Below are 55,897 nucleotides of genomic sequence, written 5' to 3'. Positions count from 1 at the left end.
CAAAGCGCCATCGCCAAAGCCGGCGTCAAGGGCACCCTGGCGTCCAGCCTGCAAGCCATCGCCGACCAGACCAAGCCCTACACCATCGTGGTGCGGGTCAAGGAAGGCGCGGACCAAGCCGCCACCACCACCGCCCTGATCGGCACCACCACCGCCGACGGCAAGTACACCGGCATGAAAGCCCTGCTCGCCGCCAAGGCCCGCGTGGGCATGACGCCACGCATTCTCGGTGTGCCAGGCCTGGACAGTCAGCCGGTGGCCACCGCCCTGGTATCGATCGCCCAGGACCTGCGCGCCTTCGCCTACGTCAGCGCGTGGGACTGCAAAACTAAGGAAGAGGTGGTCGCCTACCGCGAAAACTTCGGCGCCCGCGAAGTCATGGTGATCTGGCCGGAGTTCCAGAACTGGGACACGGTCACCAGCGCAACCGTCACCGCGTCGGCAGTGGCTCGCGCCCTGGGCCTGCGGGCCAAGATCGATAAAGAGACCGGCTGGCACAAGACCCTGTCCAACGTCGCCGTCAACGGCGTGACCGGCATCAGCGCGGACGTGTTCTGGGATCTGCAAAACCCGGCCACCGACGCCAATTACCTCAACAGCAACGAGGTCACCACCCTGATCAACGAGGGCGGCTTCCGCTTCTGGGGTAGCCGTACGTGCAGCGACGATCCGCTGTTTGCGTTCGAAAACTACACGCGTACCGCGCAGATCATCGCCGACACCATGGCCGAAGCGCACATGTGGGCCATGGACAAGCCAATGCATGCGTCCCTGGTCAAAGACATCATCAACGGGATCAACGCTAAGTTCCGCGAGCTGGTTTCCCAGGGCTATCTGATCGGCGGCGAGTGCTGGTATCCGGAAGACATCAACGACAAGGACACCCTCAAGGCCGGCAAGCTGACCCTCGACTACGACTACACCCCCGTGCCGCCCCTGGAAGACCTCACCCTGCGCCAGCGCATCACCGACCGCTACCTGATGCAGTTCGCCGCCGCCGTCAACGCTTAAACCGGGCCTCCCCGCGAGGGGAGTTAACCCTGTGCCATAACCTCGGAGAATCCCGCCATGGCCCTGCCTCACAAACTGAAAAACATGAACCTGTTCAACGACGGCGGCAGCTACACCGGCAAAGTGAAGACCGTTACCCTGCCCGCACTTGGCCGCAAGATGGAAGCCTATCGCGGCGGCGGTATGAACGGCCCGGTCAAGGCTGACCTGGGCTTCTCTGACGACGGCATTCAGCTGGAATGGAAGCTCGGCGGCCTCGATCTGGTGGTACTCAAGCAGTTCGGCGCGGTCAATGCCTCGGGTGTGGCGCTGCGTTTCGCTGGCTCGTTTGAGCAAGACGACACCGGCGAAGTCAGCGCAGTGGAAATCTCCGTGCGCGGCCGTCACGAAACCATCGAAATGGGCGACGCCCAGCCTGGCGAAGACACCGAGCACTCCATCACCACCACCTGCACCTACTACAAGCTGACCGTCGACAACGAAGAAATCATCGAAATCGACCTGCTCAACTTTATCGAGAAGGTCAACGGCGTCGACATGCTGGAAAAACAGCGCACTGCCATCGGCCTCTGATCGCCGGCCTCGATCGATAACTCCATCCCAAATCACCAGGAGCTTCGCCCATGAAAACCCCAGACACCGACCAAGCCGACGTCAAACCACTGGCCGACGACAACACCGTGATCCTCGACACGCCGATCCGCCGTGGCACCACCACCATCGAAAGCATCACCCTGCGCAAACCCAACGCGGGCGAGCTGCGTGGTGTGAGCCTGGCCGAACTCCTGCAAATCGACGTCAACAGCCTGGTGAAGGTCGTGCCGCGCATCAGTAGCCCGACACTCACCGCCGTCGAAGTCACGTCGATGGACCCCGCCGATCTGTTCGCGCTCGGCACCAAGGTGTGCGGTTTTTTGCTACAGAAATCGATGAAGACGGACGCATCCCTCGTTGCGTAGACGACGCCATGGCCGACCTGGCCGTGGTTTTTCACTGGGCACCGGCTGACATGGATCAGTTGGGCCTGCAAGAGTTGATGGAATGGCGCGAGCGCGCCAGGGTGCGGAGTTCGACCGATGGCAAATGATCTGCGACTACAGGTGCTGCTCAGTACCATCGACAAGGCCACGCGCCCGCTGAAGCACATCAGCGAAGGCAGCCTTGAGACGGCCCGCGCCCTCAAGGCTGCGCGCGACAGCCTCAAAGAACTCAACAGCCAGCAGAAAGACATCAGCGCCTGGCGCACGCAGCGCGCCGCCGCCGAGCAGACCGGCGCGGCCCTGACCGCAGCCCGCGATCGCGTCAAAACCCTCAGCCAGGAATTTGCCGCGACCGGGGCGCCTACCAGGGCGATGACCCGCAGCTTTCAATCGGCCGTGCGCGAGGCCCAGCGGCTCAAGCAGCAGCACCAGCAGCAAAGCGAGCAGTTGCAGAGCCTGCGGTCGAAGCTCTATGACGCGGGCATCAGCACAAAGAATCTCGGCACCCACGAACGCCAGCTGCGCGAGCAAATCAACGCCACCAACGCCAGCATCAGTTCGCAGGCCAAGCGCATGGCAGAGCTGAGCGCTCAGCACAAGCGGGCAGCGGCGGCTCGTAGTCAGATGGAAAAATCCCAGCGTGCCGCCGGCAACATGGCCGTTAACGGCGCCGCAGGGCTGGGTGGTGGCTACGCGGCGAGCCGGCCGGTAGTGGCCGCTGTGAAGGCCTTTGCGCCGAATGAGGATTCCGCCACGCAGCTCAAGGTGTCGATGATGGACGACACCGGCAAGGTGTCGGAGGACTTCCAGAAAATCACCAACCTGGCGACCAAGCTGGGCGATCGGTTGCCAGGCACCACGGCTGATTTTCAGAACATGATGACCATGCTGCGGCGCCAGGGCCTGAGCGCGCAGAGCATTCTGGGCGGCACAGGTGAAGCGGCGGCATACCTTGGCGTCCAGTTGAAAATGGAGGCCACAGAGGCGGCTGAGTTTGCCGCAAAGATGCAGGACGCCACACGCACCACTGAAAAGGACATGATGGGCCTGATGGACACCATCCAGCGCGGGTTCTATGCCGGTGTAGACCCAGGCAACATGCTCCAGGGCTTCAGCAAGATCGCCCCGGTGATGGACGTAATCAAGAAGTCAGGGATCGATGCGGCCAAACAACTGGCACCGCTGCTGATCATGATGGACCAGGCAGGTATGGAGGGTGGTTCCGCCGGCAACGCCTTCCGTAAAATCTTCCAGGCGGGACTGGATAAAGACCACGTAGCCAGCGCCAACGAGATCGCGGCGGGCAGCAAGAAGGGCGTGTCCTTCAAATTCACCGACGAAAAAGGAAACTTTGCCGGGCTGGAGAACCTGTACGCCCAAGTCGAAAAGCTCAAGGCCTTCAACGACGTCGACCGCGCAGCGATCATCAAGAAGCTGTTCGGGGATGACGCTGAAACGCTGACCACCCTGAACACCATGATGAACAAGGGGCTGGCCGGGTATCAGGAAGTCCAGCAGAAGCTGCAAACCCAGGCCGACCTGCGCACCCGCGTCAATGAACAGCTCAATACCCTCAGCAACGTCATGGAGGCGGCAGAAGGCAGCTTCACCAACGCCATGGCCGAGTTCGGCGCCGCTGTTGCGCCAGACCTGAAGGACTTGATCAACACCCTGGGCGAGATCGCCAACAGCATCGGCACCTGGGCACGGGAAAATCCAAAATTGGCCGGTGGCCTGGTCAAGGTCGTGGCCGCAATCGCCGGTCTGGCATTCGTATTCGGGGGCCTGGCGTTGACCATGGCGAGCATGTTGGGACCGTTCGCCGTGCTGCGCTACGGCATGACCATGTTCGGCCTACAGGGCGGCGGCATCACCAAGATGCTCGGCAAGCTGTTCCCCACGCTGACAGGCCTGGCCCGTAACGTGTTCCCCATGTTCGCCCAGGGCATTCGCATGCTCGCCACCACCATGGGCGGCGCCCTGCTCACCGCCCTGCGCACCGTCGGGATCGCGTTGTGGGGGCTGGCAGCCAACCCGATCGTCTTGACCATCGCTGCCGTGGTTGCCGCCCTGGCCGGCGGCGCGTACTTGATCTACCAGAACTGGGACGCGGTGAAGAACTACTTCGCCAACGCCTGGACCGAGATCAAAGCCGGCTTCAGCGGCGGTATCGCCGGCATCATCACCACCCTGGTCAACTTCAGCCCCCTCGGCCTGCTGTACCAGGCCTTCGCCGGTGTGCTGAGCTACCTGGGCATCGATCTACCCAGCCGCTTTACCGAGTTCGGCGGCATGATCGTCGACGGCCTGGTCAATGGCCTCAAAGCCGGGCTCGGCGCCGTCAAAGACGCCATCAGCTCGATCGGCGACGCGAGCATAGGTTGGTTCAAGGAAAAGCTCGGCATCCACAGCCCGTCGCGAGTGTTCGCCGAGTTGGGCGGGTTCACCATGGCCGGCCTGACCCAAGGCCTGGAAGGTGGGCAGAAAGGCCCGCTGGACGCCCTCACCAGCGTCAGCAAGCAGATGACGGCGGCAAGTACCCTGGCACTTGGCGCCACTGCCATGCCGGCGTTTGCCGTGGACACCAAGCCGCCGATCAGCGCCGCGCCGCCGGCAGTCGTCTACGACAGCCACGACGTCTACAAAATCGAAATCGCAGCAGGGCCTGGCACAGATATGCAAAGCCTGGAAAAGAGCCTGCGCACCATCCTCGCCCGCATCGAAAACGAAAAGAAAGCGCGTCAGCGCAGCAAACTTTCTGACCTGGAATAACCACCATGATGATGGCCCTCGGCATGTTCGTGTTCAGCCTTCGAACCGCCGCATACCAGGAACTGCAACGCCAAACCGATTGGCGCCACGCCAGCAACAACCGCATCGGCGCGGCGCCTGCGCGGCAGTTCGTCGGCCGTGGCGAAGACGCCATCACCCTCCCCGGCATCATCTTCCCCGAGCTGGCCGGCAGCGCCCTCAGCCTCGACGCCATTCGCCTGATGGCAAACACCGGCAAGGCCTGGCCGATGGTCGAGGGCACCGGGCGGATCTACGGGTTGTGGGTGATCGACAGCCTCAGCGAGAACAAGACCATCTTCTTTAGCGACGGCACCCCACGGCGCATTGAGTTCACCCTGAGCCTCAAGCGCACCGACGACGACCGCATCGATCTGCTCGGCGCCGCCACCAGCGTCGGCCTCAACATCCTGCGAGGCCTGTTTTGATTGAGTCCGTTATTTCCAAGGTCACGGGCTACCTACGTGACACAGCCCAACGCTACGTGCGGGACGCCGCCTACCCAGTGCCCGCCTTCCGCCTCACCGTTGACGGCCTCGACATCGCGAAGCTGATCAGCCCGCGGCTGATGGGCCTGGAGCTGACCGACAACCGTGGCGTCGAGGCCGACCAACTCAGCATCACCCTCAGCGACCACGACGGCCTGCTGACCATCCCGCCTAAGGGTGCGGTGCTGCGGTTGTGGCTGGGCTGGAGCGACACCGGCCTGGTGGACAAAGGCACTTATACCGTGGACGAAACCGAACACAGCGGAGCGCCGGACGTGCTCAGCATCCGCGCCCGATCCGCCGACCTGCGCAAAGGCCTGAAAACCAAACGCGAACGCAGCTGGAGCAACACCACCCTCGGCGACGTCCTGGGCGACATCGCCATCGGCAACGGCCTCACCGCCACCATCGCCGGCGCGCTCGACGGGTTGCCCATCCTGCAACTCGACCAGGCCAACGAGTCCGACGCCAACCTGATCAGCCGCCTGGGCGAAGAATTCGACGCGGTGGCCAGCGTCAAAGCCGGGTGCCTGCTGTGCCTGCCAGCGGGCGGCGGCAAGACCGCCAACGGCCTGGACCTGCCCCACATCACCCTCACCCGCGAAGACGGCGACCAGCACCGCTACCTGCAAGCCGACCGCGACAGCTACGACGGCGTGCGGGCCTATTACTACGACGTGAACAGCGCCAAGAAACAGGAAGCCATCGCCGGCGGCGGCGACAACCTCAAGGACCTGCGCCACACCTACAGCGACCAGCAGTCAGCCCTGCGCGCCGCCCGTGCCGAGTTTCGGCGGTTGCAGCGCGGCAGTGCCACGCTCAGCTACACCCTGGCGATGGGCCGGCCGGATCTGATCCCGGAGCTGACGTACACGCTCCAGGGCGTGAAAGCGGAAATCGACGAGATCATTTGGTATGGCGGGAATGTGCAGCACAGTCTGAGTGCGGACGGCGGTTACACGGTCAGCCTGGAGCTGGAGAGCAAGTTGCCGGAGGACAACGTTGAGGACTTGGCGGAGGAGAACACGGGGGATTACACGGGGATCATCGCGTATTACCGCGACGCGAAAACGGGGAAGGAAAAGACGATTACGGCGGGGGATCAGGCGAAGCCGAGGCGGTTGCGGTGGCTTTATTCAAGTGAAAGGACAGCAAAACGCGCCGTTGAGCGAGAAAACTTGAGGCTAAAGCAAAGTACATAACAAAAAACGCCAATCGAATAAAAATCCCAATAAAAACAAATGGTTAAAAGCAACCATCAAGGAGTGTTGGCAAAATGCCTTCATGGCGTCACACTATGCCCTTCACTCATTCGCTTAAAGGATTATAAGATGGCTGAACCACGCGCTTTCATCAGTTTCGACGTTGACAACAACAGTACTCACAAAACGTTGTTTGCAGGCCAGGCCTGGAACTCAAAAACGCCTTTCCAACATGAAGACTGGTCTGCAAAAAGTTCAATGCCGCAATCCGAATGGGAAGCCATTGTAAAGGAAAAGATCAATAAAACTCATCTCCTCATTGTCCTAGTTGGCCGACATATGTCAACAGCGACCGGAGTTGTTAAAGAAATTGAAATGGCCCGTTCTCAAAATGTTCCGATTTTTGGAGTTTACGTTGACGGCGCAAACACAGATAGCACTCTTCCGACGGGGCTTAATAGGAACCGAGTCATTTCTTGGACTTGGACTGGCGTTGCAAGCGCCGTAACCCAGATGATGGGAGAGGGGAAGAACGCAGTAAAAACGCCATGAAAAAAGCCTTAATTGTAGGAATAAACTACTACAAAAGCATGAATCAACTATTTGGATGCGTAAGTGATGCATACGCAGTAAACCAAGTTCTTGAACGACACATGAATGGCGAACTAAACTTTGACACCAAACATGTAAATGCGGTGGATGCGGCAAGCGCTATTACACGTAAAGATTTGAAAGATGACATAAAAAAACTTTTTGAAGGCGAATGCCAAATCGCGCTTTTTTATTTTGCCGGACACGGCCACATTGAAGAGTCTGGCGGGTACCTGCTGACTTCCGAGTGCGTTGACGGCGATGACGGCTTAGCTCTGCAAGAAATACTAGATATCGCAAACTCTTCAAAGGCAATTAACAAAATAATTGTCTTGGATAGTTGCCATTCCGGTGCTGCCGGCACCCAAAAATCGCTTGGTGAAAAAGCCCTTTTAGCCGAAGGTATGACCATCCTCACGGCATCGACAAAGGATCAATACGCGGAGGAAGTAAACGGCTCCGGTGTTTTCACATCTTTATTTGTAGACGCACTGAATGGCGGGGCTGCAAATCTTCTCGGAGACATAACACCAGGCAGCATCTATGCCCACATAGATCAGTCATTGAGTCTTTGGGAGCAGAGGCCAGTGTTCAAAACCAATGTCAGGGCATTTACTTCACTAAGAAAAGTCTCACCGCCAATCCAGCTTTCAGAACTGCGCCAGATAAATGATTTATTTGAAACACCAAACACAGAAGTATCACTAGACCCAAGCTTTGAACCTCAACCGCCTGCGCCTAATCATGGCATTGAACCAAACCCCGAAAACAACCGTAAATTTGCAATACTCCAAAAATTAAACCGACTAAATTTAGTCAAACCTGTTGATGAAGAACACATGTACTTTGCAGCAATGAACTCCAAATCATGCAGACTTACTGTCCTTGGCGAACATTACTGGAAGTTGATCAACAACAAAAGAATCTAAACTTCTCAAGGAGTGAAATTTTTGACGAGTGAAAAGCTTTTTCAGCACTATGAAAAAATTTACTTTCACGAACTAGCGAGAAAGGAGCAAATTTTCTCAAGACTGAGCATCCCCTTAGCAACGATCATCGCGATAGCAGGCTTTTACTCGGCAATCATCACCGGAGATAGAGCCACTCTTACTCTTGGTGCAAAGATATGGTTTCTAACAATAATTGCAGTATCAATACTTGTACTAGCAGTAGGGATTTACTTCTTCATAGATGCACTACTTGGGAAAATAGATGAAAATCTACCCGCCCCCAACACCATTGAAAAGTACCGACTTGACCTAATAGATTATTATTCCGACGAGGACAACTCAGACATTAAAGTATCTGAAAAAATGCAAACATACTATTACGAAAATTACATGAATTGTGCAACAATATGCACACTAAACAACGATAGAAAAAGCTCAAGCTTATATTACTGCAATGTCTGCCTAATACTAGCAGCCGGAATTGCCGTTATAGCTTACGCTGTAATCACGATCCCAAAACTGTAGGAGCGAATTTTATTATGGCCCAGAAACCACCACCACCTCCGCCGCCGCCAACACGCAACGTAAGAGGCGATGTACGTCCGCCTCCCCCACCGCCTCCGCCGCGCCCGGCACCGACCAAACAGAAGTAAAAAAGTAACCCGGCTATGCCGGGTTACTTTCCTATTATTCTTTCTGTGTTTTGTTTAAAACCTCAGCACATCTCAAAATATGTTTCTGATTATCTAAAGACAGCTTCCGAAATAGCGACAGAAGTAAATACTCCGTCGAGTTCAACTCAATCTCGCGATTCTCCATTTGCTGATTATCGTCGCTGGGCTTGTTAGACACGGCGCTTTCTCTCCCCTTATCCATGGCATGTAGAAGTACATACGTATGGAAATCTTTCGGACAGAACGGGAGGTGCGACCTTCATGTAACGGGACTGTCATTGCGGGTGCTACCCAGCGTATGAAGGGCAGAGTTTCAGGGCGCGCACGGTAATCTCGCTGTAATCCATTGTGGTGCCAGGCAAGCTTGCGTTTGGCTTGGAAATCAATCGTCCATCGAGCCATCCATTCTTTAATGCTCTGGACCGAGCGCTCCCATTCAGAGCGTAGAGCTTCCCGTCTTCCGTTCTCACCAATGCCGAAGGGGGTCCTTCCTGGCAGAGCAGATCGACCTTCTCGTGGATGAAGGGCCACTTTTCGCCATACTCGGTACGACTGACTGTTTCGCTCTTCTCTCCACCGCAGCCAACCAGTGCTAGTAAAACTGGGATCATCAAACAACGCATCGTTTCCTCCTTGGAATTGATTCATTTTGGTTCCGGCTTAGACACCTGAGCCATCGCAAACGCCAGGTGCGCAAGAGTCGCGCGGTCGGCATCGGACATTTCCCGCATGTACCCCAACACCGTCAACTCCGTGTCGCTCATCTTGCTGGGGTCTCCATCAACGCGGGAGCCAGTCAGTACGTAATGCACATCGACTCCAAGCGCCTGAAGCCCTGAGAGGTAGCGCACATCGGGGGAGCTGGACTCAAGTTCATAAGCCTTTTGAGTGCCACGACTCACCCCTGCGGCAACGCCGAAGTCGGTCTGGTTTTTGCCCAGCCGCTCGCGTTCTTCCCGCAGGCGTTCACCTACCCCTAAAGAAATGAGCATTTTTTTGATCAAAATAATTTGACTTGAGCAGAAATCTGGCCAAGAATCCTTTTCGTCGAACACGATTAAACACGGACGAACACTATGCATGCCCTACAGACCCCCGAGCAAGCCCGCGCGGTTCTTGATCGCGAGGGTAAAAGCATTGCCGAATTTAGCCGCCAACATGGCTTGAACAAAAATCTGGTCAGCGACCTGCTAAACGGCCGTAAGAAAGGTCGTCGCGGTGAAGCGCACCGAGCGGCAGTGTTGCTCGGCATCAAAGACGGCCAGATCACAAACTAGGGCCTCTGGCTCCAAGGGGAAACCAGAAGATGAAACGCCCAGTTCTAGACAGCAGAAAGAGCGTCGTCATGGCCGTCATCGGCGCCTACCCAGGCGGTCGGGAATACGCCTCGGCAGATCTCGGCATGCCGCTGAAGAAGTTCGACAACCAAGCATACGAAAACGCCGGCAGCCGCCCGCTGACCGACGAACACATCCGCCGCCTGGAGCAGGTCGCCGGCACCACCTTCCTGGCTGACTACATCGCCTCAATGTACGGCGGCATGTTTGTCCCCCTGAGCATCCCGGAAAACCTGGACAACGTGGAGTTGTACAGCCGCTCGCTCAAGGCATCGGCCAAGCGGGGCAAGGTCGATCAGATCATGTCTGCGGCGCTGGATGACGGGATCATCGAAAAGCGCGAAGCCGACGCAATCATCGCCGCCCTGATCGCCTACATGTCGGCCCGCTACGCCGAGGTGTTTGCGGCGATTCAGTTGTATAGCCAGGGAGCAGCTGTCTAGTGAGTACCTACAAACTCGTCTGCCCCCACTGCCACGGCCGCATGCGCATCCGCACCAGCGAAGGCCAACACATTTTTCTGCGTATCACCTACCTGCAATGCACCAACGAGGCGTGCGGCTGGGCGGGACGTGCTGAATTTCAAATGACCCATGAGCTGAGCCCCAGCGGCATGCCCAACCCGGCGGTAAAGCTGCCAGTTGCAGATGTGGTCATTCGTCGCCAGGCAATGAAAACAGCCAACAATCAACCTGATCTGTTGGATCAACTGGATATGGAGGCCACTACCGCATGAACGCCATCAAACTGACTACCAACCCTGCCAGTGACTACCGTGCCGCGATGCAACAAGCAGCGGTGGCCTACCTCTACCGCCATCGTTGCCAGCACTTGGCCGGTGACAGCCAGTTGCTGGAGAACTGCACCCGCTACCTGACGCTGTCGCTTGAAGTCCCTGCGCACCTGGTGCAACGCATCGCTGAACTGGCCGTCGCCGAGTTCGAAAGCATGACCTGCAAGCGCGTTGCCTGGCTTGGCGTTCACCCGAATAGCGGCCCGTTTCGACCGGTCATCTGGCTGCTCGACAACTGCACCCAACAGCGACACCCCGTTTCAGCACGCTTGCTTCCGACACGCCTGCTGCTGACTCGCAACCTCCCGCACTAACCCGAAACCAATCCCTGATGGATGCCCGCACCGCGTGGGTAGGGGAAATTTGCAACTTACTGGTGGCCGAAATGAGCAAAATCACCATAAAACTGGAGCTGGACGAACAGCAGGCGCAACACTACCTGCTGTGGTTGACCAGCCAGTACGAAGTCACCATGGCTGATATTTGGTACTCCGATCGCTACCGGAATGTACCCAACGGTCAGCGTGGGCCAAAAGTGCTTGCCGACTACCCGCACCTGGCGGGCATTGGCAAGACGCGTCACGAACTGAAAAAGCAGCTCGTGGTGCCTACTGCGGAGCGTCCGCAGTGATACGTAAGCCCATGGAAGACAAGATCCGGGCTGATGTACTTCAGCGGCTGGAGTCCGATTACGGCCTCCAGCACATGACCGGCACGCATTACATGCGCAAGGGCACATGCCCTCAGTGCAACCAGAAACGCCTGTTTTCCCGTCACGACGAACCGTGGTTTATCCGCTGTGGCCGCGAAGAAAAATGCCGGTACATGGCCCCGGTCAAAGAGCTGTACCCGGACCTGTTCGACGACTGGAGTAAACGCGCACCGGCCACCAGTGACCAGCCAGCCGCCAGTGCCAAGGCATACCTGGCGTTCGCTCGGGGTTTCTGTGTTGAGCAGATAGAGGGCTGGTACACCCAGGAAAGCTACTTTGATCGCGACCTGAATATCGGTTCTGCAACTGTGCGGTTTCCGCTGGAGCATGGTGGGTACTGGGAGCGCCTGATTGATCAGCCTTCCCGCTTCGGCAAGAAGAAGGCCCGGTTCCAACCGCTCAAGAGCTACAGAGGGCATTGGTGGTGCCCGCCGTGCCTGGACCTGTTGGAGGTAAACGAACTGTGGATCGTTGAAGGCATCTTCGACGCGATTGCGCTCATTCAAAACGGTATTTCCGCCGTCGCCGCCCTGTCGTCAAACGCCTTTCCCGAAGAATCGCTGAAGGCGCTCATCACCGCTCGCGGCGGCAAGACTCCCAAGTTGGTTTGGGCCTTAGACAACGAGCCAGGCGCTCACAAATACACCCGCACCTGGGTGAAGCGTGCCCGAGAACTCGGCTTTACCTGCGACGCCGCCCAGGTCACGCAGCCGGATGCACGCAAGGTTGACTGGAACGATCTGCATCAGCGCTGGGCCTTTATCGACGACGAGAAGGCCCGTGCGGAACGGATCGAAAAAGACCTGAAGGAAGCCCGCCATCAGGGCGCCCTGCTGATAGCAGAGAGTGCCAGCGACAAGGCGTTGCTCATGTACCAGTGGCGTGAGCGCGAGGAGTTTCACTTCTGTTTCGACTCCCGCCTGTACTGGTGGAAGTTGGACCTTGCGAAATACAACAGCGCCAAGCAGGCGCTGGAGAAAAGCGACGACCAGGAAGCCCAGGTGCTGAACGAAAAGCAGCTGAGGGAGAAGGCCCTGAACGTGGCCGGCTGCGTCGTCGAAATCGCCAACTGCTACCCCAAAGCCCTCTATTTCCAGCGCAACGAGATTACCGACGAGTCCTGGTACTTCTTCCGCGTCGACTTCCCCCACGACGGTGGGTCAGTGAAAAACACCTTCACAGGCGGTCAGGTCGCTGCCGCCAGCGAATTCAAAAAAAGACTTCTCGGCATGGGCGCCGGGGCCGTGTTCACCGGCAGTGGACAGCAGCTGGACAAGCTTATGAAAGACCAGCTTTTCGGCATCAAGACCGTTCAGACCATCGACTACGTGGGCTACAGCAAGGAATACCACTGCTACGTGTTCAACGACGTAGCCGTCCGCGAAGGCCAGGTCATCCACATCAATGAAGAGGAGTTTTTTGAGATGGGCAAGCTGAAGCTCAAGACCCTGCAAAAGGGTGTGAAGATCGATCTGGAGAAGGACGGTAAAAACTACGACCAACAGTGGCTGGGCCTTCTGTGGCAGTGCTTTGGCGCCCAGGGAATCGTCGCGCTGACGTTCTGGTTTGGCTCACTGTTTGCCGAACAGATCCGCAGCCGCTACCAGTCGTTTCCGTTCCTTGAAGCCACGGGAGAAGCCGGCGCCGGCAAAACCACCTTGCTTACCCTGCTCTGGAAACTGGCTGGCCGGGACGGTTACGAAGGGTTCGACCCATCCAAGTCCACCAAGGCCGGCCGTAGCCGCCTGATGGGCCAGGTGTCGGGCATGCCCATCGTGCTGCTGGAGTCGGACCGCAGCGGCGATGACAAGGCCCACGCCAAGACCTTCGAATGGGACGAACTCAAGGACTACTACGGCGGCGGCACGCTCGCGACCAAGGGCGTCAAAACCGCCGGCAACGAGACCTACGAACCACCGTTTCGAGGCACGATTGCCATCAGCCAGAACGCCCCTGTGGTTGCGTCTGAAGCGATCATGACCCGGATTGTGAAACTGCACTTCGTGCGCCCGAACGTGACGCCAGAGAGCCGAGCGGCGGCAGATCGGCTCAATGCCCTGGAAGGCTCAACGCTCAGCAACTTTGTCTTGCAGGCGGTTCGCAAAGAGCTGGAAGTGATGGAGCTGTTCGCCCAGCGCATCCCTGGCTACGAGGCGAAGTTGCGCAACCTGCATTCGCATTGCTTTGCCTGCGAGACACCGTTTCAGGACGAGCAAGCCGATTGTCAGCACTGCGGCAACAAGCTGCGCGGCTACATCCGGGTTGAGCGGATCAATAAGAACCACGCCCAGCTACTCGCCCTGCTCGACTGCCTGTGCATGGTAGTGCCGCTCACCGAACCACAAATCAGCCACACCCGCACGCAGATCATCCGCATGGCGATCGAGCGCCAGTCCTCGATCAGCTCCGACCATCCGGTGGTGGCTGAATTTTGGGAAGTCTACGAGTACCTGGAAGGCCTCGACGCTGACGGTCCCGTGGTCAACCACAGCAAGAAAGACAACGTCATCGCCATCAACCTCAACGACTTTGTGAAGTGCGCAGCTGAGCATCGCCAGAAGATTGCCGACGTCAGCGAGCTGCGCGAGCGCCTGAAGGACTCACGTTCGCGGAAGTTGATCGACACCAACAAAGCCACAGACAGCGCGGTACGGGCTCACCAGGCCAAGAACAGCAACGCCGTCATCACCAAGCAGCCGATCGTGAAGTGCTGGCACTTCAACGCCTGACGAATTCGAAAACCAACCCCGTCAGGCGCTGCAACGCCTGCCACCCAAAGGAGAAGCACCATGCACGTACAAGTCATCACCGGTGACGGCCGCGAGGGGGAAACCAACCGCCTTCGGCACCTGAAAGAGCTGAAGGACTGGTTTAACGAGTCCGGGAAAATCGTTCACGCCGAAGCCTACGACCCGGCCGGGTTGGTCGCGATCCTTGAGGTTCGTGCGGTGAGCGACAAAGAAATTCTGGTGCTGGAGTGCAGCCGGGATCAGATCCAGGCAGTCCTGGAATGGCAGTCAGAAACGGATGAGGTTGTCGAGTTTGAAAACCTGCTGCTGCACCTGGTGCGCAAGCAAAACCCAACCGGCGAAAGCCAATAAGAAGGTGGTGCCGAGGGGCTGCAACCCCTCGACACCGACCACCCAAAGGAGAAGCACCATGCAAGTGAATCAACCCAAAGGCGGCACCGCAGAGGCTACCACAACCCCGTTGGCTGTCGGCGACACCGTCAGCTACGTCGAAATGAGCGGCGGTGGTCGGGAATACCGTCTGAGTGCTCGTACCGGCGTGATTGAAGCGATCGATTGCGGCGTTGCCACCTTGCGCACAGCGAGAGGTCGCACCATCACCCAACCAATCGAAAAGCTGACACCAGACGGCCAGCCCAATGCACTGACACGCATGTTTATGGGAGGGCAATGATCATGGCCGACTTTTTCTACAAGTCCTGCGAGCCGCGGACCGTCGCGGTTGAGCGCGAGCGGCCGACGATGGCAAGCCACCGCCTCGACCTGCCGAGCCGCTGCGACATCTGCGGCAAAGCGCGCTCAACTCGCAAGCACCAGGCCTGTAGCCGTATCCGCCAGCAGCACAAATCAGCGGAATGGGCTGCATTCATGGCCGAGCGTGAAGCGGCCAAACAAAACAAACCGCGTCGATACGCACACTGATACCCAACACAGGCGGACACGGGGAGCTGCAACTCCCCCACTGCCTGAAAGGAGAAGCACCATGCATTCAAATCAAAACTCGGACCGCACCACGTTTCACTTTTTTGAGCCAGTGACACCGGTATCGGCACCACTGGAACTGACTGCTGACCTGCGCTACATCCTTGGCATTCCTCACACCAAATTAGCCAGCACAGCCCAGCTACTGCGGCAGCAAGGGCACTGTATTTCAGAGCGCAGTGAAGATGAGCAGGCCGCTGTCATCCACTGGATGCTCGGCCACTACCTTCGTCGCGGTATCCATTGGAAGGTTTTCGCTTACGCAGAACTCGACGCCAACGATGACTTTCCCGGGTTTCCGGGAGACGAAGCGATTTTGGCGGACGCGACCGCGCAGGAGTGCCCTAAATGCGCCGACGAACCATTTGGCTCATGCAATGACTGTTACACCGCGCGGGGTGATTCCAATGCTTAAGCGCACCCTCACCCACTTCCACCTTTGCTGTGGTCTCGGCAGTGGCGCCGCTGGCTTCAGCGACTCCAAACCAGTCCTGGGCCCCGTGCAAGCTGAATGGCGTTGCCTCGGTGGCGTCGACGTTGACCCGGCCGGCCTGCGCGACTTCCAGATGATGACCGGCGTGCCTGGCACGCTGATGGACTTGTTCACCCGCGAGCAGTTCACCGCGTTCCACGGCCAGCAGCCGCCCGCCGGCTGGAAGGAAGCCACCGCCGAGGATCTGCGCCGCGCCGCCGGCAACGAAGACCCGGACGCTGTGTTCATCAGTAGCCCCTGCAAGGGCGCATCGGGCCTGCTGTCGGAGACGATGAGCCAGACGCCCAAGTACCGGGCGCTCAATGAGCTGACGTTGCGCTGTGTGTGGCTGATGTGCGAAGCCTGGAGGCACAACCCGGTGTCGCTGATCGTGTTCGAAAACGTGCCGCGCCTGGCGACCCGTGGCCGTTACCTGCTGGACCAGATCACAAAGCTGCTCAGGCACTACGGTTATGCGGTGGCGGAAACCACCCACGACTGCGGCGAAATTGGTGGGCTGGCCCAAAGCCGCAAGCGCTTTTTGCTGGTCGCCAGGCACGTGGAGAAGGTGCCGGCGTTCCTGTACGAACCGGAAAAACGCTGTCTGCGCGCCGTTGGTGATGTGTTGAGCCGCATGCCGCATGCCGGCGACGTTGATCAGGCAGGACCGATGCACCGGGTGCCGGCGTTGCAGTGGAAAACGTGGGTACGCCTGGCCTTGGTCGAGGCCGGGAAGGACTGGCGTAGCCTGAGCCAGTTTGCGATCGAGGACGGCTACCTTCGTGACTTTGTGATCGTGCCTGAATATCACAACGGTGTGCTCGGGGTTGTCGATTGGGACGATACAGCCGGCGTGGTGGCAGGTGCGAGCCGTCCCATGAACGGCAAGTTCTCTGTGGCTGATCCGCGTCCTACCAGCAAATTCGAATACACCCAGTACGGCGTGCTGCCCTACAACCGGCACTGCGGCGTGGTCACTGGCCAGCGCAGCCCAGGGCAAGGGACGTTCAGCGTTGCAGATCCTCGACCTAACTGGAAACGGCACAGCAACAACTTGTCAGTCATGAAGTGGGATCGGCACAGCCAAACGGTTATCGCCGGGGGCAAAGGTGTCCAGGGCGGCCAACTGTCGATCGCTGACCCCCGCCCAGGCATGAAGCGCACCAAAGGAGACGCCTACCTCACCGGTGGCCACTACGGCGTTGTGGGTTGGAACGACCAGTGCGGCGCCGTTTCTGCCAGTGCCTGCCACGACAACGGCCGGTGGTCGGTTGCGGACCAGCGCATGCCGGCACCCAACGATCGGCTGACCTGTGTGATCACCAGTCTCGACGGTACCTGGCACCGCCCCTTCACCACCCTGGAGCTTGCCGCGCTGCAATCGCTGTTTGATCCAGAGGACCACTGGTCCAAGGATCCGCAGACCGCTCACGAAATTCAAGTGATGCAGCGGGTGCGCAAGATCGAGCAGGCGCGGTTCTTCCTGTTGGATGGAGTCAACGACGGCAACCACCGGGAACGGATCGGCAACGCCGTGCCGCGCGCGGCGGCAAAGGCGATGGCGGATGTGTTCGGCATGACGCTACTGCTTTCCGAGGCTGGGGAGACGTTCATGCTCAGCAACGTGTCGGTTTGGGTGCAGCCGGTGGCGATTGCGTTGAGCGTGGCTCAGCGGGAGGCTGGCGTATGACCGTATTTCTTCTGCTTTACCTATGCGCGGATGCAACCCGAACGAATTGCCAGGTGGTGAAGGCTGATAGCTGGAACGGCCCTTTTGCCTACGAGCAATGCAGCGCCGTCGTGCCAGGTCTGACCGAGGCCCTGACTGCGCCCAACCGAAAGCGGCATCGGTTCGTTTGCGAGACCCAGGGCAATGACGCGAAACCCGCAGAACACAAAGCGCCGCCGGCGCTCATTCATCAATCGTTTCGGATGTGAGGGGTCCACCATGAACACAGCGTTTATCCTGATGGCCCAATACGACGGCCAGGTCATCATCCCGCTGGAGCTGGTGTGCCGCGATTACTTCACGCACCTGACGCCGGAGATGTTCCAGCGCAAGGTGATGAGCGGTCAGATCAAGCTACCCATCACCCGTTTGGAAGTTAGCCAGAAGTCGGCCAAGGGCATCCACCTCTCCGACTTCGCTGCCTACCTCGATTTGCAGCGCGCTGCCGCTGTAAAGGAACACAACCAGCTCAACGGGATAAAACGCGCCGTTTGAGCCACTTCTCTGATGCGGCGCCCAGTTGGACGGGCGCCCTCAGTATCTTTTCGTGCCATTCCCAACCCACATAACGGTCACCCTTGCCGCGCAGGTGGGTGTATCGTCTCATCGAATTCCAATCCCGGTGGCCGGACACACTCGCCACGCGCGGGATGTCCCAATCCATTTCAAACAGGCGGCTGACGCCTTCATGCCGAAGGTCGTGGAAATGCAGGTCCGCGATGGTCAAGAACTTGCAGGCCTTCGCCCAGGACGTGGAGATGGATTCAGGGCTGTAGGGAAAGATGTCTTCACCGGCCTTCGGCATGGTCTGGAGGATCTGCCACGCCTCGTCCGGCAGGTAACACCACACGTCGTTGCCGATCTTCTGGCCGGGGTTCTTCATGTCGCGCACCAGCACTCGTTGGCCTGGCTCGTCGACGTCGGCCCAGCGGATACGGGTGATTTCATCCAGTCGTCGGGTGGAGAACAGGGCAAAGCCGACGACCTTGAGCATGTTGATGACGCTCGGGCGCCGCGCTTGCATGGCCTGGTAGTGCGCCAGCACCTTTGCCAGCTCGTCCAAGGTCGGCCGACGGTCACGCTCGCGGCTTTTCAGGTTGTAGCCCAGTTTGCGTAGCACGCGGCGGGCGCCGCCCATGGCGAGCGGATCGACCTGGTAGCCCCAGGCGTCTTTGGCGATGGCCAGGACGGCGCCGAGGTGCGCCAGATCGTTGCCGGCGGTTTGCGGCTGGACACCGCCGCCCTCTCCGCTCATCCGAAAAAGGGCGAAGTCCACCAGGCACTGGGTGGTGATGTCGGTGTCGTTCAGCTTGCCGATGTCCATCTTGCCGATCGCTTCGAGCGTGGCCTTCTTGGTTTTGCCCAGGGGCCGGGCCTTTCCCACTTCCAACAGGTACTGGTCGATCATGTCTTTGACGGTGACGCCCTTCCGGCTGGCCCGCTCGATCGCGCCGGGCTCGTCCAGCTCCGATTCGCGCTTGCGCGTCCACGCTTGGGCAGCCTGTTTCCGGGCGAAGGTCTGGCTCTCTTGGTAGACTTGCACTCCGTCGCGTTTGATGCGGATTTGAGCCGTGTAGCTCACAGTCCCATCCGCCAGTTTTCTTGCCCTGATAGTCGCCATATCGAAAGTGGTACGCGTCAGTTTTGAAGTGGTACATCGTACCACCGAGCCTTCAAAAACACCTGAAAACGCCCTAAAACTCGCCCAGAACACGTTGAGTAAAATGCTAGATAAACAGAGCTTTAGCCCAGCAGAATCAAGCCCCGCACTGTCTCGGCGCTTTAGCGTTGCACCCATGATGGATTGGACTGATCGCCACTGCCGTTTTTTCCTGCGCCTGCTGTCAAAAAACGCACTGCTCTACACCGAGATGGTGACCACCGGCGCGATCCTGCATGGCGACCACGAGCGTTTCCTGCGCCACAACGACGCCGAGCACCCGTTGGCACTGCAACTGGGTGGCAGCGTTCCGGCGGACTTGGCGGCCTGCGCCCGGATGGCCGAGGCCGCCGGGTATGACGAGGTGAACCTGAACGTTGGATGCCCCAGTGATCGCGTGCAGAACAATATGATCGGCGCGTGCCTCATGGGCCATCCGGCGCTGGTGGCAGATTGTGTGAAGGCAATGCGCGATGCGGTGTCGATTCCGGTAACGGTGAAGCACCGCATCGGGATCAATGGCCGGGACAGCTACGCCGAGCTGTGTGATTTTGTCGGGCAGGTGAAGGACGCAGGCTGCACCAGTTTTACCGTGCATGCGCGCATTGCGATTCTGGAGGGTTTGTCGCCCAAGGAGAATCGGGATATTCCGCCCTTGCGTTATGACGTGGCGGCGCAGCTGAAGCGGGATTTTGCCGAGCTGGAGATCATCCTGAACGGTGGAATCAAGACGCTGGAGCAGTGCCAGGAGCACTTGCAGACCTTTGACGGGGTGATGCTGGGGCGCGAGGCGTATCACAACCCCTATGTGCTGGCGCAGGTCGATCAGCAGCTATTTGGCAGCACGCAGCCGGTGATCACGCGGGCGCAGGCGCTGGCGCAACTTCGGCCGTATATCGCGGCGCATTTGGCGACAGGCGGTTCGATGCACCACATCACCCGGCATGTGCTGGGGCTGGGCACCGGCTTTCCTGGAGCGCGCAAGTTCCGGCAGTTGCTGTCGGTGGATATTCACAAGGCTGCCGACCCACTGGCACTGCTCGATCAGGCAGCCGCTCTGCTGGATGGGCGCTGACCATTAGCGGAGTTGAACCTGCCAGCCTTTTCGCCCTCCTATTAAACCGTCAGGCCCGCTATTCAGATGACCGTTCCCAGGTTGTTGCCACGGCGGGCCGATGAACGCATTTGCGCCCTTGAGCGGCTGTCAGCGCTCGGGTAATGTCATCAGACCCACAGGACAGAGCACGCCCATGACTTCCAAGCTGGAACAACTCAAGCAAATCACCACTGTCGTAGCCGATACCGGCGATTTCGAAGCTATCGCCCGGGTCAAACCGCAGGATGCCACCACCAACCCGTCCCTGCTGCTCAAGGCGGCGTCGATTCCGGCCTATGCCAAGCTGCTGGATGAGTGCGTGAAAGACTGCAACGGCGACGTTGGCCTGGCCAGTGACCGCTTTGCGGTGGCCGTGGGCCAGGAGATCCTGAAAGTAGTCCCGGGGCGCATCTCCACTGAAGTGGATGCACGCTTGTCGTTCGACACTGACGCCGTACTCAAGCGTGCGCACCGTCTGATCGATTTGTACGAAAAAGCCGGCGTTGGCCGTGACCGCGTACTGATCAAGATCGCCTCCACCTGGGAAGGCATCCGCGCCGCAGAGAAGCTGGAAAAAGAAGGCATCCAGACCAACCTGACCCTGCTGTTCTCCTTCGCCCAAGCGGTGGCTTGCGCGGAAGCGGGCGTGTTCCTGATTTCGCCGTTCGTGGGTCGCATCTACGACTGGTACAAGAAGGCCAACGGCACCGACTACACCGGCTCGGAAGATCCAGGCGTGCAGTCGGTGACGCGCATCTACAACTACTACAAGGCCAATGGCTACAAGACCGTGGTGATGGGTGCGAGCTTCCGCAACCTGAGCCAGATCGAAGAGCTGGCCGGTTGTGATCGCCTGACCATCAGCCCGGACCTGCTGGAAAAACTCGCTGCCGATACCGGCAAGCTGGAGCGCAAGCTGTCGCCCGGCCATGCCGGTGAGCCACGCGTGCATTTGACTGAAGCGCAGTTCCGCTGGGAATCCAACGAGGACGCGATGGCAACCGAGAAGCTGGCCGAAGGCATTCGCCAGTTTGCGCGTGACCAGGAGAAGCTGGAGGCGCTGTTGACTGCCAAGCTGTAAGGCAGCAGCAACAAAAAGGGCGGCACCTGTGAAGGTGCCGCCCTTTTTTGTCTGTTTGGAAGTGCGCTGATCGATCTGGCGCTATCGGGGCGAGCCCCTTTCCATATTTGGGACGTATTCCTACACAGGAGATCAGTGGCGCTCGAGGGCATTGACGAGGTCGTGAAACGCCTCGCGGTTGGACTCGTTCAAGCCCATCAGGATCTTGTGCGCTTCCAGCACCTTGATGCGTACCACCTCCTCGGACTGGTCCTGGGACGGCAAGTCAGTCAGGCATTCCGGGCACGGAATCGGGCGATCAACGATGTTGAACACCTGATCGAAGCCCATGGACTGCAACAGCCGGGTGATGTCTTCGTGGGTGGTGACCACCGTCGGCAACAGGCCGACCTTCTGCCGCGACAGAATGGACAACTTGGCCAACAACCCAAGGGTCGTGCTATCGATGCTGCGGGTTTCGGTCAGATCGATCACGATCGCCGAAAAATTCAGCGCGGTGAAGATCCGCTCGATCGTCGCATCCAGCGCCGAACACAAGGTCAGGCGCACTTCACCGACAAACTTCAGGACAAAGGTCCCGTCTTGCTCGGCGAATTGGATTCTTCCGGTACTCATCAAAGATTCCTGCTCAACACCAATAGGGCGATATCATCCGGCATCTCCCCTAGCGTGGCCAATCCAAAAACCTGCCGCAGGCCATCCAGGCTGCCGCCCGCCGACTTGACCTTTTGGGGCAAGGCAGCTTCTTTCTCCTTGAGTGTAGGCTCTGGAAGAAGGTCGAGGATGCCATCGGACATCAGCGTCAAGCTGAACGTCGGTGGCAGTTCCAGGATGTGGTCTTCGTAGGTGGCTTCGTTAAACAAGCCTACGGGCAGACCCCGTCCTTCCAGGTAACGCACACTGTCAGGCGTGTACAACACAGGCATCGGCAGGTGACCGCCAATGCTGTAGGTCAAAAGACCGGTTTCTTCATCAATCACGCCGCCCACCATCGTTACGTGCTTGCCCAGCTTGCAGCTGATCAGGCCTCGGTTGATGTGGCCCAGCACCTCGGACGGGGTGAACTCCGGCAAGGTGCCATTGCGCTTGGATTCGAACAGCAGCCGCGTGGTCATGAACTTCAACAACACGGTGACAAAAGCAGAGGAAGCACCATGGCCGGAGACATCGGCCAGGTAGAACGCGACACGCCGCTCATCAACGCGGAAGTAATCGACAAAATCACCCGACAGGTACAAGGACGGAATGATCTGGTGGGCAAACTGAAACTCGTCAATGGTCCACGGGCTCACCGGCAGCATGTTCATCTGCACCTGGCGACCGGCGTTCTGGTCTTCCTGGAGCAGGTTCAGGCTGGCTTCGAGTTCGCGGTTGGCGGTTTCGAGCTTTTCGCGGTAGCGCTGGTTTTCCAGCAGCAGGCGTGCACGATCCAGGGCACGACGCACCGAGTGCTCCAGCACCGCGAGGTCTTCAAGGGGCTTGATCAGGTAGTCGGCAGCGCCCAGGCGCAGAGCCTCGACCGCATCGTTCATCACCCCGGCACCGGACACGACAATCACCGGCGTCTGCGGCGCGAGCTCGGTCACCTGGCGAATCAGCTCCAGGCCGCCCATCTGGGGCATGCGCAGGTCGCAGATCACAAGGTCGGGCTTGTCGCGCTCGAATACCTGGAGACCCTGTTGGCCATTGCTGGCCTGCAGGACGCTGAAGCCACTGTCTTCCAAATAGGCCGCGAGACTCGCGCGCACTACTTCGTCGTCATCGATTATCAGCAGCGTGGCACTGGTTTTTTGCATGTGGGCAAACGGCGCCAGAATTAGGTTGGCGTAGGTGGCGCGACAATGGCCGGGCGCACTTACTGGATTCGCTTTCTAGCCTCTCTGTCCTACAAAGCATGGGCATTTGGCCCACGCACAACGGTAAAGCAGAGGTGCCCTTCTAAGGCGCAGACGGTACTCCCATCCGTCTGGGGTTTCAAGCTCATGCCGATGGTCGCCAAGCGTCTTTACATCGCAAATCACCGAGAGTTATAAGAACAGCCACGACCACAACACAAAGTAAGGATGGAACCCGTGAGCCAACACGAGCGCGACTACGCCGAAAAACGCGATTTCATCCGCATGCGAGTGGATGCCGATGTGTCGCTGATCCACGCCGGGCAGGAGATTGCCGGGGTTTGCGTGGACCTTTCCAGTTCCGGCATGCAGGTGCAGGCACCTCGCCAATTCCAGGTAGGCGACAAACTGACTGTACGCATCGATTCCGAGCACAGCGCCCTCACGGGACTGGAAGCGGACACCGAAGTGGTCTGGACCATGACAAACGGCCCAGACCAGCACCTGGGGCTCAAGATCCTGAAAATGTACTGAAACCTGCCCACAAAAAAGGCGACCATCGAGGTCGCCTTTTTCGTTTCAAAACATCACGGCTTAAAAGTCGTCGACGACCTTGCCGTCCTTGACCTTGAACTCGCGGTTCTGCAGGTAAGCATTGCGGATGAACGTGTACTTGTCGCCGGTGATCAGCTTCTCGCTGTCCAGCAGGCTGGCACGGGTATCGACAACGTTCAGACCGAAGGTGCTGTTGCGCAAGCCGATGTCGTTCATATAGCGGTACGGCTGGGTGTAGCTGTCTACGTATTTGGACGGTGCATCACGCAGGGTGCTTGGGCCCAGCAGTGGCAGCATCACATAAGGACCACTGCCGACGCCCCAGTAGCCGAGGGTCTGACCGAAGTCTTCGTCACTGCGTTGCAGCCCCATTTTGGTACCGACGTCGATAAAGCCGAGCACACCAAACGTGGTGTTCATCAGCAAGCGCGCCGTGTCCACACCCGCCGCATGCGGCTTGAGCTGCAGCACGTTGTTGGCCAGGTTGCCGACATCGCCGATGTTACGGAAGAAGTTATGAACGCCGTCCTGCATGAATTGCGGCGTCACGAACTGATAACCCTGGGCCAATGGCTTGAGCGCATAGGTATCAACGGTGTCGTTGAAGGTGAAGATCGGGCGGTTGACGCTTTCCCACGGATCATCTTCCGAGGCGGCCTGTACAGCGAACGGGGCCAGCAGGACAGTGGCACACACCGACAGCTGAGCGAAATAGTGGCTCCAGCGCATAGCTTTTGCTCCTTAAGGGTCTGTCATGGGCGCTATGCCCTGAATAAGTCGGTGAGTATATGACGGAAGTGTCCATTTACGCAGCAGTCGGGGAAACGTCCTGTCTAAAATGCACAAAATTCCTACAATTGAGGCCCTGTGTCATCCACTTGTCATCCCATGCCGATAGCGTCAGAGCTATTTCAGGGATGTCGACATGCCTCACGCCGAGATTGCCATCGCCAGCGCGCCTGCCTTGACCGCTGTATTGTTCGGCCTGAGTGGCTGCCTGGTGGACTTCGGTTCCCAGGCACGTACCGATTCGCCCTCGCCGGGCTCCCACGCCACGCCGGGCGCCCTGAGCATCCTGCGCAGCCTGCATGAACAAGGCGTGCCCTGCGCCTGGCTGGATGAACTGCCCGCCTGCGTCACCACACCACTGGCCGCCGTATTGCCGGGCTGGCTGAAAGCCGCATCGCCCTCTGCCATCCGTTGGCCTGCGCCTCACGCCTGCTGGCAAGCCTTGATGGAACTGAACATCGAACGCCTGGAAGGCTGTGTGCTGGTCAGCGGCGAACCGCGCTTGCTGCAATCGGGGCTCAACGCCGGCCTGTGGACGATTGGCCTGGCATCCTGCGGCTCGCTGTGCGGCATGGCCCCGACACAATGGCAGGCATTGAGCGAGCAAGAGCGCGAGCACAAGCGCGGCAAAGCCACCGTGGCCCTATACGGGCTGGGCGTGCACTCGGTGATCGACCACCTGGGCGAACTCGGCACCTGCCTGGCCGACATCAGCCTGCGCCAACTAAAAGGCGAGAAGCCCTGACACGGATCATGCACGGTTGGCCCCAGTGGATTAATCTACAGGTCAGCCCGTAGACCTTTCTCGGCGTGCCGTGGTCTATGTCAGTGCCTATCGATAAAAGGAAACACGTCATGCCTGATCGCAAAAAACTGGAAGAACAGGTCGAAATCCTGCGCGGGCAGTTGGAACAGGAACCGCCGCTGTCGGAAGAAAAACGTACAGCATTGCAAGCCTTGATTGCCAAGTTCGAATTACAACTTGAACTTGAGCCGGCCACCCAGACACCGAGTATTTCCGATGATGTGAATCAAGCGGCCATTGAGTTCGACGCTGAGCACCCGGTGATTTCCGGGACCTTGCGCAATATCATGGTCACCTTGGGCAATATCGGGATCTGACGACATAGCACCTGAAAATCAACATCTATCAGAGCTGCATTTGCGCGGATCCCTCTCGGCAAACAATTGAAAACCGATGCCTAAGCGGGCGTCGGCTTTTTTTTGCTCAGAAATACGCCTTCCCTTTTGTAGAATCATAGCGTCGCTTTTGCGGGAAATTTCATCATCGACGGGAACCCAAACCACGGAGCTTGCCACTGAGGTTGTGAGAGGAATGGTCCTTTCAATTAACTTTGGAGCTTTACTTATAATGAGTGCCGTATCGAGCGCATCGCCAGCTTTTCAAGTAATGCAACAGTATTTTCAGCAGAACGAGATAGATGCAGGGCAGCAAGAGGCTATGAAAGGCAAAGGAACTGAGCCTTCATACTCAATTTCGAGGAGCTATGGCGGGGCTACAGACGAGAATGATCGATATTTCCCAGTTGGCGATGGCAAAGAGAAAATCACATACTGATACCCACGAAACGCCGTCTATCCACGCACATTAGGCATGGATAAGAAAGTGGCGGGAGGAACCACTCCCGCCACTCCTGAAGAGTGACGTTTTCCGGCTTTACTGACGCGCCAGGCGCACGTTCTGGAACGCCACATCTTCAGTACTGCGATACGGGTTGATATCCAACCCGCCCCTGCGAACATACCGCGCATACACGGTCAGTTTTTCCGGCTTCAGCAAGCGCTGCAAATCCAGGAAGATGCGCTCCACGCACTGCTCATGGAAGTCAGAGTGCTGGCGAAAGCTCACGATATATTCCAGCAAGCTCGCGTGGTCCAACGCGCGACCCCGGTATTCGACCACCACACTGCCCCAATCGGGCTGGCTGGTCACCGGGCAGTTGGATTTGAGCAGGTGGCTATGCACGCTCTCCTCGACAATCCGCGATTCATCGCAACGCAGCAGTTCCGGGCGTGGGTGTTCGTAGTTGCTGACGCTGATGTCCAACTCATCAATGCACACACCGGGCAACGCCATCACGCCTTCGGCCTCGATCTCGGCCAGGCTGCGGATGCGCACGCTCACTGGCTTGCCGGCGGCGGCGCCGAGGTCGGTACGCAAGGTCGCTTCCAGGCTTGCCGTATCGGCAAACGCGGTCTGGTTCAACGAGTTGAGGTACAGTTTGAAGGACTTGGACTCAATGATATTCGGCGAGTCAGCCGGGATGCTGAACTCACCGATGGCCACCACCGGCTTGCCCGACGGCAGCAGCCAGGACAGTTCGAAGCAGTTCCAGAAATCCACGCCTTTGTATGGCAGGGTCTCGGCACTCAGGCCCAGCTCGGCCCATTTGGCGGCGCGAGGGATCGGGAACAACAACGACGGGGTGTAGGTGGAGATGTATTCACTGGACTTGCCCAGCGGCGAATGTTCGGCTGCGGGATGCATGGCGGAAACCTGGCTAAATAAACGCCGCCAGTCTACCAGCCTTTGCCCCCGCCTTTGCGGCCTACTCGACGTTCAGCTTGCCAACCATGCCCGCCTGATAATGCCCTGGCAGGTTGCAAGCAAACTCCAGGCCCGTGGACTGGGTGAACGTCCACGTCAACTCGGCGGTTTTGCCGGGCTCGACCAACACGCTGTTGGGATCATCATGCTTCATCATTGCGCCATGGCCCATGGCGCTGTGATCCATCTTGCCCATGCCAGTGGCGGTGAGCATACCGCTGGCCTGCATCTGCAACATTTCCTTCTGGTGCTGGGCATGCATCGCCGCATCGCCCAGGTTGAATTCGTGCAGCAACTGGCCTTTATTCACTAGGACAAAGCGCACGGTCTCACCGGCCTTCACGTCCAGTGACTTGGGCGAAAAAGCAATGTCCTGCAGGGTCACTTCCACGGTACGCGTGGCCTGCTCGGCAGGGGCCGCGTGGCCGAAGGCAAAGGTATGTGCCGCATCCGCCATCGCCCCAAAACTCGCCACCAACAGGCAACCTGCCAACATCAGGGGTGTACGCAATGCCATCTCAACTCTCCAAAAATGTGTAACCCGCTTGGACAGCACTCTAAGATGAGGCCGCTGCCAGCCAGCTGACTGCTAGATTACAACTTTGTCAGGTTGCGCCCTGATCCCGTAACCCACGGTATAAAGCGCCTCGTGCACCGCAACCAAGAGCCGCCCATGAAATTGCTGATTGTCGAAGACCAACCGAAAACCGGCCATTACCTGCGCCAGGGCCTGGCCGAGGCCGGCTTCACCACCGAACTGGTGGCCGACGGCACCAGCGGCCAGCACCTGGCACTGACCGGCGACTATGATCTGCTAATCCTCGACGTGATGCTGCCGGGGCGCGACGGCTGGCAAATCCTGCAAGCGGTACGCAGCGCTGGCCTGGACATTCCGGTGCTGTTTCTCACCGCTCGCGACGCCGTGGAAGACCGCGTGCATGGCCTGGAGCTCGGCGCCGACGATTATCTGGTCAAACCCTTCGCCTTTTCCGAACTGCTGGCCCGGGTACGCAGCCTGCTGCGCCGCGGTAGCAGTTCGCCGCAGGAAACCGCCCTGCAACTGGCCGACTTGCGCCTGGACCTGATCCGCCGCCGCGTCGAGCGGGATGGCCAGCGCATCGACCTCACCGCCAAGGAGTTCTCCCTGCTGGAACTGCTGCTGCGCCGCCAGGGCGAAGTATTGCCAAAATCCCTGATTGCCTCACAAGTGTGGGACATGAACTTCGACAGCGACACCAACATCATCGAAGTGGCGATCCGCCGCCTGCGCCTGAAAGTCGACGACAACTTCCCCAACAAACTGATCCACACGGTGCGCGGCATGGGTTATGTGCTGGAGGAGCGTGTCAATTGATCAAGCGCCTGTCCCTGGCCAGCCGCCTGGCGCTGCTGTTTGCCGCGTGCACGGCGGTGGTCTCGTTGCTCGCCGGCGTGTTGTTCAACCGCGCCAGCGAGGCGCACTTCATCGAACTGGACCAGCAACTGCTCGAAACCAGGCTGGGAGCCCTGCGCAGTACCTTGCTGGGGGTCGACACGCCGCAGCTATTCAGCCAGCGCGAAGCGCAATTGCGCACTGAACTCGATCACCAACCCGACCTGACCCTGCGCATCAGCGCTGCCGGCCAACGCTGGTTTGATGGTGCGCCGGGGGTCACGCTACCCGAATCCCCCGGCCTGCATCGCCTGCAACACGCCGGCACCGATTACCGTGTCTACAACGCGCCGCTGAGCGCCGGTCAACCGGGCTCGGCGCAACTGAGCCTGATGCTCGACATCACCCACCACCAGCACTTCCTGCAACGCATGCAGCATTTGATCTGGCTCACCGTCGGCCTTTCGGCACTCGCCACCGCACTGCTCGGCGCGTGGGCGGCACGCAGTGGCTTGCGGCCACTGCGGCGCATGGGGGAAGTGGCGGCGGGCGTTTCCGCCCACTCCCTGACCCAGCGCCTGCCCCAGGAACAAATGCCGGCGGAACTGGCCGAGTTGGCCCAAGCCTTCAATGCCATGCTCGGCCGCCTGGACGACGCGTTCCAGCGCCTCTCGGCGTTCTCCGCCGACATCGCCCATGAACTGCGCACGCCGCTGTCAAACCTGCTGACCCAGACCCAGGTCATCCTCACCCAGCCACGCCCGCTAGAGGATTATCGCGAGGCCCTGCACAGCAACCTGGAAGAGCTGCAATGGATGGCACAGCTCGTGAACGACATGTTGTATTTGGCCAAGGCGGACCACGGCTTGCTGATGCCCAGGCGCGAACCGCTGGCACTGGCGGACGAAGTGGATGCCCTGCTGGAGTTTTTTGCGTTGCTGGCGGAAGACGCGCAGATCAGCCTGACGCGCGAAGGCACGGCCCACATCACCGGGGATCGTGGGATGCTGCGTCGGGCGCTGTCGAACCTGCTGGATAACGCGCTGCGGTTCACCCCGACAGGCGGAGAAGTGCGGGTACGGATCGAGGACGGGGTGCGGCTGACTGTCGAGAACACCGGGGAAGGCATTGCACCGCAGTTGCTACCAAAGCTGTTTGACCGCTTCTACCGGGCTGACCCGGCGCGGCGCGAGGGCAGCAGCGAGCATGCGGGGCTGGGGCTGGCGATTACCCAGTCGATTGTGCGGGCGCATGGGGGGCGGATTTTCTGTGAGTCCGGGCCGGGGTGGACCAGGTTTGTGGTTGAGCTGCCACAGCCGGATTGATGCAGGCGATGCCGGCCGCGTCGCGAGCAAGCCCGCTCCCACATTTTGAGTTGTGAATACATTCAAATGTGGGAGCGGGCTTGCTCGCGAAGACGGTCTTAAAAACTACGAGTATCTCAGGGCATGCGCCGGCTCAATCTTCGCCGCCCGATACGCCGGGTACAGCGTCGCCAAAAAGCTCAACACAAACCCTGCCGTACAAATCAGCAGCACATCGCCGCCTTGCAGCTCCGAGGGCAGGTTACTGACGAAGTACACGTCTGAGCTGAAGATATGCTGCCCCGTCACCCGCTCGACCCAGCCCACCAGCTCACTCACGTTCAGGGCCGCAATCACCCCCAGCACACCGCCAATCAACGTGCCGACGATGCCGATCACCGTGCCCTGCACCATGAAGATCGCCATGATCTGGCGTGGCGTGGCGCCGATGGTGCGCAGAATCGCGATGTCGGCGCCCTTGTCGTTCACCACCATGATCAAGGTCGCGATGATGTTGAACGCCGCCACCGCGACGATCATCAGCAGCAACAAGCCGATCATGGTCTTTTCCATCTTCATCGCGCTGAACAGGCTGCCCTGGGTGTGGGTCCAGTCATCCGCCTTGTAAGCCGCGCCCAGGCTAGCGGCAATATCGGCCGAGACTTTGGGGGCGGCGTACAGGTCCTTCACCGCCAGGCGCACGCTCTGCACCTGGTTCGGCTGCCAATGCTGGATTTCTGCCGCGTCAGCCATGTGGATCAACGCCATGGAGCCATCCAGCTCGGCGCCGACCTTGAAGATGCCGACCACATTCAAGCGCTGCATGCGCGGGGTGATGCCGCCCGGCGCGCTGCTGATTTCCGGCACGATCAGGGTCAGCTTGTCACCCACGTTCAGGCGAAAGCGCCGTGCGGTGATTTCGCCGACCACCACACCGAACTCGCCGGGTTTCAGGTCATCCAGTTTGCCCTGCACGATGTGCTGGGCCACGATCGACACCTTGCCTTCCTGGGCTGGGTCGACGCCGCTGATTTCAATCGGCTGCATGGCGCCCTTGTAGGAGAACATGCCATCCATTTGCGTGAACGGTACTGCGGCAGTCACCTCGGGATTCTTCATCGCAGCGGCAGCCAGCGGCTGCCAGTCGTCAATCGGGTTCACGCCGACGATGGTGGCGTGGGGCACCATGCCAAGGATGCGCGAGCTCATTTCACGCTGAAAGCCGTTCATTACCGACAACACCACGATCATCGCCAGCACGCCCAGGGCGAGGCCGATCATCGAGGTCATCGAGATAAACGAAACAAAACGGTTGCGGCGCTTGGCGCGGGTATAGCGCGTGCCGATGAAAATCGATAACGGTCTGAACATTCGCGGGCACCGTTGGAAAAATAGAAAACCCGATGTAGGACACCGGGCTTGAAACAGGTCAGATGGCGACCAGATGACCTTCCTGCAGGTGCAGCACACGGTCCATCTGGCGAGCCATGCTCATGTCATGGGTCACCACCAGGAACGCGGTGCGCATCTGGGTGCTCAGTTCCAGCATCAAGTCCTTGATGCCCTGGGCGGTGTGGGAGTCGAGGTTGCCGGTCGGCTCGTCGAGCATCACCAGGCCCGGGTTGTTCACCAGGGCGCGGGCGATGGCCACGCGCTGGCGCTCACCACCGGACAGCTCGGCCGGCTTGTGCTCCAGGCGATGGCCGAGGCCGACGCGCTCCAACAAGGCTTGGGCGCGCTGGCGGGCTTCCGGGATCGCGGTCTTGCCGATCAGCAGCGGCATGCACACGTTTTCCAGGGCGGTGAACTCCGGCAGCAGGTGGTGGAACTGGTACACAAAACCGAGGGAACGGTTGCGCAGTTGGCCACGAGCCTTTTCACCGAGGGCCGAAAGCTCTTCGCCGGCCAGCCAGACGCTGCCCTGGGACGGCGTATCGAGGCCGCCCAACAGGTTCAGCAGGGTACTTTTGCCGGAGCCGGAACTGCCGACAATCGCCACGCGCTCGCCAGGATGCAGTTCCAGTTGCAGGTTCGACAGCACCACCACCGACTCCGGGCCTTCCTCGTAGGACTTGCCCAGGTTGCGGCAGCTCAAGATTGCTTTTTCACTCATGCCCGATTCACTCATAACGTAAGGCCTGTGCTGGCTGGGTACGTGCCGCGCGCCAGGCTGGATACAGGGTGGCAAGGAAGCTCAATACCAACGCGGCGCCGCCCACCATCAACACGTCCTGGGCCTGCACCTGGGACGGCAAGTAATCGATGAAATAGACGTCGGCGTTGAGGAATTTGTGGCCGATCAAGGTTTCAAGGCCGGCGATGGCGGCGCTGACGTTGAGCGCGGCCAAAATCCCGACGGCGGTACCGATCAAGGTGCCGACCACGCCGATCACCGTGCCCTGCACCATGAAGATCGCCATGATCTGCCCGGGCGTGGCACCCAGGGTGCGCAGAATGGCGATGTCGCCCTTCTTGTCGTTCACCACCATCACCAGCGTGGAGATAATATTGAACGCGGCCACGGCGACGATCAGCAGCAACAGCAGGCCGATCATGGCTTTTTCCATGCGGATGGCCTGGTACAGGTTGCCGTGGGTACGCGTCCAGTCGCGGGCGTAGTACTGGCTTTCACCCAGGTGCTGAGCGATTTCCCACGAGGTACGCGGGGCGTCGAACAGGTCGTTGAACTTGAGACGCAGGCCCTGCACCTGATCCGGCTTCCAGCGATGCAGGCGCGCCAGGTCGGTGAGGTTGGTCAAGCCGAGGTAGCCGTCGATCTCGCCGGCGCCGACGTGGAAGGTGCCGACCACGGTAAAGCGCTTCATGCGCGGGAACATGCCTGCCGGGGTCACGGTGACTTCCGGGGCGACGAAGGTCAGCTTGTCACCCAGGTTAACGCCGAGCTTGGCCGCCGCCTTGTCGCCGATCACAATGCCGAATTCACCCGGCGCCAGGTCATCGAGTTTGCCCGACAACATGAACTTGTCGATGATCGAGACGTTGCGCTCCTGGGCCGGATCGATGGCATTGAGCAGGATCTTCTGCACCTTGCCGTCATTGGTCAGCAACCCCTGCATCTGGGTAAACGGCGCGACGGCCACTACCTTGGGGTTCTGCTTGACCTTGTCGGCCAGGCTTTGCCAGTCACTGATGGGCGCGTCGCCCTCGATGGTCGCGTGGGGCACCATGCCCAGCACGCGGGTACGCATCTCATGATCGAAGCCGTTCATCACCGACAGCACCACGATCATCACGACCACGCCCAAGGCGAGCCCGATCATCGAGGTCAAGGAAATGAACGACACAAAATGATTGCGACGCTTTGCACGGGTATAACGCGTGCCGATAAATACGAAGAGAGGTCTGAACATGTCGGGGCTTGTTCGGAGGAAAAGAAGACGTCCCGGTGGCGGGGCCTGGTAAGCAGCTTTACACTCAGACCATTAACGCTAGCTGGGGTTCGCCATGTCGACATTAGATGAAGAAGAGCGCCGCGAATACTACCGTATCGACGACATGATCGCACTTCAAATCAAAAACCTGTCCGCCCCTGAAGCGGCGAGCAAGGAAGTGTTGCAGGATGAGTCACCGCTGTTCAATCTGCTCAGCGAACTGCACCTGAGCGAATTCGAAGCCCAACACCTGCTACGCCAGATCAGCGAGAAAGATCGCAGCCTGGCCGCCTTCCTCAAAGTGCAGAACAAGCGCCTGGACCTGCTCAGCCAGGTCATGGCGCAAAGCCTGCGCAGTGCGGTTGGCGAGCCGCAGCCGGTGATCATTTCCGAAGGCGGCATAGACTTCCAGCACCCCACCCCGCTCGTCCCCGGCGCACACCTGGCGGTCAAGCTGGTGCTGATGCCCCAGGCGCTCGGCCTGCTGCTGCGTGCGCGGGTGACCCATTGCGATCCCAAGGGCGCAGGTTTTGACATCGGCACCGAATTCGAATCCATGACCGACGCCCAACGCCAACTGCTCGCCCGCTACATCCTGCAAAAACAAGCCCAGGAACGCCGACTGGCGCGGGAACAAAGCGACGCCCAAGACACCTGAATCCCTATTCACCCCGCCAGTACAGCTGGCGCAAAGGAGCAATTGTGACCCTGATTTACGGCCACCGCGGTGCCAAAGGCGAAGCACCGGAAAACACCCTGACCAGCTTTCAGGAATGCCTCAAGCACGGCGTGCGCCGTTGTGAACTGGATCTGCACCTGTCCATGGACGGCGAGTTGATGGTCATCCACGACCCTACCCTCAAGCGCACCGCCGACCGGCGCGGCAAAGTCGTCGAATACTCGGCGGCGGACCTGGTGAAGATGGACGCGCGCAAGGGCGGCCCTGGCTGGATCACGCCTTGCCCGATCCCGCGCCTGGAAGAACTGTTCGAAAAATGCGACTTCGATCACTGGCAACTGGAAGTCAAAAGCGCTTCGCGCACCCGCGCGGCCACCACCGTACTGGCAATTCGTGAGATGGCCGTACGTTTCGGCCTGATGGACAAGGTCACCGTGACCTCAAGTTCGCGGGAAGTACTGAAAGCTGCGGTAGAACTCACCCCGGATCTGTCACGCGGCCTGGTGGCCGAATACGCCTGGCTCGACCCGCTGAAGGTCGCGCAGAACTACGGCTGTGAGATTCTGGCGTTGAACTGGACGTTGTGCACCCCCGAGCGTCTGGAAAAAGCCCAGCGCCAAGGCCTGCATGTATCCGTGTGGACGGTCAACGAACCTGCGCTGATGCGCAGGCTCGCCGACTTCGGCGTAGATAGCCTGATTACAGACTTTCCCGGTTTGGCCACTGCCACCCTCGGGAATTACTGAAATCGGTCTCCCCGGCCGGCTCAGGCCACCGGCCGGAGCCGCTCAAAAAAGCCGGTTGAGACCGTCGTAGGCGGCTACCCGATAGGCTTCGGCCATGGTCGGGTAGTTGAACGTCGTGTTCACAAAATACTTGAGGGTATTCTGCTCGCCCGGCTGGTTCATGATCGCCTGGCCGATGTGCACGATCTCCGACGCCTGATAGCCGAAGCAATGCACGCCGAGGACTTCCAGGGTTTCGCGGTGGAACAGGATCTTCAGCATGCCTTGGGGCTCACCGGCGATCTGCGCACGCGCCATGCTCTTGAAGAACGCCTTGCCCACTTCGTAAGGCACCTTGGCCTTGGTCAGTTCGTGCTCGTTCTTGCCGATCGAGCTGATCTCGGGAATCGTGTAGATCCCGGTCGGCACGTCGTTCACATAACGCCAGCTGCCATTGTCGACGATGCTGCCAGCGGCCGAACGGCCCTGGTCATGCGCGGCACTGGCCAGGCTTGGCCAGCCGATCACGTCACCGGCGCCGTAGATGTTCGGCACGCAGGTGCGATAATTCTCGTCCACCTCGATCTGGCCACGGCTGTTGACCTTGACCCCGATGTTTTCCATGCCCAGCTTGTCGGTGTTGCCGGTACGGCCGTTGCACCACAGCAAGGCGTCGGCCTTGATCTTCTTGCCGGACTTGAGGTGCAGGATCACGCCGTTGTCCAGGCCTTCGACGCGCTCGTACTCTTCGTTGTGGCGCACGGTGATGTTGTTGTTGCTGAAGTGGTAGCTCAACGCCTGGGAAATTTCCGAGTCGAGGAAGCTCAGCAACTGGTCGCGGTTGTCCACCAGCTCCACCAGCACACCCAGGCCGCTGAAGATCGAGGCGTATTCACAGCCGATCACGCCGGCGCCGTAGATGATCAGTTTGCGCGGGGTGTGGCCCAGGCTCAGGATGGTGTCGCTATCGTAGATACGCGGGTGGTGGAAATCGATGTCCGCCGGACGATACGGACGCGACCCCGTGGCGATGATGATGTGCTTGGCCACCAGCTTTTCGACCACGCCATTGGAGCAGACCACTTCGACGGTTTGCTCATCGGCGAAACTGCCGGTACCGAAGAACAGGTCGACACGGTTGCGCGCGTAGTAGCCAGTGCGCGAGGCGACCTGCTTGGAGATGACTTTCTCGGCGCTTTTCAGCACGTCCGGGAACGAGAACCAGCGCGGCTCACCAATGGCCCGGAACATCGGGTTGGTGTTGAACTGCATGATCTGGCGTACGGAGTGACGCAACGCCTTGGACGGGATGGTACCCAGGTGGGTGCAGTTACCGCCGACCTGGCGACGGCTATCGACCATCGCCACCTTGCGCCCTGCCTTCGCGGCGTTCATCGCCGCACCTTCTCCAGCCGGGCCGGAACCCAGTACCACCACGTCGTAGTTGTAGACAGCCATGCGTACTCCTCAGAACAGGCCAGGCGTACGGTTGGACGCCGGGCTAAATCATGCCGCGACCAGCGGTCATGAAGGACAATTTGGCTCAAGTGTGTGAACCGGGGCACAGTCTATATAAGGCTCAACGCCGCGCACATTAACCCTTGGTCGCGTCGTAGGCCAGTCTTGCCTTTACTACAGGCTGCCGATTACGGTTTCAGCGCCGCCAGTTGCTCGAATGCCTTGTTACTGCGTGTGGCGAAACCTTCGCCCTCACGCAGCACAAAAAACGCCGCGATCTGCTGCTGTTCGGCGTAGTTCCACGCCTGTTCAGGCCCAAGCACCAACAGCAACGTCGACAACCCATCGGCCATCAGCGCCGACGGATGCAACACCGTCACCGACGCCAGTCGATGCCTGATCGGCGTACCACTGCGCGCATCCAGCGTGTGGGAATAACGCTGTCCATCCTGCTGGAAATAATTGCGATAGTCACCTGACGTGGACACACCAAAGCCATCCACGGCGATGATTCTTTCGGCGATCCGTTGATCGTCACGCGGCTCTTCCAGGGCGATGCGCCAGGGTGTGCCGTCCGGTTTGCGCCCGGCAGCCTTGAGTTCGCCCGTCGCTTCGGCGAGGTAATGGTGGATGCCCTGCCCGACCAACAACTCGGCGATGCGATCCACTGCGTAACCGGCGGCGATGCTGTTGAAGTCGACCTCGACGGCGGCGTCCTTGCACAACTGCGCGCCGTTGATGCGCAGGTGCTGGTGGCCAACCCGCTGGCGGACCTGCGCCAGCGTCGCCGCGTCCGGCACCTTCAGCTCACGCGCCTGGGGGCCGAAGCCCCACAGGTTGAGCAACGGCTCGACCGTCAGGTCAAACGCGCCGTCACTGGCCAGGGACAACTGCTCCCCGGTGCGCACCAAGTGCAGGATTGGCTCGGGCATGGGCTGGCAACTGTGCGCCGGCAGGGCATTAAAGCGCTCGATGTCCGAATCGCCGCGGTAGGTCGACATTTGCCGGTCAACCTCATCCAAGAGACTTTCCACTTGGCGTTGAAGCTCTTTCGGCGCCGGAGTATGGGCCGTTCTGACGTACTGGACCGAATACGTACTGCCCATGGTCGGGCCTTCAAAGTGCTCCAGCGTCTCGCCACCGCATCCCGCCAGCAGGGCAAACATCCCCATCATCACCACTTGTCGCAGATCACCCATAAATCCAGCCGCCATCGCAAATTGAATTAACCTGTAGGCACGCACCCTTTCAGGACTGGCCATTATGCGGCATGCGCTTTTTTGTCTATTGCTGATGTTGGCGCCCACAGCCCAAGCCAATGAGGCAGATCGTCTCAGGCAAGCGGATTTTCCGGTGCAGGCGCATGCGCTGACCCTGAAAAACCAGACCGTGCTCACCTACCTCTGGGCCGATGTGTACGCAGCCGCCCTGTACGCCCCGCCTGACACCAGCGCGAAGCTCGCCTGGCATCAACAACAGGACCTGCGTCTTGAGCTGTATTACTACCGCGACATTGATCGCAGCGATGTGATCAAGGCGGCCAATAGCACGCTGGAGCGCCAGCAAGCCGACGCGCGCTTGAAGCCCGCAGTGGCCCGGCTGCACGCCCACTTTCGCGACATCCGCCGGGGCGACCGGTATGCGCTGGATTATCGAGCAGCGCGCGGCTTGAATCTGGAGATCAATGGCCAGGTGGTGTTCAGCAGTCGCGATCGTGAACTGGCGAAGGCTTACCTGGGAATCTGGCTGGCGCCCAAGGGGTTGTCAGAGGCGCTGCTGGACTGAAACTGATCGGTTGACTGAGCTGACGCCTTCGCGGGCAAGCCCGCTCCCACAGGGGGTTGCATTCCAAATGTGGGAGCGGGCTTGCCCGCGATGAGGCACTCACAACCAACACAAACCCCTCAGCCACAAAAAAGCCCCGAACCAGTCGGGGCTTTTTCATTCAGCGCTGATGCTTAGCGCGGGAACGCAGGCGGGTTGACCCCGGCCATGTCTTCCATCACGCGAACCACCTGGCAGCTGTAGCCGAACTCGTTGTCGTACCACACGTACAGGACAACACGGTTGTCCTGAGTGATGGTCGCTTCAGCGTCCACCACACCGGCGTGGCGCGAGCCAACGAAGTCGGTGGAGACCACTTCCTGGGAATTGACGAAGTCGATTTGCTTATGCAGATCGGAGTGCAGCGCCATGAAGCGCAGGTACTCGTTCATCTCTTCGCGGGTAGCGGCTTTCTCAAGGTTCAGGTTGAGAATGGCCATCGACACGTTAGGCGTCGGAACGCGGATCGCGTTACCGGTCAGCTTGCCGGCCAGTTCAGGCAGGGCCTTGGCGGCGGCAGTGGCAGCACCGGTCTCGGTGATGACCATGTTCAACGCGGCGCTGCGGCCACGGCGATCGCCCTTGTGGAAATTGTCGATCAGGTTCTGGTCGTTGGTGTACGAGTGAACTGTCTCAACGTGACCGTTGACGATGCCGAACTTGTCATTCACCGCCTTGAGCACCGGCACAATGGCGTTGGTGGTGCAGGAAGCGGCGGACACGATCTTGTCGTCAGCGGTGATTTCACCGTGGTTGATGCCGTGAACGATGTTCTTCAGCTTGCCCTTGCCCGGAGCGGTCAGGACAACGCGGTCGATACCCGGGCAGGCCAGGTGCTGGCCCAGGCCTTCGGCGTCACGCCACACACCGGTGTTGTCCACCAGCAGCGCGTCTTTGATGCCGTACTGGGTGTAGTCCACCTCAGTCGGGTTCTTCGCGTAGATCACCTGGATCAGGTTACCGTTGGCGGTGATGGTGTTGTTTTCTTCGTCGATGGTGATGGTGCCGTTGAACGGACCGTGCACCGAATCACGACGCAAGAGGCTTGCGCGCTTGGTCAGGTCGTTGTCGGCGCCTTTACGCACCACGATGGCACGCAGGCGCAGGCCGTCGCCGCCACCGGTTTTTTCGATCAGGATGCGCGCCAGCAGGCGGCCGATACGACCGAAGCCGTACAGCACAACGTCGGTGCCTTTGCGGGCAGCGGCGTTTTGCTGACCCACCACATCGGCCAATTCTTCACGCACGAACTGCTCGGCGGTACGCCCGGCGCCTTCCTTGCGGAATTTGTAGGCCAGCTTGCCCAGGTCTACCGAAGCCGCGCCGAGCTTGAGCTCGCTCATGGCTTTAAGCAGCGGGAATGTTTCGTGGACGGAGAGTTCGCTGTCGTCGGCGGAGCGATGGCGCGCAAAGCGGTGAGCTTTGAGAATCGCGATGACAGACTGGTTGATCAGGCTGCGGCCATAGATCGAGCTCACCACATTGTTATTGCGGTACAGCTGGCCGATAAGCGGAATCATCGCTTCTGCGAGTGCTTCACGGTCGATCCATTCACCAAGACACTGGTCGGGCTTCTGAGTCACGGGAACCTTCCACATGTAGGGGCAGAAAAAAGGGGCTACATTATGCCGCCCGACCGCCCTCGGAGCAATGCGCGCAACCCAACAAAAAGTGCTTGCGAAAAACAGGCACCGCGCTGGAGCCCAGTAAACACGCGGGCTTCAGAAGGCCATCAGTTGAGCGCGGCACGCGACTTGTCCGTAACCCTCCGAAAACCTGAGCAGTTTTGGCACTACATATTGAGTCAAAACCCGCCATTGTTTGTCTTAGCCACTACATTTCCTACAAACCGTAATAGGCGCAGTCAGCAACTGACAGACGGCGCCTTGCCCCGTTACAATTACCGACTTTGTCGCAACGCTTGGAGCTCAACCTTCCGTGCCCGTCCTGCGTCTACCGCTTCTCCCTGCTGCGGCAGGCAAACAGCACTGGGGCAACCTGCCCGGTGCCGCCCTGAGCCTGGCCATCGCCGAGGCTGCCAGCGCAGCCAAGCGCTTTACCCTGCTGCTCACCGCCGACAGCCAAAGCGCCGAACGGCTGGAGCAGGAGCTGAGCTTCTTCGCCCCCGATTTGCCGGTGCTGCATTTTCCCGACTGGGAAACCCTGCCCTACGACCTGTTCTCGCCGCACCAGGACATCATCTCCCAGCGCATCGCCAGCCTGTACCGCCTGCCGGAACTGGCCCACGGCGTGCTGGTGGTGCCGATCACCACCGCCCTGCACCGCCTGGCGCCGACCAAGTTCCTGCTGGGCAGCAGCCTGGTGCTGGATGTCGGCCAGAAGCTCGACGTGGAGCAGATGCGCACGCGCCTGGAAGCCAGCGGCTACCGCTGCGTGGACACGGTGTACGAGCACGGTGAGTTCGCCGTACGTGGCGCGCTGATCGACCTGTTTCCGATGGGCAGCAAGTTGCCGTATCGCATCGACCTGTTCGATGACGAAATCGAGACCCTGCGCACCTTCGATCCGGAAAACCAGCGCTCCATCGATAAAGTCGATTCGATCAAGTTGCTGCCCGCGCGGGAATTCCCGTTGCAAAAGGATGCGGTCACCCGCTTCAAGGCGCGCTTCCGTGAACGCTTCGACGTCGACTTCCGCCGCTGCCCGATCTTCCAGGACTTGAGCAGCGGGATTACACCCGCTGGTATCGAGTACTACCTGCCGCTGTTCTTCGACGAAACCTCCACCCTGTTCGATTACCTGCCCCAGGACACCCAGGTGTTCTCCCTGCCAGGCATCGAGCAAGCGGCGGAAAACTTCTGGAACGACGTGCGCAACCGCTACGAAGAACGCCGCGTCGATCCGTCCCGGCCTTTATTGCCGCCCGCCGAGTTGTTCCTGCCGGTGGAAGACTGCTTCGCCCGCCTGAAAAACTGGCCGCGTGTGGTCGCCAGCCAACAGGACGTGGACGCTGGCAGTGGCCGCGAGCGCTTTCCCGCGCAGGCGCTGCCCAACCTGGCGATTGAAGCCAAGGCCAACCAGCCACTGGAAGCGCTGTCCAACTTCCTCGGCGATTTCCCTGGCCGCGTGCTGTTTACCGCCGAATCCGCCGGCCGCCGTGAAGTGCTGCTGGAACTGCTCGAACGCCTGAAACTGCGACCGAAAACCGTCGACAGCTGGCCGGATTTCGTCAAAGGCAAAGACCGCCTGGCGATTACCATCGCGCCGCTGGATGAAGGCCTGCTGCTGGACGATCCGGCGCTGGCACTGATCGCCGAGAGCCCGCTGTTCGGCCAACGCGTGATGCAGCGCCGCCGTCGTGAAAAACGCGCCGACGCCAACAACGACGCGGTAATCAAGAACCTCACCGAACTGCGCGAAGGCGCGCCGGTGGTGCATATCGACCACGGTGTCGGGCGTTATCTCGGCCTGCAAACCCTGGAGATCGACAACCAGGCCGCAGAATTCCTCACCATGGAATACGCCGAGGGCGCCAAGCTCTACGTGCCGGTGGCCAACCTGCACCTGATCGCGCGCTACACCGGCAGCGACGACGCGCTGGCACCGTTGCACCGCCTGGGCTCCGAGACCTGGCAGAAAGCCAAGCGCAAGGCCGCCGAACAGGTGCGCGACGTGGCCGCCGAGTTGCTCGACATTTATGCCCGCCGCGCCGCCCGCGAAGGCTATGCGTTCGCCGACCCGAAAGCCGACTACGCCACCTTCAGCGCCGGCTTCCCCTTCGAAGAAACTCCAGACCAGCAAACCACCATCGAAGCGGTGCGTGCCGACATGCTCGCACCCAAGCCGATGGACCGCCTGGTCTGCGGCGACGTGGGCTTCGGCAAGACCGAAGTGGCCATGCGCGCCGCCTTCATTGCGGTACACGGCGGCCGCCAGGTGGCGATCCTGGTGCCCACCACCCTGCTCGCCCAACAGCACTACAACAGCTTTCGCGACCGCTTCGCCGACTGGCCGGTGACCGTGGAAGTGATGAGCCGCTTCAAGTCGGCCAAGGAAGTGAATGCCGCCGTCGCCGATTTGGCCGAAGGCAAGATCGACATCGTGATCGGCACCCACAAGCTGCTGTCGGACGACGTGAAAATCAAGAACCTGGGCCTGGTGATCATCGACGAAGAGCACCGCTTTGGTGTGCGCCAGAAAGAACAGCTCAAGGCCCTGCGCAGCGAAGTCGACATCCTCACCCTCACCGCCACGCCGATTCCGCGCACGCTGAACATGGCGGTGTCGGGCATGCGCGATCTGTCGATCATCGCCACGCCGCCGGCGCGCCGCCTGTCGGTGCGCACCTTTGTGATGGAGCAGAACAAAAGCACGGTCAAGGAAGCGCTGCTGCGTGAACTGCTGCGCGGCGGGCAGGTGTATTACCTGCACAACGACGTGAAGACCATCGAGAAATGCGCAGCCGACCTCGCCGAGCTGGTGCCGGAGGCGCGTATCGCCATCGGCCATGGGCAGATGCGCGAACGTGAACTCGAACAGGTGATGAGCGACTTCTACCACAAGCGCTTCAACGTGCTGATCGCCTCGACCATCATCGAGACCGGCATCGACGTACCGAGCGCCAACACCATCATCATCGAGCGGGCCGACAAGTTCGGCCTGGCGCAACTGCACCAACTGCGTGGCCGGGTCGGGCGCAGCCACCACCAGGCGTACGCCTACTTGCTGACGCCGCCGCGCCAACAGATCACCTCCGACGCGGAAAAGCGCCTGGAGGCCATCGCCAACACCCAGGACCTGGGCGCTGGTTTTGTACTGGCCACCAACGACCTGGAAATCCGTGGCGCCGGCGAACTGCTGGGCGACGGCCAGAGCGGGCAGATCCAAGCGGTGGGTTTCACGCTGTATATGGAGATGCTCGAGCGCGCGGTGAAAGCCATCCGCAAGGGCGAACAACCCAACCTCGATCAGCCGCTGGGCGGTGGTCCGGAGATCAACCTGCGCTTGCCGGCGTTGATTCCCGAGGATTACCTGCCCGACGTGCATGCGCGACTGATCCTGTACAAGCGCATCGCTTCGGCTACCGATGAAGAAGGCCTCAAGGATCTGCAAGTGGAGATGATCGACCGCTTCGGCCTGCTGCCGGAACCGACCAAGAACCTCGTACGCCTGACCCTGCTCAAGTTGCAGGCCGAGCAACTGGGGATCAAGAAGGTCGACGCCGGGCCGCAAGGTGGGCGTATCGAGTTTGAAGCGCAGACGCCGGTGGACCCGCTGGTGCTGATCAAACTGATCCAGGGCCAGCCCAACCGCTACAAGTTCGAAGGGGCTACGCTGTTCAAGTTCATGGTGCCAATGGAGCGCGCCGAAGAACGCTTTAATACCCTGGAGGCGCTGTTTGAGCGCCTCATCCCGAAATCTGTTTGAAGGACGCCGTCATGCGCCTGTTCCGCACCCTGAGCCTGTTGTTGCTGGTCGTGGCCCCGTCGGCGTTCGCCGACAGCCCGTACCAGGTGGAAATGATCCTGGTGCGCCAGAATGCGGAGCCGCCGCTCAACAGCCGCGCCGCGCCGGAAAACTGGGATGCCGGGGCGATGCATCTGAACGCCGATAAAATGAGCCCGCCACGCCTGAGCAATATTGTCGACAAGCTGCGCGCCGACAACAGCTACACCGTGCTGGTGCACAAGGCCTGGGAGCAAAACCTCGGCGAGCAACCGGTAAAGGTCGCGATCACCGACGGCCAGGAACAGTTCGGCCAGTTCCCCATCGAAGGTGTACTGAACCTGCAATTGGGCCGTTTCACCGACATCGACGCCGACTTCTGGCTCAACAGGTTCGACAGCAACGGCAGCGTGATCGCCAGCGAACATCTGAGCCAGACCGACGTGCGCACCAAGAACAACCAGCTCAACTACCTGGACGGCGGCCACCTGGCCTTGCTGATCAAGATCACTTCGCTGACCGCCAAGCCACCCAGCGCACCACCGCCTGACATTCAGGACTGATCCAGCGCCATGCCCCTGACGTCGCAATTGACCAAACCCCTGGCTCCGTCATGGGCCAATCGCTTTAAAGAGCAGAGCCTGGAGCGCGGGCGGCGTTATGCCCTGGAGAATCGCGTGCGCATCGTCGAGTCCGGCGACAGCACCATCATCGCCAGTTGCTTGGGTTCGGGCGGCAACGTCTACCGGCAGACCATCTCGTTGCGCGAGTCGGCCAAGGGCACGCTGATCCTCGTCGACAGCCGCTGTACCTGCCCGGTGCACACCAACTGCAAACACATCGCAGCAGTGCTGCTCAAGGTCCAGGAAACCCTGGACTACCCCGCCGCTGCCCAGGATGCCGAGCTGCTGGAAAAACTCCAGGCCGTGCTGGATAACCGCGTGGTATTGCCGCAAGTGCTCATGGAGGATGTGCTGCCGGTGCCGCGCCTGTGGCTGGCCAGCGTCGAGTTCAGCGCCTTTGAACCGCGCAATGGCAAGATGCAGCGCTATATCCAGCACCGCGCGGCACTGTCGTTCAACTACCTGGGCAACTATGTCAGCGGGCAGAAGAACGCCGACATCATCGTCCGTCAGGACACCCAGAGCCTGCGGATCAAGCGGCATCCGGAGCTGGAGCAACCGTATCGCGAGCAACTGCGCCTGTTGGGTTTCAAGATCGCCACCCGCCAGAGCAAAGCCTTGCCGGAAAGTGCCGGCGAGCTGTTCGAGATGGTCAATGACAGTGCCTGGCTGAACTTCACCCTCAATGCGTCGCCCACCTTGCGCGCCGAGGGCTGGGAGTTGCAGATCGACGAGGATTTCGGCTTTGACCTGAGCGCCGTCGACGATTGGTACGCCACCGTCGATGAAGGGCCGGAGCGCGACTGGTTCGACCTGGAACTGGGAATTATCGTCAACGGCGAACGCCTGAGCTTGCTGCCGATCCTGTTGAACCTGATGCGCTCCCACACCGAGATCCTCAACCCGGAGAAACTTGCGCGACGCCGCGACGATGAGCTGATCCTGGTGAACATCCCCGGCCTGCCCAACGGCCACGGCCCGCTGCAAGTGGCGCTGCCCTACGGCCGCTTGAAACCGGTGCTGGCAACCCTCGGGGAGTTTTACCTACAGGAACCCGGCACCACAACGTTGCGCCTGGCAAAGGCGGATGCAATCCGCTTGAACCCGCTGGAAGACCTGCCGCTGCAATGGGAGGGCGGCGAGAAGATCCGCAACTTCGCCCAGCGCCTGCGGGACATCAAGGATTTCAGCTGTGTGGCGCCAGACGGGCTGAACGCGACCTTGCGCCCGTATCAACTGGAAGGCTTGAGCTGGATGCAGTCGCTGCGTCAGCTCGATGTCGGCGGCATTCTTGCGGACGACATGGGCCTGGGCAAAACCCTGCAAACCCTGGCGCATATTCTCACCGAGAAAGCTGCCGGGCGCCTGGATCGGCCCTGCATGGTGGTGATGCCCACCAGCCTGATTCCCAACTGGCTCGATGAGGCTGCGCACTTCACCCCGCAACTCAAAGTTCTGGCACTTTACGGCGCCGGGCGTAAGAAACATTTCGCCAGCCTGCAGGACTACGACCTGCTGCTGACCACCTATGCCCTGCTCCCCAAAGACATCGAAGTGCTTGCCGCCCAGCCCTTGCACGTGCTGATCCTCGATGAAGCCCAATACATCAAGAACCCCAACAGCAAGGCCGCCCAGGCGGCGCGTGAGCTGAACGCACGGCAGCGCCTGTGCCTGAGCGGTACGCCACTGGAAAACCACCTGGGCGAGCTGTGGTCGCTGTTCCACTTCCTGCTGCCGGGCTGGCTGGGTGACGTGAAAAGCTTCAACCGTGATTACCGCGTGCCGATCGAAAAGCGCGCCAGCGAGGTGCGATTGCAGCACCTTAACGGTCGGATCAAACCCTTCTTGCTGCGCCGCACCAAAGAACAAGTGGCGACGGAGTTGCCGCCCAAGACCGAGATCATCCACTGGGTCGATCTCAACGAAGCCCAGCGCGACGTGTACGAAACCATGCGCCTGGCCATGGACAAGAAAGTGCGCGATGAAATCACCCGCAAGGGCGTGGCGCGCAGCCAGATCATCATTCTTGAAGCGCTGCTGAAGTTGCGCCAGGTCTGCTGCGACCTGCGCCTGGTCAACGACGCCGCCCTGCCCGCCCGCGGCAGCAGCTCAGGCAAGCTCGACAGCCTGCTGGAAATGCTCGAAGAACTGTTTGCCGAAGGGCGACGGATCCTGTTGTTTTCGCAGTTCACCTCGATGCTCAGCCTGATCGAAGTCGAGTTGAAGAAACGCGACATCGCCTACGCCCTGCTGACCGGCCAGACCCGGGATCGGCGCACGCCGGTGAGGGACTTCCAAAGCGGCAAGCTGCAGATTTTCCTGATCAGCCTCAAGGCCGGTGGCGTGGGGTTGAACCTCACCGAAGCCGACACGGTGATCCATTACGACCCGTGGTGGAACCCGGCCACGGAAAACCAGGCCACCGACCGTGCGTATCGCATTGGCCAGGAGAAGCCGGTGTTCGTTTACAAAATGATTGCACGGGGCACAGTGGAGGAGAAAATCCAACATCTGCAAAAGGAAAAGTCCGACCTGGCGGCCGGCGTGCTGGATGGCCGCACGACGGGGGATTGGCAGTTGGGGAACGAGGATATTGAGGCGTTGTTTGCGCCGTTGCCGAATAAGCAAGATAAGCGCTGAGCTGTAGATCGCTATCGCGGGCAAGCCCGCTCCCACAGGTTGAGCACCTTCCAAAACAGGCACTCGGTCGAATGTGGGAGCTGGCTTGCCTGCGATGGCCGCACCACGGTATTCAGCCGATCAACTGCGCATCCCGCAACGCAGTCAGCGCCACCAACCAGCGCGGGTCTTGCTTGTAATCTGTCGAAGCAATCGCCTGCCCGCGCATCCGCGCGATGCGGGCCGACGGCGTCACTTTCATCCGCTGGGCAGCAGTCAGTGCCAACTCCGCCGCCGCGCGATCGTTACACACCAGCCCCATGTCGCAACCCGCCGTCAGCGCCGCCTCGATCCGACTGGCCGCATCGCCGACCACATGGGCACCGGCCATGGACAGGTCATCGCTGAAAATCACCCCATCAAATTGCAACTCGCCGCGCAGGATGTCTTGCAACCAGCGCCGCGAAAACCCTGCGGGCTGGGCATCGACTTGCGGGTAGATCACGTGGGCCGGCATGACTGCCGCCAACTGCTGACTCAGGCGTGCGAAAGGCACCAAGTCATTGGCGCGAATCTGTTCCAGGCTGCGCTCGTCATTGGGAATGGCAACGTGGGAATCGGCCTCAGCCCAACCGTGCCCTGGGAAATGTTTACCGGTGGCGGCCATACCGGCGCTATTCATGCCACGGATAAAAGCCCCGGCAAGCACGGCGGCGCGCTCGGGGTCGCCTTCAAAAGAACGGGTGCCGACCACGGCGCTCCGCTGGTAATCCAGGTCCAGCACCGGAGCGAAGCTGAGGTCGAGGCCCACGGCCAGCACTTCAGTGGCCATGATCCAGCCGCACTGCTCGGCCAGGTATTCGGCGTTGGGGTTGTCCGCCAGCGCACGCATGGCCGGCAGGCGTACGAAGCCCTGGCGCAGACGCTGCACGCGACCGCCTTCCTGGTCGACCGCCAGCAGCAGGTCCGGGCGCACCGCACGAATCGCCGCGCTCAATTCGCGTACCTGGCGCGGATGCTCGATGTTGCGCGCAAAAATGATCAGGCCGCCCACTTCAGGCTGGCGCAACAGGTGGCGATCCTCGGCCGTCAGCCAGGTGCCGGCAACGTCGACCATCAAAGAACCTTGCAGGGCAGCAGTCATAAACCTTCCTTAAATAACGCACACAACCCGTTGCCCTCACCCGATGCGATTGGCATGGTGAACACAACGGGTTGCGAGTAGATAGCTGAATTCGGCATGGGCGGCTAGCTTAGCGGATGCAAGCGGCCGCGCACACCCGGAACGGTCAAACCTTGGCGACAGCCGGGGTGGATTTGCTGCGCGGGCGCAATTGCGCGGCAGCCATGGCCTGGTCGGTCACGCCGGTTTCGGCACGCATGCCGGCGGCGAGGAATGGCACCATCAGGCGCATGACCTGCTCGATGGAGGTATTTACGCCAAAATCGGTCTCGGCAATCGCCCGTAGCGCCTTGATCCCGGACATGCTGAATGCTGCGGCGCCGAGCATGAAGTGCACACGCCAGAACAGTTCGATCGGCGGGATGCGCGGGGCGGCTTCGTTGACCAGCAACATATAACGACGGAATACCTTGCCGTACATGTCTTCCAGATACCGCCGCAGGTGGCCCTGGCTCTGGCTGAACGCAAGGCCCAGCAAGCGCATGAAGATCGACAGGTCGTTGCCGCTGCGCGGCTGCACCACCAGCGCTTGCTCGACGAGGATTTCCAGCAGGTCTTCCAGGCTTGGCTTGTGGTCAGGCTTGGTCTGGCGGCGCTCCAGCTCACGGTCGAGGCTGGCGCAGAATGGCCCCAGGAAGCGCGAGAATACGGCCTGGATCAGGGCTTTTTTCGAGCCGAAATGGTAGTTCACTGCGGCGAGGTTGACCCCGGCCTTACTGGTGATCAGCCGCAATGAAGTTTCAGCAAATCCTTTTTCCGCGAACAACTGCTCGGCAGCATCGAGAATGCGTTCAACGGTTTCCGACTGGGCCATGACTACTCCGCCTGACAAACACTTGTTTGAAACATACGTTTCAGGGTGTGTCTTGTCAACCCTGAGGGTCCGTTTTCCGGCCGGTCAGTCATCTATTTAATCGCTATTTAATCACATCCTTCCTGGTCTGTAGGCAGCGCTATCTCCGGCTTGTAGGAGGAGTGACGAATGACCGTCCAGCGGAGCGACAGAAAAGGATGATTGCCAAGCGCAGTTCACTGTATATAATCCCAGTCACTGTATAAAAAGACAGAGCGATCAACATGCTAAAACTGACGCCACGCCAAGCTGAGATTCTGGCTTTTATCAAGCGCTGCCTCGATGACAACGGCTACCCGCCGACACGAGCGGAAATTGCGCTGGAACTGGGGTTCAAGTCCCCCAACGCCGCCGAGGAACACCTCAAGGCCCTCGCCCGCAAAGGCGCGATCGAGATGACCCCGGGGGCTTCACGCGGCATTCGCATCCCTGGCTTCGAAGCCAAGGCCGACGAATCGACACTGCCGATCATCGGCCGCGTCGCCGCCGGTGCGCCGATCCTGGCACAGCAGCATGTCGAGGAATCCTGCAACATCAACCCGACCTTCTTCCATCCTCGCGCCGACTACCTGTTGCGGGTCCATGGCATGAGCATGAAGGACGTGGGCATTTTCGATGGCGACCTGCTGGCCGTCCACACCACCCGCGAAGCCCGTAATGGCCAGATCGTCGTCGCCCGTATCGGCGATGAAGTCACCGTAAAGCGCTTCAAGCGCGAAGGCAGCAAGGTCTGGCTCCTGGCCGAGAACCCTGAGTTCGCACCGATTGAAGTGAACCTGAAAGATCAGGACCTGGTGATCGAAGGCTTGAGCGTCGGCGTCATTCGCCGCTAAAGGAGGCATCATCATGCAGCTCGTGCACACCCCACAACACACACAACTGTCGCTGTTCGAGGCCTTCATGGCCCAACCCCTTGCGCCTATCCTCAAGGAAACGGTCGAGGCGCCCTGGAGCGCCGAGCCCGAGGCGTTCAGTGAATTGTCGTTGCGCGGTGCGGCCGGGAGCTGCCTGAGCCTGCTGGCGCCAATCCTGCGCGAACTCAGCGAAGAACAGGACGACGCCCGTTGGTTGACGTTGATCGCCCCGCCCGCCAGCCTGACCCAGGCCTGGCTGCGGGACGCCGGCCTCAACCGCGAGCGCATCCTGCTGCTGCAACCACGTGGCGCGCAAAGTGCGCAGCAGTTGACGTGCGAAGCGTTACGCCTGGGCCGTAGCCATACGGTGGTGAGCTGGTTGAATCCACTGAATGCCAGCGCCAAGCAACAGTTGGTCAGCGCAGCGCGCGTGGGCGATGCTCAGAGCTTGAATATTCGATTGGGATAAAGTCACAGGCTGGGCTGTGGTGGGCGCGCTCACTGTGGCCAGAGAGCTTGTTGTGGCGAGCGAGCTTGCTCGCGCTGGGCTGCGAAGCAGCCCCAAAACCAGGCACCGTGGAATGCCTGATAGACCGCATCAATCTATTTAGGGCCGCTTCGCAGCCCAGCGCGGGGCAAGCCCGCTCTCTGCACTGCAGTTCGGTTCTTAATGAAGAACCCGCGGCCCATCATCCTTCTCCGGTTCGCCTTCCGCCAGACGCCCTGCCATCTGCACACCAACGCTCAACATGGCTTTTGCCACTTCCACGTGCTGGCCTTGCAGGAACGCTTTTGCGTCTTCGGAAAAGTCCAAAGTCACCAGAGAACCCTCGTCCTCAGCCCGGCGCAGCTCGATTCGGCCGTCAGGCAGTTCAACAATTTCCAGAAAGGACGTTGGCATAAAAGTCAGTTCTCCACGAAAGGCCGGGATTATATCAGTCATCCACCCGGCCCCGCTGAGGATCTGAAGAGGTTTCTTTACAGCATGATGAACGGCGCGCTCTGCTGCATAGCTAAACAGTGGGGGTACATCAGCACTCGTTCAAGCCTTCGCGAAACCGCAGTGCCATTTTTTTCAGGTCCTGACGCCAGCTTTCCAGCTCCTGCCGGCTCAACGGCTTGGGCTCGTCTTCTTCCAACGCAACTGCCACGATCAGCGGCTGGGTCACATCGCCCTTGGGCACATGGGGGACGCGCGGAGGCTGGAACATATCGGCATGGGCCTTGAGCAGGCGCGCCACCCAACTGTCGGGGCTCTGGGCCATTTCCACCAGTTCGGCCAGCTCAGGGATGGCCATGGTTTCCAGCACCTCGCGGTTCATGATCATTTCTGCGCGGGGCGAACCGGCCTGGGGCAAGCGATAGAACCCGGCGATTTCATGGCACAGCCCCAGCAAAGCACCGTACAGGTGGAACAACGCCGCTTCACGCCCCGCCTGGACCAACGCGATGGCATTCATCTCCTTCCCGTCCTCGGCACGGCCAAGGGCCTCCAGAGACAAACCCGCAAAGTAAATTTTCTGATTGGTACGGGTATAGAGTTCGTTGGCCATAACGGCAGTCTCCACAACGAAATGAGGCTTGATGCTGGTTTTGTAATGTAACGAGGGAGCTTGCTCCCGCTGGGGCGCGCAGCGCACCCAAAGCTTGGGCCTGCTGCACAGTCCGGCTGGAGCAAGCTCCCTCGCCACAGCAAGCCCGTTCCTACAACTCCGACAGGTTAGTCGATCAAGCGCCCTGGCGCTTGTCTTCGACCTTCCACTTGCCGCCGTCGTAGAACGCTTTCCAGCCGGTAGGCTTGCCGTCCACTTCGGTCTGCACGTACTGCTCCTTGGTCTTGCGACTGTAGCGGATCACGGCTGGGCGACCATCCGGGTCCTTCTTCGGCGCTTCACACAGGAAGTGGTACTTAGGATCGATCTCATCCTTATGCGGCACGATCTCCAGCACCAGCGGTGCACGGGTCTCGCGGTTTTTCGGGAACTGGCTGGCAGCCAGGAACAAGCCCGAAGCACCATCACGCAGGATGTAAGTGTCGTTGACCTTCTCGCACTTGAGCTCGGGCATCTTCACCGGGTCCATCTTCGGTGGCGCCGCATCGCCGCTCTTCAGCAGTTTGCGGGTGTTCTTGCACGTCGGATTGGTGCAACCGAAGAACTTGCCAAAACGGCCGGTTTTGAGCTGCATCTCGCTGCCACACTTGTCGCACTCCAGGCTCGGACCTTCATAGCCCTTGATGCGGTAAGTGCCCTCTTCAATCTCGTAGCCGTTGCAATCAGGGTTGTTACCGCAGATGTGCAGCTTGTGCTTCTCGTCCAGCAGGTAGGCGTCCATCGCCGTGCTGCAGATCGGGCAACGGTGCTTGCCACGCAGCACCAACGACTCGGATTCACCCTCGTCGTCAGCCGCAATTTCATCGCCCGGCACCAGATTGACCGTGGCCTTGCAGCGCTCTTTCGGCGGCAGGCTGTAGCCCGAGCAACCGAGGAAAACACCAGTGGACGCGGTCCGGATCTGCATCGGACGGCCGCAGGTCAGGCACGGGATGTCCGTCATCACCGGCTGGTTGGCGCGCATGCCGTGCTCCGGGCTTTCGGCCACTTCGAGCTTCTTCTTGAAGTCGCCGTAGAACTCGTCCAGCACGTTTTTCCAGTCGCGTTCGCCCTGGGCGACGTCATCGAGGTTCTCTTCCATGCCGGCGGTGAAGCCGTAGTCCATCAGGTTGGAGAAGCTCTCGGACAAGCGCTCGGTAACGATGTCGCCCATCTTTTCCGAGTAGAAACGACGGTTGTGCAGCGCAACGTAGCCACGATCCTGGATGGTCGAGATGATCGCCGCATAAGTCGAAGGACGACCGATACCGCGTTTTTCCATCTCTTTCACCAGGCTGGCTTCCGAGTAACGGGCCGGCGGCTTGGTGAAGTGCTGGGACGGATCGAGCTTGATCAGTTTCAGCGTGTCGCCCTGGGCCATGTCCGGCAGCACGTCGTCATCGCCTGGCTTGGCGATTTGCGGCATCACACGGGTGTAGCCGTCGAACTTGAGGATACGGCCCTTGGCACGCAGCTCGAAGTCGGAAGCCGCAACAGTCACCGTGGTGGACAGGTATTGCGCCGGCAGCATCTGGCAGGCCAGGAATTGGCGCCAGATCAGCTCGTAGAGGCGCTCAGCGTCGCGCTCCATGCCGGTCAGCTTGGCCGGCGTGGTGTTGGCGTCGGAAGGACGAATCGCTTCGTGAGCCTCCTGTGCGCCTTCCTTGCTGCTGTAGACGTTCGGGTTCTCCGGCAGGTACTTCTTGCCGAACTCGCCTTCGATATAAGTACGCGCCATCGCCACCGCGTCTTGCGACAGGTTGGTGGAGTCAGTACGCATGTAAGTGATGTAGCCGGCTTCGTACAAGCGCTGGGCCATCATCATGGTCTTCTTCACACCAAAGCCCAGGCGGTTGCTCGCGGCCTGTTGCAAGGTGGAAGTGATGAACGGCGCCGACGGCTTGCTGCTGGTCGGTTTGTCTTCACGCTTGACGATGCTGTAGCTGGAAGCCTTGAGCTTCTCCAGCGCGGCCATGGCCTGGGCTTCGTTCAGCGGCTTGAAGGCCTCGCCTTTCTCGCGGGCCACTTCAAAGCGCACGTTGGCGCCCTTGGCGGTGCCGAGGTCGGCGTGGACTTCCCAATACTCTTCAGGAATGAACGCACGGATCTCGCGCTCACGCTCCACCACCAGTTTTACCGCAACCGATTGCACACGGCCGGCGGACAGGCCGCGAGCGATCTTGGCCCACAGCAGCGGCGAGACCATGTAGCCCACGACGCGGTCGAGGAAGCGACGGGCCTGCTGGGCGTTGACGCGGTCGATGTCCAGCTCGCCCGGCTTGGAGAAGGCTTCCTGGATGGCTTTCTTGGTGATTTCGTTGAACACCACACGCTTGTAGCGGCTGTCATCACCGCCAATGGCTTCCCGCAGGTGCCAGGCAATGGCTTCCCCTTCGCGGTCCAAGTCCGTTGCGAGATAGATGGTGTCGGCATCCTTGGCGAGCCGGCGCAGCTCTTCGATGACCTTTTCCTTGCCCGGAAGGATTTCGTACTTGGCCTTCCAGCCATGATCCGGGTCCACACCCATGCGCGAGACCAGCTGCTTGCGCGCCTTCTCTTTAGGGGTGAGCACCGGACCTTCGCCCGCAGCCGCCTTGCCGCGCTTGGCGGCAGGCTCCTTGCTGGCGCTAGCCGAACCGCTGGTGGGCAGGTCTCGGATATGGCCGATACTCGACTTCACCACGTACTCGTTACCCAAGTACTTGTTGATGGTCTTGGCCTTAGCCGGGGATTCCACAATGACCAGCGATTTGCCCATGGATCGGAAAATTCCTGAATTCGAGAAGTGAAAGGCAGTTGGCGCCTGTCGCGGCAACGCTATATATAGTGGCAACAAGGTGAGGTCAAGCGCAGCATTCTGCGCGACCTGCCGTTATTGCCCTGAAAAAAGACTGGGTTCGGCCTGGACCAAAGCAAAGCGCGGGACCTGCTCACCGTCAACTTCGACGGTCTCCACGAACATGCTCAATGGGCGTACCCAAAAGCCGTAATCCCCATACAGTGCTTGGTAGAACACCACTTCTTCTTCGGTCTCGGAATGCCGCGCCACACTGAAAACACGGTACTGCGGACCTTTATAATGCTGGTAGAGCCCTGGTTCGACTTTCATGCTCTGCCCCTCTTACAAAATTTGTTGAAAAAAAATACGAAACTGCCCAAAAACAAAAACCGGGGCACTGGGCCCCGGCTTCCGTCAACCCAACGCTTAGACGCGTTCGAAGACGGTGGAAATGCCTTGGCCGAGACCAATGCACATGGTTGCAACCCCGAGGTTGCCGCCATTTTGCTTCATCACGTTCAGCAAAGTGCCGGAGATGCGCGCACCGGAGCAACCGAATGGGTGGCCCAGGGCAATCGCGCCGCCGTGCAGGTTAACCTTCTCATTCATCTTGTCGAGTACTTTCAAATCTTTCAGCACTGGCAAGGCCTGTGCGGCGAAAGCTTCGTTGAGCTCGAAGAAGTCGATGTCGTTGATGGTCAGGCCCGCGCGCTTCAAGGCTTTTTGTGTGGCCGGTACTGGACCATAGCCCATGATTGCCGGGTCCACACCCGCCACTGCCATCGAACGGATCACCGCCAGCGGCTGGATACCCAGGTCCTGGGCACGCTGCGCCGACATCACGATCATGCACGAAGCACCGTCGGTGATTTGCGACGAAGTGCCCGCCGTCACGGTACCGCCCTTTGGATTGAACGCCGGCTTCAAGGCCGCCAGGCTTTCCAGGGTGGTGTCCGGACGAATGGTTTCGTCGTAGTCGAACAGTTTCAGGAAACCGTTCTCGTCATAGCCGTTCATCGGGATGATTTCGTCCTTGAACTTGCCTTCCACAGTCGCCTTGTGGGCGAGCTGATGGGAACGCAGGCCGAACGCATCCTGGGCTTCGCGGGTAATGCCGTGCATCTTGCCGAGCATTTCTGCGGTCAGGCCCATCATGCCCGAGGCTTTCGCCGCGTACAGCGACATGTGCGGGTTCGGATCGACGCCGTGCATCATGCTGACGTGGCCCATGTGCTCCACGCCGCCGACCACGAATACATCACCGTTGCCGGTCATGATCGCTTGCGCAGCGGTGTGCAGCGCGCTCATCGACGAGCCACACAGGCGGCTGACGGTCTGGCCGGCCGCAGTGTGCGGGATCTGGGTCATCAGCGACGCCATGCGCGCGATGTTCCAACCCTGCTCCAGGGTCTGGTTGACGCAGCCCCAGATCACGTCCTCGACTTCGCTCGGATCAACCTTGACGTTGCGTTCCAGCAATTTGCTGATCAGGTGTGCCGACATGTCTTCGGCACGGGTGTTGCGGTGCATGCCGCCCTTGGAGCGGCCCATTGGCGTGCGACCGAAGTCGACAATCACCACGTCTCTTGGATTCAAGCTCATAAATAGTCTCGCTCTAGTCGTTTGGGCGCTTAACCGAAGAAGCTCTGGCCGTTCTTGGCCATTTCACGCAGCTTCGCGGTCGGGTGGTACAGCGGGCCCAAATCAGCGTATTGATCAGCCAGGGCAACGAACTCGGCCACACCGATCGAATCGATGTAACGCAGCGCACCACCACGGAATGGAGGGAAACCAATCCCGTACACCAGGCCCATATCGGCTTCGGCGGCGGTTTCAACGATGCCGTCTTCCAGGCAACGCACGGTTTCCAGGCACAGGGCGATCATCATCCAGTTGATGATGTCTTCGTCCGACACCTCACGCTGCTCGTAGATGACAGGCGCGAGGACTTCGTGCACCGAAGGGTCGGCCACTTTCTTCTGCTTGCCCTTCTTGTCGGTCTCGTAGGCGTAGAAGCCCTTGCCATTTTTCTGGCCCAGGCGCTTGGCCTCGTAGAGCGCGTCGACAGCCGAGCGGCGGTCGTCTTTCATGCGGTCCGGGAAGCCTTCAGCCATTACGTCGCGACCGTGGTGGCCGGTGTCGATGCCGACCACGTCCATCAGGTACGCCGGGCCCATTGGCCAGCCGAA

Annotated in this window: 60 protein-coding genes (2 of these 60 running past the window's edge); 38 read left to right on the top strand and 22 right to left on the bottom strand. The window is 60.0% G+C overall.

Annotated elements, in window-relative coordinates:
- From OPU96_RS13625 to OPU96_RS13580, 10 genes are all read left to right on the top strand, one after another.
- Positions 1 to 1,011: the 3' portion of a phage tail sheath protein gene (locus OPU96_RS13625; RefSeq protein WP_498559212.1), read on the top strand. The gene continues 165 nt to the left of window position 1, outside the view; only the last 1,011 of its 1,176 coding nucleotides appear in the window; its start codon lies off the left edge, out of view; the stop codon is at positions 1,009 to 1,011.
- Positions 1,012 to 1,068: 57 nt separating this feature from the next.
- Positions 1,069 to 1,584 carry a phage major tail tube protein gene (locus OPU96_RS13620; protein ID WP_498559211.1) on the top strand — a complete coding sequence of 172 codons (516 nt, stop codon included), beginning with the start codon at positions 1,069 to 1,071 and terminating at the stop codon, positions 1,582 to 1,584.
- Positions 1,585 to 1,634: 50 nt separating this feature from the next.
- Positions 1,635 to 1,970 carry a phage tail assembly protein gene (locus OPU96_RS13615; protein ID WP_498559210.1) on the top strand — a complete coding sequence of 112 codons (336 nt, stop codon included), beginning with the start codon at positions 1,635 to 1,637 and terminating at the stop codon, positions 1,968 to 1,970.
- Between the two features lie 8 nt (positions 1,971 to 1,978).
- Positions 1,979 to 2,098 (top strand): GpE family phage tail protein, encoded by a 120-nt coding sequence (locus tag OPU96_RS13610; RefSeq protein ID WP_078049802.1) that lies wholly within the window; start codon positions 1,979 to 1,981, stop codon positions 2,096 to 2,098.
- Positions 2,088 to 4,763: a phage tail tape measure protein gene (locus tag OPU96_RS13605; RefSeq protein ID WP_498559209.1), complete on the top strand. Its 2,676-nt coding sequence runs from the start codon at positions 2,088 to 2,090 to the stop codon at positions 4,761 to 4,763. Before OPU96_RS13610 ends, OPU96_RS13605 begins: the two co-directional genes overlap by 11 nt.
- 5 nt (positions 4,764 to 4,768) lie before the next feature.
- Positions 4,769 to 5,209, top strand: coding sequence for a phage tail protein (locus OPU96_RS13600; RefSeq protein WP_498559208.1), 441 nt, complete (start codon positions 4,769 to 4,771; stop codon positions 5,207 to 5,209).
- Positions 5,206 to 6,471 carry a phage late control D family protein gene (locus tag OPU96_RS13595; protein WP_498559207.1) on the top strand — a complete coding sequence of 422 codons (1,266 nt, stop codon included), beginning with the start codon at positions 5,206 to 5,208 and terminating at the stop codon, positions 6,469 to 6,471. Before OPU96_RS13600 ends, OPU96_RS13595 begins: the two co-directional genes overlap by 4 nt.
- Before the next feature lie 129 nt (positions 6,472 to 6,600).
- Positions 6,601 to 7,023 carry a TIR domain-containing protein gene (locus OPU96_RS13590; RefSeq protein WP_498559206.1) on the top strand — a complete coding sequence of 141 codons (423 nt, stop codon included), beginning with the start codon at positions 6,601 to 6,603 and terminating at the stop codon, positions 7,021 to 7,023.
- On the top strand, positions 7,020 to 7,991 hold the full coding sequence (locus tag OPU96_RS13585; RefSeq protein WP_498559205.1) for a caspase family protein: 972 nt from the start codon (positions 7,020 to 7,022) through the stop codon (positions 7,989 to 7,991). The genes OPU96_RS13590 and OPU96_RS13585 overlap by 4 nt, the downstream gene beginning before the upstream one ends.
- Positions 7,992 to 8,012: 21 nt before the next feature.
- Complete coding sequence (locus OPU96_RS13580; RefSeq protein WP_498559204.1) at positions 8,013 to 8,537, top strand: hypothetical protein; 525 nt, start codon at positions 8,013 to 8,015, stop codon at positions 8,535 to 8,537.
- Positions 8,538 to 8,973: 436 nt separating this feature from the next.
- On the opposite strand, the gene OPU96_RS13575 is transcribed toward OPU96_RS13580, so the two are convergent.
- Together OPU96_RS13575 and OPU96_RS13570 are read right to left on the bottom strand one after the other, a co-directional pair.
- Positions 8,974 to 9,297, bottom strand: coding sequence for a DUF2511 domain-containing protein (locus tag OPU96_RS13575; protein WP_498559251.1), 324 nt, complete (start codon positions 9,295 to 9,297; stop codon positions 8,974 to 8,976).
- Between the two features lie 33 nt (positions 9,298 to 9,330).
- The gene (locus OPU96_RS13570; protein WP_498559250.1) at positions 9,331 to 9,678 is read right to left on the bottom strand and encodes an XRE family transcriptional regulator; all 348 of its coding nucleotides are present in this window, start codon (positions 9,676 to 9,678) and stop codon (positions 9,331 to 9,333) included.
- Positions 9,679 to 9,762: 84 nt separating this feature from the next.
- Between OPU96_RS13570 and OPU96_RS13565 the strand changes: the two genes are divergently transcribed.
- From OPU96_RS13565 to OPU96_RS13505, 13 genes are all read left to right on the top strand, one after another.
- Positions 9,763 to 9,963 carry a DNA-binding protein gene (locus OPU96_RS13565; protein WP_017477234.1) on the top strand — a complete coding sequence of 67 codons (201 nt, stop codon included), beginning with the start codon at positions 9,763 to 9,765 and terminating at the stop codon, positions 9,961 to 9,963.
- Positions 9,964 to 9,992: 29 nt separating this feature from the next.
- Complete coding sequence (locus tag OPU96_RS13560) at positions 9,993 to 10,466, top strand: YmfL family putative regulatory protein (protein ID WP_498559203.1); 474 nt, start codon at positions 9,993 to 9,995, stop codon at positions 10,464 to 10,466.
- Positions 10,466 to 10,759, top strand: a complete 294-nt coding sequence (locus tag OPU96_RS13555; RefSeq protein ID WP_498559202.1) for an Ogr/Delta-like zinc finger protein — start codon at positions 10,466 to 10,468, stop codon at positions 10,757 to 10,759. The genes OPU96_RS13560 and OPU96_RS13555 overlap by 1 nt, the downstream gene beginning before the upstream one ends.
- Positions 10,756 to 11,130, top strand: a complete 375-nt coding sequence (locus tag OPU96_RS13550) for a hypothetical protein (RefSeq protein WP_498559201.1) — start codon at positions 10,756 to 10,758, stop codon at positions 11,128 to 11,130. Before OPU96_RS13555 ends, OPU96_RS13550 begins: the two co-directional genes overlap by 4 nt.
- A gap of 71 nt (positions 11,131 to 11,201) precedes the next feature.
- A complete protein-coding gene (locus tag OPU96_RS13545; RefSeq protein ID WP_177036319.1) occupies positions 11,202 to 11,447 on the top strand; it encodes a hypothetical protein in 246 nt (81 codons plus the stop codon).
- 11 nt (positions 11,448 to 11,458) lie between these two features.
- Positions 11,459 to 14,257 (top strand): toprim domain-containing protein, encoded by a 2,799-nt coding sequence (locus tag OPU96_RS13540; RefSeq protein WP_498559249.1) that lies wholly within the window; start codon positions 11,459 to 11,461, stop codon positions 14,255 to 14,257.
- Positions 14,258 to 14,317: 60 nt separating this feature from the next.
- Positions 14,318 to 14,629: a hypothetical protein gene (locus OPU96_RS13535; RefSeq protein ID WP_498559200.1), complete on the top strand. Its 312-nt coding sequence runs from the start codon at positions 14,318 to 14,320 to the stop codon at positions 14,627 to 14,629.
- A gap of 58 nt (positions 14,630 to 14,687) precedes the next feature.
- Complete coding sequence (locus OPU96_RS13530) at positions 14,688 to 14,951, top strand: hypothetical protein (RefSeq protein ID WP_498559199.1); 264 nt, start codon at positions 14,688 to 14,690, stop codon at positions 14,949 to 14,951.
- Positions 14,948 to 15,199 carry a hypothetical protein gene (locus tag OPU96_RS13525; RefSeq protein WP_498559198.1) on the top strand — a complete coding sequence of 84 codons (252 nt, stop codon included), beginning with the start codon at positions 14,948 to 14,950 and terminating at the stop codon, positions 15,197 to 15,199. The genes OPU96_RS13530 and OPU96_RS13525 overlap by 4 nt, the downstream gene beginning before the upstream one ends.
- A 61-nt stretch (positions 15,200 to 15,260) precedes the next feature.
- Positions 15,261 to 15,674, top strand: a complete 414-nt coding sequence (locus tag OPU96_RS13520; RefSeq protein WP_498559197.1) for a hypothetical protein — start codon at positions 15,261 to 15,263, stop codon at positions 15,672 to 15,674.
- Positions 15,667 to 17,421, top strand: coding sequence for a DNA cytosine methyltransferase (locus tag OPU96_RS13515; RefSeq protein WP_498559196.1), 1,755 nt, complete (start codon positions 15,667 to 15,669; stop codon positions 17,419 to 17,421). Before OPU96_RS13520 ends, OPU96_RS13515 begins: the two co-directional genes overlap by 8 nt.
- Positions 17,418 to 17,669 (top strand): hypothetical protein, encoded by a 252-nt coding sequence (locus OPU96_RS13510; RefSeq protein WP_498559195.1) that lies wholly within the window; start codon positions 17,418 to 17,420, stop codon positions 17,667 to 17,669. The genes OPU96_RS13515 and OPU96_RS13510 overlap by 4 nt, the downstream gene beginning before the upstream one ends.
- A gap of 10 nt (positions 17,670 to 17,679) precedes the next feature.
- Positions 17,680 to 17,955 carry a pyocin activator PrtN family protein gene (locus OPU96_RS13505; protein WP_498559194.1) on the top strand — a complete coding sequence of 92 codons (276 nt, stop codon included), beginning with the start codon at positions 17,680 to 17,682 and terminating at the stop codon, positions 17,953 to 17,955.
- Here the strand turns inward: OPU96_RS13505 and OPU96_RS13500 are convergent.
- Positions 17,930 to 19,081: a tyrosine-type recombinase/integrase gene (locus OPU96_RS13500; RefSeq protein WP_498559193.1), complete on the bottom strand. Its 1,152-nt coding sequence runs from the start codon at positions 19,079 to 19,081 to the stop codon at positions 17,930 to 17,932. The genes OPU96_RS13505 and OPU96_RS13500 overlap by 26 nt on opposite strands.
- A 103-nt stretch (positions 19,082 to 19,184) precedes the next feature.
- Between OPU96_RS13500 and dusA the strand changes: the two genes are divergently transcribed.
- Complete coding sequence (gene dusA / locus OPU96_RS13495) at positions 19,185 to 20,195, top strand: tRNA dihydrouridine(20/20a) synthase DusA (protein WP_498559248.1); 1,011 nt, start codon at positions 19,185 to 19,187, stop codon at positions 20,193 to 20,195.
- 175 nt (positions 20,196 to 20,370) lie between these two features.
- Entirely contained in the window at positions 20,371 to 21,297 is a 927-nt protein-coding gene (gene tal, locus OPU96_RS13490) for a transaldolase (protein WP_226455330.1), read from the top strand.
- 132 nt (positions 21,298 to 21,429) lie between these two features.
- Here tal and rssC read toward each other — a convergent pair whose 3' ends face one another.
- Both rssC and rssB read right to left on the bottom strand, forming a co-directional pair.
- Entirely contained in the window at positions 21,430 to 21,912 is a 483-nt protein-coding gene (gene rssC / locus OPU96_RS13485) for an anti-sigma factor antagonist RssC (protein ID WP_010566476.1), read from the bottom strand.
- The gene (rssB, locus tag OPU96_RS13480) at positions 21,912 to 23,093 is read right to left on the bottom strand and encodes a two-component system response regulator RssB (protein ID WP_017737359.1); all 1,182 of its coding nucleotides are present in this window, start codon (positions 23,091 to 23,093) and stop codon (positions 21,912 to 21,914) included. The genes rssC and rssB overlap by 1 nt, the downstream gene beginning before the upstream one ends.
- 276 nt (positions 23,094 to 23,369) lie before the next feature.
- Here rssB and OPU96_RS13475 point away from each other — a divergent pair, with 276 nt between their 5' ends.
- Positions 23,370 to 23,666: a PilZ domain-containing protein gene (locus tag OPU96_RS13475; protein WP_498559192.1), complete on the top strand. Its 297-nt coding sequence runs from the start codon at positions 23,370 to 23,372 to the stop codon at positions 23,664 to 23,666.
- Between the two features lie 60 nt (positions 23,667 to 23,726).
- On the opposite strand, the gene OPU96_RS13470 is transcribed toward OPU96_RS13475, so the two are convergent.
- Positions 23,727 to 24,416, bottom strand: a complete 690-nt coding sequence (locus OPU96_RS13470) for an MlaA family lipoprotein (protein WP_498559191.1) — start codon at positions 24,414 to 24,416, stop codon at positions 23,727 to 23,729.
- Between the two features lie 196 nt (positions 24,417 to 24,612).
- Between OPU96_RS13470 and pcrP the strand changes: the two genes are divergently transcribed.
- Both pcrP and OPU96_RS13460 read left to right on the top strand, forming a co-directional pair.
- Complete coding sequence (gene pcrP, locus OPU96_RS13465) at positions 24,613 to 25,221, top strand: HAD superfamily inactivated hydrolase PcrP (protein WP_226455328.1); 609 nt, start codon at positions 24,613 to 24,615, stop codon at positions 25,219 to 25,221.
- Positions 25,222 to 25,331: 110 nt separating this feature from the next.
- Entirely contained in the window at positions 25,332 to 25,598 is a 267-nt protein-coding gene (locus tag OPU96_RS13460; protein WP_192298644.1) for a DUF4404 family protein, read from the top strand.
- A 556-nt stretch (positions 25,599 to 26,154) separates the two neighbouring features.
- Here the strand turns inward: OPU96_RS13460 and queF are convergent.
- Entirely contained in the window at positions 26,155 to 26,985 is an 831-nt protein-coding gene (queF, locus tag OPU96_RS13455) for an NADPH-dependent 7-cyano-7-deazaguanine reductase QueF (RefSeq protein ID WP_226455326.1), read from the bottom strand.
- A gap of 61 nt (positions 26,986 to 27,046) precedes the next feature.
- Positions 27,047 to 27,562 (bottom strand): copper-resistant cuproprotein CopI, encoded by a 516-nt coding sequence (gene copI, locus OPU96_RS13450; RefSeq protein WP_226455325.1) that lies wholly within the window; start codon positions 27,560 to 27,562, stop codon positions 27,047 to 27,049.
- Between the two features lie 156 nt (positions 27,563 to 27,718).
- Between copI and OPU96_RS13445 the strand changes: the two genes are divergently transcribed.
- Positions 27,719 to 28,399: a heavy metal response regulator transcription factor gene (locus OPU96_RS13445; protein ID WP_226455324.1), complete on the top strand. Its 681-nt coding sequence runs from the start codon at positions 27,719 to 27,721 to the stop codon at positions 28,397 to 28,399.
- Complete coding sequence (locus tag OPU96_RS13440) at positions 28,396 to 29,742, top strand: heavy metal sensor histidine kinase (protein ID WP_498559190.1); 1,347 nt, start codon at positions 28,396 to 28,398, stop codon at positions 29,740 to 29,742. Before OPU96_RS13445 ends, OPU96_RS13440 begins: the two co-directional genes overlap by 4 nt.
- A gap of 105 nt (positions 29,743 to 29,847) precedes the next feature.
- On the opposite strand, the gene OPU96_RS13435 is transcribed toward OPU96_RS13440, so the two are convergent.
- Genes OPU96_RS13435 through OPU96_RS13425 form a run of 3 tightly spaced genes read right to left on the bottom strand, consistent with a single transcriptional unit; the run spans position 29,848 to position 33,092 of the window.
- Complete coding sequence (locus OPU96_RS13435) at positions 29,848 to 31,092, bottom strand: lipoprotein-releasing ABC transporter permease subunit (RefSeq protein ID WP_192298638.1); 1,245 nt, start codon at positions 31,090 to 31,092, stop codon at positions 29,848 to 29,850.
- Between the two features lie 58 nt (positions 31,093 to 31,150).
- Positions 31,151 to 31,834, bottom strand: coding sequence for a lipoprotein-releasing ABC transporter ATP-binding protein LolD (gene lolD / locus OPU96_RS13430; RefSeq protein ID WP_003218941.1), 684 nt, complete (start codon positions 31,832 to 31,834; stop codon positions 31,151 to 31,153).
- A 7-nt stretch (positions 31,835 to 31,841) separates the two neighbouring features.
- Entirely contained in the window at positions 31,842 to 33,092 is a 1,251-nt protein-coding gene (locus OPU96_RS13425; protein ID WP_192298637.1) for a lipoprotein-releasing ABC transporter permease subunit, read from the bottom strand.
- 94 nt (positions 33,093 to 33,186) lie between these two features.
- Here OPU96_RS13425 and OPU96_RS13420 point away from each other — a divergent pair, with 94 nt between their 5' ends.
- Positions 33,187 to 33,771, top strand: coding sequence for a PilZ domain-containing protein (locus OPU96_RS13420; protein ID WP_192298636.1), 585 nt, complete (start codon positions 33,187 to 33,189; stop codon positions 33,769 to 33,771).
- A gap of 44 nt (positions 33,772 to 33,815) precedes the next feature.
- Positions 33,816 to 34,538: a glycerophosphodiester phosphodiesterase gene (locus OPU96_RS13415; RefSeq protein WP_192298635.1), complete on the top strand. Its 723-nt coding sequence runs from the start codon at positions 33,816 to 33,818 to the stop codon at positions 34,536 to 34,538.
- A gap of 42 nt (positions 34,539 to 34,580) precedes the next feature.
- Here OPU96_RS13415 and sthA read toward each other — a convergent pair whose 3' ends face one another.
- Both sthA and OPU96_RS13405 read right to left on the bottom strand, forming a co-directional pair.
- Positions 34,581 to 35,975 carry a Si-specific NAD(P)(+) transhydrogenase gene (gene sthA, locus OPU96_RS13410; protein ID WP_016971429.1) on the bottom strand — a complete coding sequence of 465 codons (1,395 nt, stop codon included), beginning with the start codon at positions 35,973 to 35,975 and terminating at the stop codon, positions 34,581 to 34,583.
- Positions 35,976 to 36,163: 188 nt separating this feature from the next.
- Complete coding sequence (locus OPU96_RS13405; RefSeq protein ID WP_498559189.1) at positions 36,164 to 37,174, bottom strand: FAD:protein FMN transferase; 1,011 nt, start codon at positions 37,172 to 37,174, stop codon at positions 36,164 to 36,166.
- Between the two features lie 64 nt (positions 37,175 to 37,238).
- On the opposite strand from OPU96_RS13405, the gene OPU96_RS13400 reads away from it, so the two are divergent.
- Complete coding sequence (locus tag OPU96_RS13400) at positions 37,239 to 37,760, top strand: chalcone isomerase family protein (protein ID WP_498559188.1); 522 nt, start codon at positions 37,239 to 37,241, stop codon at positions 37,758 to 37,760.
- A gap of 173 nt (positions 37,761 to 37,933) precedes the next feature.
- Here the strand turns inward: OPU96_RS13400 and OPU96_RS13395 are convergent, their stop codons facing one another.
- A complete protein-coding gene (locus tag OPU96_RS13395; protein ID WP_192298633.1) occupies positions 37,934 to 39,397 on the bottom strand; it encodes a glyceraldehyde-3-phosphate dehydrogenase in 1,464 nt (487 codons plus the stop codon).
- 340 nt (positions 39,398 to 39,737) lie between these two features.
- On the opposite strand from OPU96_RS13395, the gene mfd reads away from it, so the two are divergent.
- The 3 genes from mfd to OPU96_RS13380 are packed head-to-tail and all read left to right on the top strand — an operon-like array spanning position 39,738 to position 46,468.
- Entirely contained in the window at positions 39,738 to 43,187 is a 3,450-nt protein-coding gene (mfd, locus tag OPU96_RS13390) for a transcription-repair coupling factor (RefSeq protein WP_192298632.1), read from the top strand.
- 11 nt (positions 43,188 to 43,198) lie between these two features.
- Positions 43,199 to 43,768: a CsiV family protein gene (locus OPU96_RS13385; protein ID WP_192298631.1), complete on the top strand. Its 570-nt coding sequence runs from the start codon at positions 43,199 to 43,201 to the stop codon at positions 43,766 to 43,768.
- A 9-nt stretch (positions 43,769 to 43,777) separates the two neighbouring features.
- Positions 43,778 to 46,468, top strand: coding sequence for a DEAD/DEAH box helicase (locus OPU96_RS13380; RefSeq protein WP_305392266.1), 2,691 nt, complete (start codon positions 43,778 to 43,780; stop codon positions 46,466 to 46,468).
- A 112-nt stretch (positions 46,469 to 46,580) separates the two neighbouring features.
- On the opposite strand, the gene nagZ is transcribed toward OPU96_RS13380, so the two are convergent.
- Together nagZ and OPU96_RS13370 are read right to left on the bottom strand one after the other, a co-directional pair.
- Positions 46,581 to 47,591: a beta-N-acetylhexosaminidase gene (nagZ, locus tag OPU96_RS13375; RefSeq protein ID WP_305392265.1), complete on the bottom strand. Its 1,011-nt coding sequence runs from the start codon at positions 47,589 to 47,591 to the stop codon at positions 46,581 to 46,583.
- A 145-nt stretch (positions 47,592 to 47,736) separates the two neighbouring features.
- Positions 47,737 to 48,444 (bottom strand): TetR/AcrR family transcriptional regulator, encoded by a 708-nt coding sequence (locus tag OPU96_RS13370; RefSeq protein ID WP_498559187.1) that lies wholly within the window; start codon positions 48,442 to 48,444, stop codon positions 47,737 to 47,739.
- Positions 48,445 to 48,707: 263 nt separating this feature from the next.
- On the opposite strand from OPU96_RS13370, the gene lexA reads away from it, so the two are divergent.
- Positions 48,708 to 49,316 carry a transcriptional repressor LexA gene (lexA, locus tag OPU96_RS13365; RefSeq protein WP_003172575.1) on the top strand — a complete coding sequence of 203 codons (609 nt, stop codon included), beginning with the start codon at positions 48,708 to 48,710 and terminating at the stop codon, positions 49,314 to 49,316.
- A 13-nt stretch (positions 49,317 to 49,329) separates the two neighbouring features.
- Positions 49,330 to 49,806, top strand: a complete 477-nt coding sequence (gene sulA, locus OPU96_RS13360; protein WP_192298627.1) for an SOS-induced cell division inhibitor SulA — start codon at positions 49,330 to 49,332, stop codon at positions 49,804 to 49,806.
- A 198-nt stretch (positions 49,807 to 50,004) separates the two neighbouring features.
- On the opposite strand, the gene OPU96_RS13355 is transcribed toward sulA, so the two are convergent.
- The 6 genes from OPU96_RS13355 to fadB form a co-directional block, all read right to left on the bottom strand.
- Positions 50,005 to 50,238 (bottom strand): hypothetical protein, encoded by a 234-nt coding sequence (locus tag OPU96_RS13355; RefSeq protein WP_026136850.1) that lies wholly within the window; start codon positions 50,236 to 50,238, stop codon positions 50,005 to 50,007.
- A gap of 130 nt (positions 50,239 to 50,368) precedes the next feature.
- Entirely contained in the window at positions 50,369 to 50,890 is a 522-nt protein-coding gene (locus tag OPU96_RS13350) for a DUF6586 family protein (RefSeq protein ID WP_192298626.1), read from the bottom strand.
- A gap of 175 nt (positions 50,891 to 51,065) precedes the next feature.
- A complete protein-coding gene (gene topA, locus OPU96_RS13345; protein WP_192298625.1) occupies positions 51,066 to 53,687 on the bottom strand; it encodes a type I DNA topoisomerase in 2,622 nt (873 codons plus the stop codon).
- A gap of 114 nt (positions 53,688 to 53,801) precedes the next feature.
- A complete protein-coding gene (locus OPU96_RS13340; RefSeq protein WP_028619417.1) occupies positions 53,802 to 54,038 on the bottom strand; it encodes a DUF1653 domain-containing protein in 237 nt (78 codons plus the stop codon).
- A gap of 96 nt (positions 54,039 to 54,134) precedes the next feature.
- Positions 54,135 to 55,310, bottom strand: coding sequence for an acetyl-CoA C-acyltransferase FadA (fadA, locus tag OPU96_RS13335; protein WP_192298624.1), 1,176 nt, complete (start codon positions 55,308 to 55,310; stop codon positions 54,135 to 54,137).
- A gap of 29 nt (positions 55,311 to 55,339) precedes the next feature.
- Positions 55,340 to 55,897, bottom strand: the 3' end of a protein-coding gene (gene fadB, locus OPU96_RS13330) for a fatty acid oxidation complex subunit alpha FadB (RefSeq protein ID WP_226455315.1). Its footprint extends 1,590 nt past the window's final position; 558 of the gene's 2,148 nt are visible here — the last part of the coding sequence; the start codon falls outside the window, past its right edge — the gene reads right to left on this strand; it ends in the stop codon at positions 55,340 to 55,342.

This window comes from Pseudomonas sp. RP-B7 (assembly GCF_059803535.1).
This window is presented reverse-complemented; position numbering and strand designations above follow the sequence as displayed.

Coding starts and splice junctions, on each gene's coding strand:
- OPU96_RS13620 (WP_498559211.1), top strand. CDS start 1,069: ATGGCCCTGCCTCACAAACTGAAAAACATGAACCTGTTCAACGACGGC.
- OPU96_RS13615 (WP_498559210.1), top strand. CDS start 1,635: ATGAAAACCCCAGACACCGACCAAGCCGACGTCAAACCACTGGCCGAC.
- OPU96_RS13610 (WP_078049802.1), top strand. CDS start 1,979: ATGGCCGACCTGGCCGTGGTTTTTCACTGGGCACCGGCTGACATGGAT.
- OPU96_RS13605 (WP_498559209.1), top strand. CDS start 2,088: ATGGCAAATGATCTGCGACTACAGGTGCTGCTCAGTACCATCGACAAG.
- OPU96_RS13600 (WP_498559208.1), top strand. CDS start 4,769: ATGATGATGGCCCTCGGCATGTTCGTGTTCAGCCTTCGAACCGCCGCA.
- OPU96_RS13590 (WP_498559206.1), top strand. CDS start 6,601: ATGGCTGAACCACGCGCTTTCATCAGTTTCGACGTTGACAACAACAGT.
- OPU96_RS13585 (WP_498559205.1), top strand. CDS start 7,020: ATGAAAAAAGCCTTAATTGTAGGAATAAACTACTACAAAAGCATGAAT.
- OPU96_RS13575 (WP_498559251.1), bottom strand. CDS start 9,297: ATGATCCCAGTTTTACTAGCACTGGTTGGCTGCGGTGGAGAGAAGAGC.
- OPU96_RS13570 (WP_498559250.1), bottom strand. CDS start 9,678: ATGCTCATTTCTTTAGGGGTAGGTGAACGCCTGCGGGAAGAACGCGAG.
- OPU96_RS13565 (WP_017477234.1), top strand. CDS start 9,763: ATGCATGCCCTACAGACCCCCGAGCAAGCCCGCGCGGTTCTTGATCGC.
- OPU96_RS13560 (WP_498559203.1), top strand. CDS start 9,993: ATGAAACGCCCAGTTCTAGACAGCAGAAAGAGCGTCGTCATGGCCGTC.
- OPU96_RS13550 (WP_498559201.1), top strand. CDS start 10,756: ATGAACGCCATCAAACTGACTACCAACCCTGCCAGTGACTACCGTGCC.
- OPU96_RS13545 (WP_177036319.1), top strand. CDS start 11,202: ATGAGCAAAATCACCATAAAACTGGAGCTGGACGAACAGCAGGCGCAA.
- OPU96_RS13540 (WP_498559249.1), top strand. CDS start 11,459: ATGGAAGACAAGATCCGGGCTGATGTACTTCAGCGGCTGGAGTCCGAT.
- OPU96_RS13535 (WP_498559200.1), top strand. CDS start 14,318: ATGCACGTACAAGTCATCACCGGTGACGGCCGCGAGGGGGAAACCAAC.
- OPU96_RS13530 (WP_498559199.1), top strand. CDS start 14,688: ATGCAAGTGAATCAACCCAAAGGCGGCACCGCAGAGGCTACCACAACC.
- OPU96_RS13525 (WP_498559198.1), top strand. CDS start 14,948: ATGATCATGGCCGACTTTTTCTACAAGTCCTGCGAGCCGCGGACCGTC.
- OPU96_RS13520 (WP_498559197.1), top strand. CDS start 15,261: ATGCATTCAAATCAAAACTCGGACCGCACCACGTTTCACTTTTTTGAG.
- OPU96_RS13515 (WP_498559196.1), top strand. CDS start 15,667: ATGCTTAAGCGCACCCTCACCCACTTCCACCTTTGCTGTGGTCTCGGC.
- OPU96_RS13510 (WP_498559195.1), top strand. CDS start 17,418: ATGACCGTATTTCTTCTGCTTTACCTATGCGCGGATGCAACCCGAACG.
- OPU96_RS13505 (WP_498559194.1), top strand. CDS start 17,680: ATGAACACAGCGTTTATCCTGATGGCCCAATACGACGGCCAGGTCATC.
- OPU96_RS13500 (WP_498559193.1), bottom strand. CDS start 19,081: ATGGCGACTATCAGGGCAAGAAAACTGGCGGATGGGACTGTGAGCTAC.
- dusA (WP_498559248.1), top strand. CDS start 19,185: ATGCTAGATAAACAGAGCTTTAGCCCAGCAGAATCAAGCCCCGCACTG.
- tal (WP_226455330.1), top strand. CDS start 20,371: ATGACTTCCAAGCTGGAACAACTCAAGCAAATCACCACTGTCGTAGCC.
- rssC (WP_010566476.1), bottom strand. CDS start 21,912: ATGAGTACCGGAAGAATCCAATTCGCCGAGCAAGACGGGACCTTTGTC.
- rssB (WP_017737359.1), bottom strand. CDS start 23,093: ATGCAAAAAACCAGTGCCACGCTGCTGATAATCGATGACGACGAAGTA.
- OPU96_RS13470 (WP_498559191.1), bottom strand. CDS start 24,416: ATGCGCTGGAGCCACTATTTCGCTCAGCTGTCGGTGTGTGCCACTGTC.
- pcrP (WP_226455328.1), top strand. CDS start 24,613: ATGCCTCACGCCGAGATTGCCATCGCCAGCGCGCCTGCCTTGACCGCT.
- OPU96_RS13460 (WP_192298644.1), top strand. CDS start 25,332: ATGCCTGATCGCAAAAAACTGGAAGAACAGGTCGAAATCCTGCGCGGG.
- queF (WP_226455326.1), bottom strand. CDS start 26,985: ATGCATCCCGCAGCCGAACATTCGCCGCTGGGCAAGTCCAGTGAATAC.
- copI (WP_226455325.1), bottom strand. CDS start 27,562: ATGGCATTGCGTACACCCCTGATGTTGGCAGGTTGCCTGTTGGTGGCG.
- OPU96_RS13445 (WP_226455324.1), top strand. CDS start 27,719: ATGAAATTGCTGATTGTCGAAGACCAACCGAAAACCGGCCATTACCTG.
- OPU96_RS13435 (WP_192298638.1), bottom strand. CDS start 31,092: ATGTTCAGACCGTTATCGATTTTCATCGGCACGCGCTATACCCGCGCC.
- lolD (WP_003218941.1), bottom strand. CDS start 31,834: ATGAGTGAAAAAGCAATCTTGAGCTGCCGCAACCTGGGCAAGTCCTAC.
- OPU96_RS13425 (WP_192298637.1), bottom strand. CDS start 33,092: ATGTTCAGACCTCTCTTCGTATTTATCGGCACGCGTTATACCCGTGCA.
- OPU96_RS13420 (WP_192298636.1), top strand. CDS start 33,187: ATGTCGACATTAGATGAAGAAGAGCGCCGCGAATACTACCGTATCGAC.
- sthA (WP_016971429.1), bottom strand. CDS start 35,975: ATGGCTGTCTACAACTACGACGTGGTGGTACTGGGTTCCGGCCCGGCT.
- OPU96_RS13405 (WP_498559189.1), bottom strand. CDS start 37,174: ATGGGTGATCTGCGACAAGTGGTGATGATGGGGATGTTTGCCCTGCTG.
- OPU96_RS13400 (WP_498559188.1), top strand. CDS start 37,239: ATGCGGCATGCGCTTTTTTGTCTATTGCTGATGTTGGCGCCCACAGCC.
- OPU96_RS13395 (WP_192298633.1), bottom strand. CDS start 39,397: ATGTGGAAGGTTCCCGTGACTCAGAAGCCCGACCAGTGTCTTGGTGAA.
- OPU96_RS13385 (WP_192298631.1), top strand. CDS start 43,199: ATGCGCCTGTTCCGCACCCTGAGCCTGTTGTTGCTGGTCGTGGCCCCG.
- OPU96_RS13380 (WP_305392266.1), top strand. CDS start 43,778: ATGCCCCTGACGTCGCAATTGACCAAACCCCTGGCTCCGTCATGGGCC.
- nagZ (WP_305392265.1), bottom strand. CDS start 47,591: ATGACTGCTGCCCTGCAAGGTTCTTTGATGGTCGACGTTGCCGGCACC.
- OPU96_RS13370 (WP_498559187.1), bottom strand. CDS start 48,444: ATGGCCCAGTCGGAAACCGTTGAACGCATTCTCGATGCTGCCGAGCAG.
- lexA (WP_003172575.1), top strand. CDS start 48,708: ATGCTAAAACTGACGCCACGCCAAGCTGAGATTCTGGCTTTTATCAAG.
- sulA (WP_192298627.1), top strand. CDS start 49,330: ATGCAGCTCGTGCACACCCCACAACACACACAACTGTCGCTGTTCGAG.
- OPU96_RS13355 (WP_026136850.1), bottom strand. CDS start 50,238: ATGCCAACGTCCTTTCTGGAAATTGTTGAACTGCCTGACGGCCGAATC.
- OPU96_RS13350 (WP_192298626.1), bottom strand. CDS start 50,890: ATGGCCAACGAACTCTATACCCGTACCAATCAGAAAATTTACTTTGCG.
- topA (WP_192298625.1), bottom strand. CDS start 53,687: ATGGGCAAATCGCTGGTCATTGTGGAATCCCCGGCTAAGGCCAAGACC.
- OPU96_RS13340 (WP_028619417.1), bottom strand. CDS start 54,038: ATGAAAGTCGAACCAGGGCTCTACCAGCATTATAAAGGTCCGCAGTAC.
- fadA (WP_192298624.1), bottom strand. CDS start 55,310: ATGAGCTTGAATCCAAGAGACGTGGTGATTGTCGACTTCGGTCGCACG.